This is a genomic window from bacterium (assembly GCA_020444065.1).
Lineage (GTDB): Bacteria > Sumerlaeota > Sumerlaeia > SLMS01 > JAHLLQ01 > JAHLLQ01.
This window is the reverse complement of record JAHLLQ010000002.1, coordinates 57,672-115,342: the sequence shown is the minus strand read 5'-3', so window position 1 is coordinate 115,342 and position 57,671 is coordinate 57,672. Positions and strand designations below refer to the sequence as shown.

Here is a 57,671-nt window from a genome sequence, read left to right as displayed (position 1 = left end):
GAGATCAGGAAGGGCTCGATGCCCATGTCTTCCAGTCGCGTGACAGCGCCGGAGGCATCGTTCGTGTGGAGCGTCGAGAACACGAGGTGGCCCGTGAGAGCCGTCTGGATCGTGATCTTGGCCGTCTCGGGGTCACGCGTCTCGCCAACCATGATGACGTCGGGGTCCTGGCGCAGCAGGGTGCGGAGAACACGTGCGAACGTCAGGCCGATCGAGGGGCTGACCTGCACCTGAGTCACGCCGGGGATGCGATACTCGATCGGATCTTCGACGGTGATGATCTTGCGCTCCGGGGTGTTGATTTCCGAAAGCGATGCATAGAGCGTCGTCGACTTGCCGGAACCGGTCGGGCCAGTGATCAGAACGATCCCGTGAGGCTTCTGGATCATCGCCCGCATGGTTTCGTTGTGATAGTCGGAGAAGCCGAGTCGCTCCAGCGTGCAGAGTTCGCTGTCGCGGGAGAGAATACGAATGGCCGCCGATTCGCCGTGGGGCGTCGGGACGGTCGACACACGAAGGTCGAACTCCTTGCCGTGCATTTTGATTTTGATCTTACCGTCCTGGGGCAGGCGCCGCTCGGCGATGTTCAGGTCCGACATGATCTTGATACGGCTGATGATCGCCTGCTGATAGCGCTTGATGGCCGGCGGGATAGGCGCCTCGTAAAGCATACCGTCGATGCGGTAGCGAATCCGCAGTTCCTTGTCCATCGGCTCGACGTGGATGTCCGTCGCGCGGTCGCGGAACGCCTCCTGCACAACCTGGTTCACGAAGCGAACGATCGAGGCGTCTTCGGCGGCGTTTTCATCGTCGATGTCGATGTTGCCATCCAGGATAACTTCGTCGTCCTTGCCAGAGGCCTGGCGCTCCTCCTCCAACCCCATCATGGTGGCGCCGCCGATTCCGTAGAACCGATTGCGTGCTTTGTCGATCTCCGCGTCGGTCGCGACGATCGGTTCGACCTCGAGGTTCAACATGCGCCGAAGTTCATCGAGCGTGTGAATATCGAGGGGATCGGAGAGGGCGACTTTCAGCGTGCCGTCCTCCATCGCGACAGGAACAAGGTTGTAGTGCTCAGCAAAGCGGGCGGGGACCAGTTCCAGTAACTGGCGATCGGGCTGGACGCCGGTCAGCTTCATGTACGGAACGCCCAACTGCTCGGCCAGGGCCTCGAGCACATGGTCCTGCTCGCAGAGGCCCATCTTGATCAGGATATTGCCGATTCGATCGCCGGTCTTGTGGGCTTCGCGGATGGCGGCGTCGAGGTTATCGGGGTCGATCAGGCCCTTCTCGACGAGGATCATTCCGAGCTCTTTGTTCGTTGCGCGAATCATGGTGTTTGCCGTCCTTCTCGCGTGCCCGCCCGGGCAGGCCCTCGGGGGATTTGACATTTCTTCAGTTCGCCGAAAGGGACCTGTGGATGACTGAGGAAGTTAGATTTCCCGTCGCACACAAACCCGATCGGCGCCGAACCGTGAAATCACGAAACGCCAATTGGAGATTCACGGCAAAACACCCGGAATCAGGGGCGTTTGACCTCTCCGACAGGCCAGAGGAGCAAGACGAGAGCCAGCCACGCGGCGAACAGCAAATGCGCGCGGCGGGCGATGGAATAGGCAAAGGACTCCAGCCCGGAGAAGGTCCGTGGCTGGGTGTAACGGCCGCCGAGCGGGTCGAGCACGCGGCCCTCGCCCGGCCAGGTCCAGTACATTCGGAACAGCAGAGGTTCTCCCGGCTGGGGACTGACCGCGACTCGCAACTCGCGAAGCCCGGACTCGTCGATTTCCACGGGAGCGACGCGCATGTGCTGCGGTCCGGGGGTAGTCTGCTGAAGAAGCGTCTCGTCATCGAGCTGCACGTCATACAAGCCGTTCGACTTGACAGCCAGCGTGTACTTTCCGTGGGGACGCAGGTTGACATAAGTGACAAACTCGCCGCCCTGTGCAGGCCCATCCAACCGCATGACGGGAAACCTCTCGGGCGCGTCCGGAGAATCCGCGGTCTGCCAACCGCGTGGGCCGGAGAGGGCGATCGCGCCGCCCAGCAACAGAACAACGCCGCCGGTCGCGAGTGCCCAGCGATTGGTCGCCGGGAAGCGGCGGCGCACCCAAAGCAGCGCGCAGATCGCCAGAAGGATCGTCGCGACAGAGATGAAGCGGAGGGGCAGGAAAGAGGGATAACCGTCCGGCAGGATGCCCATGAATGCGCGGAGCCAGACGGGCTGGAATTCGCCCGCCGCCGCCAGGGAAGTCCAATGATGCCAGAGACTAAGCTGAGGCTCAAAAAGCCAGCGGCTCTCGACCTGGTGAAAGCCCCACATCTCGTTCCAGACGTCGATCGCGCTGAACGCCGAGTAGAGGATCGCCGCCAGGAGTCCCCAACCGGCGACGAGCACCAGGAGCAAACGAAGGCGGGGGCGAAACTCGGCGATCCTGGAGAGCAGAATCGCGACCAGCGGCGTTCCAAGCGCGACGGATGGCAGCAGGAACCGCGGTCCGGAGGTCCAGCCACCGTGCCAAGTCCAAAAGCTTGCGTGAAACACGACGGCGAAGAGCAGGACAGCGATCGCCAGGCGTTCGAAGGCCCGAGTCGCTGAGTTTGAGCTGCGGAATGGGAAGAGGGCCCATAAGAGGACAGGATAGAAGAGCAAAAGGCCGCGTTCGGGTGATAGAATCAGACCGTGAATCCCTGTGAATAAAGGCGTTACAAACTCCTGGCCGCTGTAACCTTGGTCGAAAGGCGAACCGCGTAGGACAGCGTTTTGGGCCAGGCGCCCAGCGATGCCGATGGCGATTCCTGCACCGGCCAGAACGAGGCGCTTCTTGTCCGGGCAAGCGACCCAGCCCCATGCAAGAACCAGCAGGAGCGAGGGTAGCATGGCGACTCGGGCGAGCATTGCGACGGCGGGAAAGAAGACGGGAGCGATCCACTTGCGCCAGGGGCCTGAGTCGGCTGGCTGCAAGAGCGCCCACGCCATTCCAACCAGTCCGAAAGCGGAAGGAACTTCACTGTAGAATGTCTGTGATGCAGGCAGTAGAGGGCTGGCGATAAAGGAGATAGCAATGCAAGTCGACAAGCATTTCTGCTTGTCGGGATACAGCCGGCGAACGATCCCCGCGGCGAGTACTCCGGTCAGCGCAAACAGCACGACATTCGTCAGCGGAAGAAGGCTGACGTCAGTCGTGGAGAGGAGGCCGGCCTTCCGGATGAGGAACTCGAGCAGGAAAGCGGGAATTCCTGCCAACGGCATTCCGAGGCCGTATCCGGTGAATGTCTGGCCGTAGGTTTCGGGGAATCGGAGGCTTAAGTCGAAGACGATCGACCGCGTCGTCATTGCCATCAAGAGTTCGTCGCTTGAGCCAAGTTGGCCGGCAAAAACGAGCAGCCCTGCAACGAGCAGTAGGGCAAAAAGCCCCCAAGTTTGACGCGTTTCCGATGAGGTGTCTTTCAATCCAGGCATCCTTGCTGCAAGGAGGAGGAAATCCCCTCGACGGCGAGGGATTTGTGCATTCTAATAGCACGGAAGCATTCTCAGCAGCCCCCGCCGTCGGGCGCTACGGGAAAACTCCGCCTGATCGCCTGCAGGCAAAGAAGGTTGACGATATGGAAACGAACATCCGCCTGGTGTTGAAGAATCTCCAGCGCAATCTGGAGGGGATGAACGCGGACGTCAGTGAGCTCCAGCGTCTATCGCGCGATTGGCCGAATGGCAGCCAGGCGCGTGTGGCGATCGACGTGATGCAGAGGGAAGTGGCCTTCTTCCAGATGTACCTGGCGACACTGCGGCGCGAGGCGGGGGTGGACGACACAGCGAGCGACTCGAACTGGCAGGTTCGTCAAGGACCGGGAGGTCCTCGATTCGATCTAGGTGAGGAATACCGCCCGGGCGACAGCCAACGCATCGTGGATCCTGCCATGATGGAGACCCGCATCGATGCGCGTCCCGCGGCGGACGAGCGTCAGAGCAGCGTGGATTGGAAGATGTTCAATCGGGCCCTGGAGACTCCGGCCCGAGGCGAGGAACTCGTTGCTCCGGAAAGCAATCGAGTCATGCGCGATGACGATGACGTGGAGGGAATGTTCGCGGACATGCCGACCCGCCAGGAGACCTTCCCCGCGGACGCCGAAGACACGCGCTCGAAGTAAGCACACACGGATTTCTTGATCAAATCATGGATGAGAAGGGGCTGATTCTTCGGAGTCGGCCTGTGTCTCCGCGGAGTTCAGCGGATCGGGCTCCTCGATCACGGTGGCCTCCAGCCATTCGAGCTCAGATATCCACTCGCGCGCAGAGAGGGGACGTTCCTCGGGGCGCGGACTCAACGCCTGGTGAACCAGTTCGAGCAGCCGTGGGTGAAGACCGCGCCGGTATCCGCCGAGAGGATTCATGTGTCCCTGCCTGATTTGGCGCAGGGTCTCCGCCGCGTCGATTCCATCGTAAGGGAAATGCCCACCGGTCAGCAGGATGAACGTCGTGACCGCCAATCCCCAGAGGTCCGTTGCCGGTGCGATGGTGTTCTCGATCAGGACCTCCGGCGATGTGAACTTGTAGGTCATCACGCGCACCTGGGGCAAAGTCAGGCGGTCAGCCCCTTCCTCGATGGCAGCGATGCCGAAGTCGCAGAGGATTGCCGTGTTATCCTTTTTGCGAATGATCATGTTGCTGGGCTTCACATCGCGGTGAACGATCCCACGCATCTCGTGGGTATCCTCTGAAGATTTCCAGCGGACATTGTGCGCGGCGTCCAGACTGCGCGCCACCTGCAGCATGTAGCGGCAAACCAGCTTGGCCGGCAATGGGCCGTGCTTAGCGAGAATGCGATCGAGCGAACGGCCCTCGATGTATTCGAGAACCATATAGAGGAAGCCTTCCTCGGGTTCGCCGCCGACTTCGTAGACCTGCGCGATTCCAGGCGTCCCCATCTCTGCCAGGCGACGCGTCAGTTCGGCTTCACGGCGGAACCGCTGAACCAGGTTGTCGATTCGGATGGTAGAGTCGCTTCCCTCACTCAGCAGGAGTTCGGGACGGAGGAACTTCACGGCGACCCATTTACGATCCTGGCGGCTGAGCGCACGCCAGACCTGTCCGTATCCGCCTTCGCCGAGTTTCTGGAAAACACGATACTTATAGGGGAAATCCCCATATAGCGCAAGTGGGAATGGAAGCGGGGAGAGTCGACTTCCTGCCGGGCGGTGCAGCGTGGAACTGGTTTCGTCGCCCGTGCGCCAGGTCACCATCATCATCGGACCATCGAGCCCCAATTGAATGACGTCGCGCGGGAAGATCTCGGTCTCTTCCGTCACACGCTTGCCATTCAGATAAGTGCCACGGGTGCTTTCCAGGTCGACGACGAACCAACTGTTAGCGGCCTTTCGACGAAGGACCAGGTGGCGCCGTGAGACCGCGGCGTTCAGATAGGGATCGAGGACGATGTCGTTGCTGGAGGAGCGACCGACGCGAATCAGCGGGTCGTCGAGAACGAATGTCGTGGGCACGTAGCCTTTGCCCGTGATCGCGACGCAGATGTAGTTCTCTTTACTCAACTCAACACCAATCTTCCAGCTCCAGGCTGCCTCTGAGCATCTCAGAGTACCCAAAATGCCAGCAACGTCGTAAGCCAGTTTCAGACCCTGGACCGTTCCATCTGCTGTTCGTCTGTCGGTTGCAGTTCTACCGAAGCAGATAAACCTTCCAACTGTCAAGCCGGTCGATTGTTGACCCCCTATTCATCGCGCAAGCGCGGATTCAGGACCGGATACAGTGCATCCACCAGTAAGTTCATAAAGATCAAGAGTGCGCTGTAGAAAACGGTCAACCCCAATATCAGTGGCATATCACGATTGCTGACCGTCTTTACGAAGAAGTCGCCAAGCCCGGGAATCACGAAGATCTTCTCCACCACGAGGCTGCCGAGGAGTACGCCAGCGACGACGGGACCGATATAGGTCACGACGGAGCTGAGTGAATTTCTGAGCGCGTGACGCAGGACAACCTTCCACTCGGCGACGCCTTTCGCACGGGCCGTCCGGATGTAGTCTTCTCGAAGGGCCTCGAGCATCGAGGCGCGGGTCAGGCGCAGGACGGCCGCGAAGGGGAACGCTCCGAGGCAAGCCGCGGGAATCCACAGCGCCCATGGCCCGGTCCATTCGGAGGCCGGGAAGAGCTGCCACTTTCGCGCGAGGAAGTACACGCCGAGCGAGGCGAGGATGAAGCTGGGAACGGACACTCCAATCAGGGCCAGGACCGTTCCGCTCTGATCGATCCAGCGATTGTGGAAGAGCGCGCACAGGACGCCGATTGGAATTCCGAGGATAACCGCAAGCACGATCGAGCGTAGCCCGAGCGCCATAGAGTAGGGCAGGTGATCGGCCAGGATGTCGCGAAGCGTCTTGTTGCGCTGCATGCGCGAGGGCATGGTGTTAAACTGGGCCAACTGGCTCATGTGGATGACGTACTGCTTCCACAGCGGTTGGTCGAGTCCCCATTGCTCGATCATGGTCTGGCGAACGAGTGGATCGATGCGACCTTCGCCCCACATTTCCTCGCCGCCTGCCGCCTTGGTCAGAAGAAAAACCATGGTTGCGACAAACCAGAGCGTCGCCAGCGCCATAGGGAGCTTGCGGAGCAACATGGGGAAGAACGATTGGACGAAGAGCCAAGCCTGGCGCGGGAAGATCGCAATCCCGAGCACAGCCACTACCGCGATGGGCAGAAGCATGGAGAGCCACCAGGTCACGGAGCGGCATCCTCCAGCGGCGGGAATTCTTCGGAGGCGTCGCCGACGTAGAGGCGGCGGAGTTGGACCTGCTCGCGAACGGCATAGGGCGAGTAGGCCAGGCAGCGATAGCGATAGGCGCGGCGCGGCGGAATCAGCGCATGTGCCCAGGTCGAGGCATCGATCAGCGACCCATCCTGGCGGAACCAGAGCGTGCGCAATTCAAGGTGGAGGGGCTCGTCTTCGAGACGATTGAAGAGCTCAAGGCGCAGCTCTGGAAGCTCTTCATCGCGAGTGATCTCAACAGAGTAGTGGCGGATCTCGATGGTGTTCTTAAGAATATCGGGGACTCCGCCACCGGCAAGGCGGAGGAAGTCCTCCTCGGTCACAACCGGGCGGGCTGGGGTTTCCGGACCGGTCTTCGCGGCGGACTTCGTCGGGGTCGTCGAGCAGCCGACGAGCGCGACCGCCAAGGCGAATGTGGCCATGGAAATCCAGCGGCTGATCGTCACAATGAGATCCTTCCAGTGAGATGGGCCCGACTCCGAGCCGCAGGGATCATGCGGGGTGCGGCCGGTGGACGTCAACAGGCGCGGACGGGGTTACTTGAACTTCGTGAGGCGCTTCCAGAAGGGGGTCTGACTGCGAGGGCCGGGAAAAAGGCGTGTCTCGACGGAACTCCGGCGGACATCTTCGACCGTGATGAAGGCGGAAGGACAGTTCTGCTCGACGACGTCCAGGACGGACTGAGTGCGCTTTCGCGGGACGACCAGGAAGCAGAGTTCGCTGGGCCCGAGGCCGCCGGCGGCCTCCACCTTGGTGACCATGAAGCCCTTCTGGCGAAGGAGCTCCGACAGGTCGAACTCTGAGGTGCGATTGACGATTCGGATGACCTGCGTGCCGATCGCCAGTTTCTCCTCGATGACCATCCCGACCAACGTCCCGACCGAGAAGCCGGAGGCGTAGGCAAAGACCGTCCAGAGGCTCTCTCGGATGTTCACAATGACGGCGGAGACGGCGAAGATCCAGATGGTGACTTCGCAGAAACCGAGGACGGCCGACAGAGCCTTGTGGCCCTTCGTGACCGTGATAATGCGGACGGTTCCGATCGAAACGTCCATGATGCGTGCGATAAAGACGAGTACGGGGACAAACCAGGGCATGACACCTTTCCTTCCGCGAAGATTCAGCGGCGGAAAGATCGTACCGACATACCGGACAGAGGAGCAAGGAAGTTGGGAGGGACTAGAGGCCTTTCAGTCGTCTGTGGAGTCCGCTGGATTCGGAGATTTCGATCGGCGTGTCGTTGAAGTAGAATTCGTAGATCACGTCATCGGCGCTCTTGCGCTTTCCGCCCATGGATCGGCAGAGGCTCATGGCTGGGTAGTTATTCTCGTTGGTGACGACGAACATCTTCACGACGCCGCTGTCGTTTCCGATGCGAAGGAATTCGCCGAAGAGGTTACGAGCGATGCCGCGGCGACGATAGCCGGGCTTCACGGTGATTTCGTAAAGGAATAACATGCGGCCGGCGTGGTCGATGCGCGGAAGAACGAATCCCAGGGCGAAGCCGAGGACTTCGTTCCGTTGAATAGCAACGAGTAGGATCGTATCGTTCCGATCTAGGATTTCGGACGCACTCTCGGGATCGAGGCGAGTCTCCTTGAAGGCCTCGGCAATGGCCTGGACGCGCTCCTCATCGCCTTTTCGCAGCCGCTGGATTTGCATGATGTGTCCTTTCCTCAACGTTCTATCTGGCGCAGAGAGAGGCCTTTGGGACAAGGAAAAGCTGGGTGGTGAGCGGGTTTTTCCTGTCATGGGAGGGGCTTGAGCGCTTACCGTTGCGCCGGTCCGGGTCTTGCTCCCTTCTCCGACAAATCCACCGCACGAGAAAGCCACCATGTCGCTATTCAACAAGCTCAAGAAAGCCAGCACAGAGCCGGATCCGAATGCGGACCGCGTGCCGGCCGGGCAGCACCTGACCAAGGGGTTTCCGGTTCTGACCTACGGACCGACGCCCGAGATCGCCCAGCAGGAGTGGACCTGTCGCGTGTTCGGGCTGGTCAAAGAAGAAACGGTCGTGAGTTGGGATGAGTTGATGGCGATGCCCCAAACGACGCTGACGCGCGATATCCACTGCGTGACGACGTGGTCGAAGCTCGATACGACGTGGACAGGCGTGCGGGTGAAGGACTTCCTCGCGGCGATCGAGGAGCGGACGGGCGGGTTGGCTGAGGGCGCCGCCCACGTGATGCAGCACAGCTATGGCGGGTACACAACGAACGTCCCGCTGGCGGATTTCCTGGAGGACGAGGTGCTGCTGGCCCATACTTACGAGGGCCGACCCCTGGACCGCGAGCACGGCGGACCCGTGCGGCTGGTTCTGCCAAAGCTCTACTTCTGGAAGAGCGCGAAGTGGCTGAATGGCATCGAGTTTATGCGCGAGGATCAGCCGGGATTCTGGGAGCGACACGGCTATCACAACTACGGCGATCCGTGGAAGGAACAGCGCTTCTCCGAGTAGCAATTCTGTCATTCGATTCTTTTTGCTGGAGTTAGGCTGCGAGTATCTGGCGCAATGAGCGTTCCCCTGGGGATGGGGACTCAGACTCGATCGAGGAGCCAGTTGTGCCGGACAAACAGATACTCGCCATCGTTTCCGTCGTCGGCCAGGACCAGAAGGGCGTGGTGGCACGCGTGTCGACGTTCCTGGCCGAGCGCGACGTCAATATCGAGGACATCGAGCAGAAGGTTCTGCAGGGCATGTTCTTCATGAACATGCTGGTGGACTTGTCCGACCTGGAGTTGCCGCTGGACCAGTTGATCAACGGCCTGGGCGATCTGGGTCAGAAGATCAACATGGAGATCGAGGTCCGTCTGCTGGGGCGCCGGCGCGAACGGCGCATCGTGATTCTCTGCACAAAGGAACCGCATTGCCTAAAGACGTTGCTGGACGATGCGGAGTCGGGCGCGATCGAGGCGGAGATTTCTGCCGTCTGGTCCAATCGGCCAGACCTGGAGCCGATGGTCGAGAAGCGTGGCCTGCCGTTCCGGGTCTTCGATGAAAAGGACCGGGCCGCACGCGACAAGGAGATGCTGGCGGAGTTGCAGGCTCTGAAGCCCGACCTCATCGTTCTTGCGCGATACATGCAAATTCTGACACCGGAGTTTGTTCAGGCCTTCCCGAGCCGCATCATTAACATCCACCCCTCGCTCCTCCCCTACCATCCCGGAGCGAATGCGTACAAACAGGCCTTCGACACCGGACGCCGCGTGGCGGGTTGCACGGCGCACTTCGTGACGGAAGATTTGGATGAGGGGCCGATCATCCTCCAGGACGTTTTCCACATCGATTACGGCAACGACACGCTGGATGACGTGAAAGATCGCGGCCAGACGCTGGAGGCGAAAGTGCTCTCGAAAGCGGTGCAACTCTTCGTGAACGGCGAACTGATGGTGAAGGACAACAAGGTTGTCTTCAAACCAGGGTACGACTTCTTCAAGAAGTTCCACTCGTTCTGAGAGTCCCCCCTCCAACCGGTGTGGGGCGCATGTTACCAGGATGCCTTAACGGCACTTGTCTTGGGGCGCTCCGGCGTGTGTAGAATGTGGTTATGAGCGAGCGAGTCGACCTGCCAACGCTGCCGTACATGGAGCTGTCGCCGGATGTGGCGATGGCGCCGACGCTGCTGCATTCGCTCAGTGGTGCGAATGAGGCGCGGCGGGCGCTGTTCGCATTTCAGCCGCAGTGCGTGGCAATCGAGGTGCCGCGGGCTGTACGAGCGGCATTCCTCCAGGGCCTTGAGGAGTTGCCGCGGGTCGGGATGATTGCGTTCAAGGAGCCGAAGGGGCGCTCGCCTCTGGTGCTGGCCATGGATCCCTGCGATGCGCGGATCGAAGCGGCGCGGCTCGCGCTGGAAAACGGCATTCGCGTGGAACTGGTGGACACGCTGGATGCAGGTCGCGGCGAAACGTATCGCTCGCATCCGGATCCGCTGGCTCTGGAGCGCATCGGGGCGGCGGCGTTCGCCGAGCAATGGATGAAAGCGATGCCGGATGTTGCCGAAACAACCCGGCAGAAGATCATGGCAGGACGGATCGCTCGGCTGGCCGGTGAGACGCGCACGCTCGTGGTTGCGGATGTCCAGCACACGGCGGCGTTCAGGCGTTTGCTGGCCGATCGAAAGAAGGCAGCGAACCTGCCGGACATCGATGCGGAACGTGAATTGGTTCGTCTGCTGCCGATGGGCGAGCGCCTTTTGCCGCTGCTGCTGGGCGAGATGCCGTACCTGACGTACCTATACGAGAACTTCCGTCAACAGGCAAGCGGCGATGAGCAGTTTGAAGTCCTGCCGGCACTTTCTGAAATCCTGAACAAGGCCTCCGCGCAATATCGCGACGAGTTTGACGAAGAGGTGAACCTGACGGAGTGGCGGGCGCTCTACCAGTTCGGACGAAATCTGTCGCTGGTGCGAGGACGTCTCGTGCCGGGAATCTATGAACTGGTCATCGCGTCGAAGGGATGCGTGGACGATGACTTTGGCGCGATTGCGTTGGAGATTGCTGCGTCCTATCCGCCCAACCAGGAGGATCAGGAACGCGATCCCTCCGAAGACCCGAGTCGCCATCGCAGCCTGGATCTGTACGTCGATGTCGGCGAGGGACTCGATCGCGCGGAGCCGGCCTATCCGCGGCCCGAGTTGCACACGGTGGAGTTCAACTTTAAGCGACGCCGGCACTCGCAGAGAGATCGTCTGCAGTGGCAACAGGATTTCGCGTCGCAGTATTTCTTCGGCCTGGGGATTTGCTCGTGGCCACCGGAAGATGAGCGGATCGAGAACTTCTTCGACTTCCTGCGAAAGCGTGCTCTGCAGTCGATCTCGGAAGATCACACGACCGTCGAGGAGTTCACGTCGTCGATGTTGGACGGCCTGGACTTTCGCGAGACGATGCGCAACTGGCATCGCGGTCGGCTATACGTTCGACGCGAACGCGTTCCGCCGGGCAATGTCGGCCCGGTTGTTCTGGTCTGGAAAGATTGCCTGCTGACTGAACAGCTTTGGCGCACAACGCTCTATGCCGAAAATCAGAACGAATCGGACATCTCGGTCTATTGCGCGCCGTTGGGCAAAGAGATGGTTGGCCCCATGATCGCCCGCACGGAGTACCACGGAATCCTCTCGGTGTTCCCTGCGAGGGGAATCCCGGATGTTTGGACGGTGCAGGAGCTATATCAGTGGCGGACGAGCGCACGGCTGCTACTCGCTTCAGCAATTCTGCTGTGCGAGGAGAAGTACGTGGCATGGGTTGCACCAACGCCGCCGGATCGCGATCTTGTCGAATATGCCCGACAATACAATGTGGGCATAATCTATCTGCCGCTCGCGTCGTTCTCACGCAAGACGCTCAAGCGCCTGCGCCAGGTTCACATCCTGGGCAATCGTCAGGCGCGAACCTGGGCGGCGGATTACATCAGCGACTGACAGTCGAACTTAGTCGACAATCACATTCACGTGCCGGCCGGCACTGAAGCGGCCAGGACGGAAGATGACCATCTGCCAACGGCCGCGCTTCTCGAACGGCAGCGTGAACTGCATCGTGCCTTGCTGGCCGGGTTCAAGTTTGACCTTTGCGCGGCGTGTGCCCGCTGTCATGCCGATGGCTGTCGTTTGCATGTTGGGAGCTTCAAAGAGAGCGTCTTCGAAGTCGCTGGCATCGGCGAAAGCGTTGTGACCGGCGGCCATCTCCAGTGTTTCGTCCGATGTATTGAAAAGGGAAAGGGTGACCCGCTCACCTGCTGGAATTCGCAGTGTATCCGGGCCGTCTTCACTCAAGCTGAGGTTCAGGTTGAGCTTGGTGGACTCTTCCGAAACAGCAGGAAGGTCTTCGTACGATGTAGTCATTGTCTCCTCCCGAGGAGAGTGTTTCTCGCCTCAAAAACATTGATAACGTAGCACACCTCGGGGACCGCGAAAAGTGCTTTCATTGACTTGACGAGTTTCACACACGGTTTTTGGACCGTGGGAGTGAGAAACTTCCGCGAGTAAACCGATTAAGTGGAAGCGGCGAGTTTGAAGAGGGCAGCCGGGTCGAGACCAATGGGCGACGCCTCTTCATATCCAGCGACGAGCGCGGCGGCGTGCTCGACGGAAGCGTCGCGACGTTTGAGGGAAACAAGAAACTGCACGAGTGCCTGACGGCGCTGTTCTGTGCTCACCGGCTTGCCGATAAACGCGCCATCGAGATCGATGAATGCGAAGCGCTCGAAAAGGGGAGCATCTGCAGGCGCGTCGGTGCGGTAGATGTGGTCCGTGCGATAATCGGCGTGATAGGCAGGCCGATCGTGCAGCGCGCGCGCCAGTCGTCCAACGTCCTTTAGCATTTCGAGGTCGAGGCCGTTCGTTTTCAGCCATTCGTTGAGTGGGGTCCAGGACTCCGGCAGCCCGCGAGTTACCAAGTACGAGAGACGCTTTCCCTGCGATGCAACAAGGACGGGCTCCGGCACGCGAAGGCCCTGATCCAGCCACTCGTGCGCCGTACGCCACTCGCGAAAGGTCTTCGGGCCGAGAAGGAAAGCGGAAACAACACGGGGAAGTGTCCGGGCAAGGGCGCGCTTGACGTAAAGCGTCTCGCCCTCATGCTCGATGCGGATGACAAGTCGGGAGCGGGAACGTTTCGCGACACTGTGTTCGCCTTCCAGGGGCCGCTTTGCAGCAGCGTCTTCCCAAGGCAACCCGGCGGGGTCGAGATCCTCGTAGCCGGGCAAAACGAGACCGCGGAGGGCTTCGCGTTGCCAGGGCTTGGGGGACATCTTGGCGGTCATGATTCCGGCTCCACTGTGACGTAGAGGATTGTGGCCGGCGCGTCGAGACTCCACGGGGAGCCGTAGTCGCCAAACAGGTCGACGCGATCAAAGCATGTCTTCGCGATATCCATCAAGTCCGCGCGATGGAGTGGGAGAAGCCTGACTTCGTTTTGGTATTCCACACCGCCGGCATGCAAGGCAGTTGTGAAGAGAAGGTGCTCGCCCTGGGGCGTGTAGGCTCGTTGGAAGTCGATCGGGGTGCCGTCGGCAGCATTCCGTTTGAGAACGGGGAACTCCCAGGTCCTTCGAGCCAGCACTCGATCGAAGTTCACGACCTGCACGATGGCTGCGCCCCCCGAGGCTAGGAGGGATGCCGTATGGCTGAAGAAAGCCCGAACTTCATCCAGAGAATCCACATGGGCAAGTACATTGCCGAGACAAGTGATGGCGCCAAACTGCCCACTTCCGTAGAAGTTACCAAGGTCTTGTAAAGCTCCCCGCACGATGCGTTCTGGAGAGCCATTGAGGCGGCGCTGTGCCTCAGCGACGAAGTCGGGATCTGGTTCGAGCCCATGAGCCTCGACGTGATTCTCCTCCAACCAGACGATCAGGTTTCCCGTTCCAGCTCCCACGTCGAGCCACGCCTTGTTGGTGTCCTGACATTGCTCAACAAGGGGATTGAGAAAGTTACAGAGCTTTTCCGACAGGGGAAAGATGTCGGAGTAATAGCGGGCCAGATTCTCGTAGGCGCTCACTGCGTCCCTCTTTAAATCTGCGTTTCGAGAACATCCGGATTCAGGATCGTCTTTGGCCAGTCGCCGCGATCGATTGCGAGGATGTTCTCGGCACAAAGCTCCGCCATAACGTCGCGGGTCTGATGCGTGGCGCTGCCGAGATGCGGAAGCATCACGACATTCTTTAGTTCGAAGAGGCCGGAATGAATCTTCGGTTCCTGCTCGAACACATCAAGGCCGGCCGCGCCGATCTCTCCTGAGCGAAGTGCGTCGACCAGCGCGTTCTCGTCGATGACTGCGCCGCGCGCTGTATTCACGAGGACAGCGGTAGACTTCATCAGTTTGAATTGCTCCGCCCCAAGCAGGTGGCGTGTCTTCGGCGTCAACGGACAGTGCAGCGACACGAAGTCCGACTTGGCCAGGAGCTCTTCGAGCGAAACCATCTCGCCGCCGGTTTGACTTTCGAATTCGGGACGACGCGCGTTGCCAGCGTAGAGGACCTTCATACCAAAGCCCCCGGCGCGCTTGCCCATTGCGCCGCCGATGCGTCCGGGGCCGACAATGCCGAGCGTCTTGCCCGTGATATGAAATCCGCGCATCTGCAACGGCCCCCAACCGGTCCATTCGCCGGAACGAACGTAGGCGTCGCCTTCAACGACGCGCCGTGCGGCCGCGAGCATCAGAGCCCACGCGAGGTCAGCCGTCGCGTCGGTCAGCACATCCGGCGTGTTCGTAACGGCGACATTGTGCTTTGTTGCTGCTGGAACGTCGATGTTGTCAAATCCGACGGCGAAGTTCGCAACGACACGCAGTTGTTCGTGCTGCGCGAGGAGATCCTCGTCGATGCGTTCCGTCAACATTGTGACGGCCGCTTCGCAGCCATCGAGCAGGCGCAGTAGTTCCTCGCGCGGAATCGGCGAATCCTCTTCGCGCACAATGACTTCGTGGCCGGCATCGCGCAGCCGCGTGACGCCGATTTCCGGAATGGGGCGTGTGACAAGGACTTTCATGAAAGCTCCTGGGCGCCCACTTCTTCGCCGGCGGCGGGACGCGGCGCCTGGTCGAGGCCCTGGTTCGCCATCTCGAGCGCACTCAGCAGACCGCGGGCCTTGTTCAGCGTTTCCTCGTACTCCGTCGCGGGGACGCTGTCGGCCACAAGACCGGCACCGGCTTGGACGTAGACGGTCTGGCCTTTGATCACGGCCGTGCGGATCGTGATGCAGGAATCCATCGTGCCGTTGAAGCCGAAGTACACGACGGCGCCGGCATACGGACCGCGTCGGACGGGCTCGAGTTCATCGATGATTTCCATCGCACGTATCTTGGGCGCGCCGCTCACAGTGCCGGCCGGGAAACATGCTGCCAGCACATCGAACGCATCCTTGCCGTCCTGCAGTTCGCCTTCCACATTCGAGACGATGTGCATGACGTGGCTGTAGCGTTCGATGATCTTGAAGTCGGTAACATGGACGCTGCCGTACTTCGACACGCGACCGACATCGTTGCGGCCGAGATCCACGAGCATGACGTGCTCGGCCAGTTCTTTCTCGTCGGCAAGCAGATCCTTCTCGAGCGCCTTGTCTTCCTCGATCGTCGCGCCACGCTTGCGGGTACCCGCAATCGGCCGGACGTTGACGCGTTTTTCCCCGCAACGAACGAGAATCTCGGGGGAAGAACCGGCGAGCTTCAAGTCGCCGCAACTGAGATAGAACATGTAGGGCGATGGATTGACGGCTCGCAGTGCGCGGTAAACATCGAACGGCTCGCAATCGATCTCTGTCTGCAGACGCTGGCTGAGAACGACCTGGAAGATGTCGCCGGCCTTGATGTATTCCTTCGCGCTTTCGACCGCCTTCTCGAAGGCCTCCTTCGAGTATGTCGACTTCGTCACGAGTTCGCGCGGATCGTCGGACGCAGTCGGCGTCGGAGGAACGGACGGCGCGACAACGCGCTCGTGCAGTTTGTCCAACTTGTACACGGCGCGATCGTAGGAACGCTGAAGATCATCCTCAACGTGCGCATTCACGATCAGGATCATGCGACGCTTCACGTGATCGAATGCGACGAGCGAATCCGCCACCATGAACAGGCAGTCCGGCAGATTCAGGTCGTCCGGATTCTCGTCGGGGATTTCCTCGAAGTAGCGAACCACGTCATAGGACATGAAACCCACGGCGCCACCGGTGAAGGGGGGCAGGTCCGGGTCCGGAACGGGGACGTAATGATTCATCAGGTGCCGCAGCGTCTTGAGGGGCGAATCTTCTGTGCGGAAGTCGCGCTCTTCGTTCTGGAAGATGACTTCCTGCTCATGGCCGCGGGCTTTAAAAATCAGAAACGGATCGGCGCCAAGGAACGAGTAGCGTCCGAGTTGATCGCCGTTCTCGACGGACTCAAGCAGGAAGGCAAAATGGCTGCTGTTGAGCTTCCGGAAAACGGAGACGGGCGTTTCGAGATCGGCGAGAATCTCGCGCGAAATGGGGACCAGATTGCCGCGCTCTGCGCGCCGGCAAAACTCTTCGAAACTTGGGGTGATCATTGATCGGCTCCGACGTTCAATCGGGAGGGGGCCTCAGGAGCGCCCGTATTTGCGGTCCATTGCTTCCTGTGTCACGAGACGTTCGCCGTCGTCGCGCCACTCGCCGTCTTCGACATGGCGATAGAAGCAGGAGCGGAAACCAGTGTGACACGCGGGCCCTTCCTGTTCCACCCGAATCAACACACAGTCCGCGTCACAGTCGAGCCGCACGTCCTTGACTTTCTGGACGTGGCCGCTGGATTCGCCCTTCAACCAGAGCTTCTGGCGCGAGCGGGACCAATAGCAGGCCGTGCGCTTCTCGAGGGTGAGAGCAAGGCTCTCGCGATTCATCCAGGCCATCATAAGAACTTCGCCGGTCTCGGCGTCCTGGCAGATGGCGGGAACGAGTCCCCGGTCGTCGAATTTGACGAGATCGATCAGCTCTTCGGTGCTCACGCGCAATCCTTCCGACAAATGGGTTTCCCTGCGACAATGCAAGGCCGCAAGGGTCGGCCGCTGGGGATGCTCCGAGCAAGGAGAATGTGGAATTGGGGACAACGAACGCGTCGAGGAATCGGGCTTCAACTCCGCTTGCCTGAGACGATCGAGCGGGTATGCTTCTCGCGGCGTGGCAAGAGCGCGATTTTTCTGATGGGTAACAAGATGGCGATTCTGGAAATTCGGAAGTACGGCGATCCAGTCCTGCGGGAGACGGCGAAACCGATTGAGGAAGTGACCGATGAGTTGCGGCGACTGGCCGAGGACATGGGCGAAACGATGTACTCGGCGGCAGGGATTGGCCTCGCCGCGAATCAGGTCGGAGACCTGCGCCGGATTCTTGTGATTGACGTTCGGCAGTCCGACGATGCGGACACGCCGCGGGCCCGAAAGGCGAAACGCTCGGGCGATCGGCCGCGCCACCTGGAAGTCTACCTGAACCCCGAGATTCTTGAATCGAGCGAGTTGGACGGCCCCTACACGGAGGGCTGTCTGTCGATCCCGGAGGTAGAAGGGGAAGTCTATCGCCCGCTGTCGATCAAACTGCGCTGGATGGATCTGGACGGCGAAATCCACGAGGAAGAAGTGGATGAGATACGCGCGAGGGTGCTGCAGCACGAGATCGATCACCTGAACGGGGTGCTGTTTGTCGATCACCTCGGCACGGTGAAGCGCAAGCTGCTGGCTGGGAAGCTGAATCGCATCAAGAAGGCAACGATGGCGATGATGGAAGGTTAGCCGTCGCGCCACTTCGCCGCCGGAACCAGGTTCATGGACGGGGCGGCGTTCATTCCAAAATTCGCATCTTTCGACGTCTCCGCGGCCAGGTGATAGCCTAATCCGGCGATCATGGCGGCGTTGTCCGTGCAGTATTCCGGGTCGGGAATCGCGACCTGAATCTTCGCGAATCGCTTCGCGACGGCGGCTCGAAGGCCGCGATTGCAGGCAACACCGCCGGCGAGCGCCAGACGGCTCAGGCCAGTTTGCTTGAGCGCCCGGCCGGTCTTCTTCAGTAGGACATCGATGGCCGCAGCCTGGAACGATGCTGCCACATCCGCGACGAATTGCTCGTCGAGCGCGTTGTGCCCGCCGGCTTCGCGTTCTTCGACGAGGCGTGCCACGGCGGTCTTCAGTCCCGAGAACGAGAAGTTGAAATCCTTCGTGTGCATGACGGGCCGGGGCAGGTCGAAAGCCTTCGGATCGCCATTCGTGGCCGCCTGATCGATCAGCGGTCCGCCTGGATAGCCGAGTCCCAGGAGCTTTGCTACCTTGTCGTAGGCCTCCCCCACCGCATCATCGAGGGTCTCGCCGAGGATTTCGAATTCGGTCGGGCCTTGCACGTGAACCAGGCTGCTGTGGCCTCCGCTGATCACGAGTCCGAGGTACGGTTCGCTCGTCGAGGCGGGTCCATCAGTCGGCTCACCCCAGGCGTTCGTTTCGCGACCAATGAACGGTGAGTACAGGTGTCCAGCGATGTGGTGAACGGCGATCAGGGGCTTTCCGCGGCGCAGGGCAAGGCCCTTGGCGTACTCGACGCCGACAAGCAGGCACCCGGCGAGCCCGGGCCCCCGCGTCACCGCCAGCGCGTCCACGTCGTCCAGGCTGGCGCCGGCCTCTTCCAGGGATTGCCGCATCAGTGGTACGCAGCACTCCAGGTGGGCTCGGCTGGCGATTTCGGGCACGACGCCGCCGAATCTGCGGTGCAGGTCGATCTGCGAGGCGATGGCGTTGGAAAGCACGCGGGTGCCATTCTCCACAACGGAGAAAGCCGTCTCATCGCAGGAGCTTTCGATGCCCAAAACCAACATGGGCGGCATCGTGCCGAGGGGCCGGGCCGGGCGCAATGGGACAGATGGACGGGGCTGTCGGTTTTCGACTTCCGAGGCAGCATCCCTCCCGCCATCTCTGCTTCATTTCCAGCATTGGCCGCGTTATTGCGGGAAGCGAATGATGGGAAACGGGCTGGTTGTGGGAGGTTTCGGGCTGGCACAGGGCGTGCCTTGTTCGGAAGCAAGACACTGGAGGTCCACATGGCCACGTCAAAAATCCGCCTGCTCTTCATCGACGACGACAAGAATTTCCGCAAGGTCACGGCCTTCGCCCTGCGCGAGGCAGGCTATGAGGTGACCACGGCTGCCAACGGACAGGAGGGCCTGGAGGCTCTCGCCGCGAATCGCCCGGACGTGGTACTTTGCGATGTGAAAATGCCAGTCATGGACGGGATCGAGTTCCTGGCGGCCGTGAAGGAGCGCATCCAGGATCCACCGCCCGTGATCGTGGTGACGGCATTCGGGAGTATCGAGAACGCGGTGGATGCGATGACGGCCGGCGCGTCGGACTACGTGACCAAGCCGGTGAATCGCGATGCGTTGCGATTCGCGATCGAGCGCGTCACGGAGAGCAGCCGGCTGCGGCGCGAGAACAGGCTGCTGCGGGAGAAGGTCGGCGGTCGCCCGACGGCCGATCGAATGATCGGCACCTCGCCGGCGATCAAGAAGCTGCGCGAGACGCTTCAGCGCCTGGCGGAGTCGGAAGCCACGGTGCTGCTGCGTGGCGAGTCCGGCGTGGGCAAGGAATTGGCCGCGCGAGCGTTGCACTTCGATGGACCGCGGTCGGCCTCGGGGCAGTTCGTGGTTCTCAACTGCGCGGCGATTCCGGGCGAGTTGCTCGAGTCTGAGTTGTTCGGCCATCGAAAAGGCTCGTTCACGGGCGCCGTCGTGGATCACACGGGAAAGTTCGAGGCGGCCCACAACGGAACGCTGTTTCTGGATGAAATCGGCGACATGCCAATGGCGCTTCAGGCGAAGTTGCTCCGCGCGTTGCAGGAAGGCGAGGTGACGCCGATCGGCGAGAACAAGGCTCGCCGCGTGGATGTGCGTGTGGTGGCGGCGACGAATCAGCCGCTGGAAGCGCGCGTCGAGGAAGGCGCGTTCCGCCAGGACTTGTACTATCGCCTGGCCGTTGTGCCGGTGGAATTGCCGCCGTTGCGAGCGCGCCGGGACGATCTGCCGATGTTGGTGAAGCATTTTCTGGCGCGGTATGGAGCTCCTGGCGCGGGAATTTCCGACGACGCGATGGAAGAGATGAAGGCCCACAACTGGCCTGGGAATATTCGCGAGTTGGAGAACGTGATCGCGCGGGCGTGCGCTCTAAGGCCGGGGCTGGAAACGTTGGAGGCAAGCGATCTGGCGATCGGCCGTGGGCCCAAGGCGCCGGGACAATCGAATCTCCTGGCGGGCGGCGGGATCGAGATTCCCGACGAAGGCGTGGAGTTTGAAGAAATCGAGCGGCAACTCCTCGAAGCGGCTTGGGAGAAGAGTCAGCACAATCAGAAGAAGGGCGCGGAGTTGTTGAATCTCCCCCGCCAGGCATTCATTTACCGACTGCAGAAGTACGGGATTATTCCCCAATACGGCGACAAGACGAAAGCAGAAGCAAGATGACGAAGGGAGTTCGCATCGGGATTGTCGCTTTCTTCGCCATCGGCGTAACGGTGGCGCATTATGTGATTTCGCCGGATGCGAGTGGAACGCACGAACTTCTGCAGCGTGTGTACTACATTCCAATCGTTCTGGCGGGGCTTTGGTTCGGGTGCCGTTGGGGCCTGATCACGGCAGGGCTGATCAGCATCGCGTACTTCCCGCATGCACTGCACGGATGGCACATGCCACATACCACTCTGCCCTTTCGCATTCTCGAAATGGTGATGTTCCATGTGATCGGCGGCCTCACCGGCTTCTTGTCTGAACGAGAGGAGGCCGCACTGGATGCCGAGAAGGAAGCGCGTGCGCAGGAGCAGAGCGCGCGACTCGGTCGAGAGCAGGCCTACGAGCGATTGCGCGAGCGCACGGAAGAGCTCTTCACGCTGGAGGAACAGTTGCGGCGATCGGATCGCCTGGCGGCGCTGGGACGATTGAGCGCCGGTTTCGCCCACGAGATTCGCAATCCACTCGCGAGCATCAAGACCTCGGTGGAGATCCTGCGCGATCGCTGGCGCCACGAGTGCCAGGAAGCACCGGAAGGCGCGAGCGGCGAGGATGACGATCCGGATTTCTATGAAATCCTGATCGAGGAAACAGAGCGTCTGAACAAGACGGTCGAACGCTTTCTGGAGTTTGCGCGGCAGGAAAAGAACCAGTCTGAAGATGTGCGCGCGACGTGCCTCGTGGATGAGGCCATTCGCAAGACGCGCGATCTTCTGATCCACGAAGCTGAGAAGCGCGGGATCGAGATTCGATTGGAGTTCTCTGAAGAATCTGTCGAAGTGCCGTATGCGGAGCCTCATATTCGTCAGGTTTTCCTCAATCTCCTCCTGAACGCGATGGATGCAGTCGGAAAGAACGGGTGGATTCGCGTGGGACTAGCGCGAAAGGCAGAATTCGCAATGGTGTCCGTCGAGGACTCCGGCCCGGGAATTCGAGCGGATATGGCGTCGCGCATCTTCGAGCCGTTCTTCTCGACTCGAGACACGGGAACGGGTCTTGGCTTGTCGATCGTGGATCGGATTATCTCCTCAAAGGGCGGCCGGATTCGGCTCGATCAGACTTCACTTCCCTCGTCGCGGTTCTGTTTGGAATTCCCCTACAGAGCTGAGGAAGAGGACTCGTTTGCGCGCGAGGTTGGGGTGGGCTGAGATTTCTTGAACATGAAAGCGCCGGCGAAGAGGGCTGGCGCCTGCTGGGCTTGAGCAAGGATGCTCAAGTCACCTCAAGTTCGTTCGAGATGTTCGGTCAGGGGAGTTCTAGATCGCCGCTTTTTCCCCCGGTTTTCTTGCGCAGGCGAACTGCTTCGATTCGCATATCTTTCTGAAGCGCCTTCGCCATGTCGTACAGCGTCAGCAATGCGACTGAGGCCGCGGTGAGGGCTTCCATTTCGGCGCCGGTGCGCTCCGTCACACGAACGGTCGCTCTCACGATTGCGCAGTCGCGATCGGTGGCTCGCGTGATGTCGATCGATGCATAGCTCGTCGCGATGGGATGACAGAGGGGAATGAGATCCGGCGTCCGCTTCGATGCGAGAATGCCCGCCACTCGAGCGGCTGCGAGTGCATCGCCCTTTTTCAGTTCTCCCCCGAAGAGCGCGTCGAGGACATCGGGGCGGGCATGGAGTTCTCCCTCGGCGATGGCTTCGCGAGCGGTCCTGTCTTTCTCACCAACGTCAACCATATGAACGTCGCCCTTGGGGTCGAGGTGCGTGAGAGACTTCTTCGAGTCTGCCATGGGAAACTCCGTCAGAGTGTGTTGCGCTGCACGAGAGCAATGACTTCGCGCATCAGCGTCTGCCAACGATCATCGCCGGTGTAGACCGCGTTTGTCAGCAAGACAACCGACACGCCCGTTTCGCGATTCAACCAGATCGCCGTTCCAGTGTACCCTGTGTGGAAGAGGGCCGCATCGCCTTCGACTCGCGGATCGATAGCGAATCCGAGCGTCCGACGAACCTTCCCGGTGGAAAGCACAAGCGCGCCCTCGCCGTCCCAACTGCCAAGATCGACCGGATTGGAGATCAGTTGCTTGGAGAGGCAATCGAGGGATTCGACATGAAAGGTCCGTGGCTGCAGAAGAGCCTGGCAGTAGATCGTCAAGTCGCCGGCGGTTGAGAAGAGGCCACTGTGCCCGGGGCAGCGATTCTCGTAGACGGAGAGAATGTAGTCGGCGAGCGGATCGAAGGGGCGGCCGGGCTGCTGGTCGTCGCTGGTGCGCGCAAAGACGATCCTATTCTCTTTGGTGGGCGTGGGAGGATAGAAGGTGGTGTGCGTCATGCCGAGAGGATCCCAGAGCTCACGGCGCAGAAAAGACTCGAGGCTCTCGCCGGCGGCGTCCTCGTCGACGCTCGCCAGGATGACGTAACCGAGGTTGCTGTACGCGAAGTAGCCGCGCCCGTCGGGGATTTCGCGCGCATTCACAGACGCGGCCAGGATGCTCTCCGCCGGTGAACTGCCCTTACCAAGAGCCTGCAGGTCGCGCCAGTCGATGTAGGCGTTCAGCCCGGAGGTGTGGAGGAGCAGTTCGCGCGGCGTGAATGGCCCGGCGGGATCGGTGAGTGACAGATGCTGGTGGCAGTTGAGCAGCAGAGTCGCGGGGGCCGTGGCGACGGGCTTTGTCAGCGAGGCGACGTCGAACAACGTCGCGCGGGTCATTGGGAGAGGATGCTTGCCGGAAGGATCCCGATAGCCAACGGCGCGCTCATAGAGAATTCGCCCATCGCGCGCGACGGAGAGAACAGCACCGGGAACAGAGCCATCCCGAACCGCCTGGTTCAGCAGCACATCCAGCCCGACGTTGGTGTCGGGCACAAACCCCAGGGATGCCGGATTGGCGCGAAGCGGCTTATCTCGTGCGCATCCGGCTAGCGCGAGGGTTGCTAAGACAAGGAACAGGAAGGCTGTGTGGGGCGTGCGAAGCATGTGTATCCTTTCGCGGCCCATGGAACCGATCGGGCCGAACCGAGGCAAGGGCAGTGTGCAGGCGCCCGGCCCGCGCCAGAGCCCCAGTGGTTGACAGGGCTGGGGGGCGGCCTCAGACTTTCAGGCTAGTTTCGGGGGCGCGTTTGCGACACCGGGTGATATCAGGATCGGACAACTGGATGGCTGCTGTGATCAACAAACTGAAGGGGTTGGGCAAACGCTTGGCTGGACGCGAGGAACCGCTGCCGTTTCCGGAAACGCTGAGCATTGAGTCGTCGTACGCGTGCAATCTGAAGTGCGTGATGTGTCCGCGGCATTTCGACGAGTCGCTTCAGGGCATGTTCCAGTTGCAGATGTTCAAGGATCGCATCCTGCCGGTGCTTCCGCGGTTCAAGTATCTCCATCTGACCGGGTGGGGCGAACCGCTGATGAACAAGGACCTGGTGGAGATGCTGAGGCTGGCGAAGGAAGCCGGCGTCTGGTCCTGCTTTACGACGAACGGCTTGCTGCTGAAGGAGCCATTGTCGCGCCGTGTGCTGGAAACCGGCGTGGATACGATCAACATCTCGTGTGATGCGTCGGAGCCGGAGGTCTACGAGCAGGTTCGCGGCAAGGGCACGTTCAAGATTCTGATGGAACGCATGGCGCACATGGATGCGTTGCGCAAGGAAATGAACGCACCGACCCGACTGGAGTGGACGTTCGTCATGATGAAGACGAACCTGCATCAGTTGCCGGACGCGATTCGTTTGGCGGCAGAGAAGAATTTCGAGCGCTTCACCGCGAAGCACATGGAGACGGGAATCGATCGCTCCGATCTGGATCATGCGATGTGGGATACCGGCATCGCTGCTGATCTGACGCCGGAATGGAATGAGAAGTACGCGGCGACGGTCGCAGAAGCTCGCAAGGTCGCAGAAGAGGTCGGCATCGAACTGATTGTGCATCCACGCCGGTTTGAGGTGAATGGCGAGTGCCTGGTGCGGCCGACGAACATGATCTTCGTCGACTACAAGGGCAACGTATCGACGTGCTGCTATCTGAATAAGCTGGACGTGAAGCCCTACATCGCACCGGAAGATCGCCCGACGGAAGACGGCGTCATCGGAAATCTGAGCCTGACGAAGTTCGTCGAGCTTCTGGATTCAGACGAATACGACCGGTTCCGGCGCCAGTGGAAACGCGGCGAAGTGCCGAAGGCGTGCTACGGCTGCGTGAATCTGAATCGCATGCAGACGAAAGAGTAGCGCGCTACTTCTTACGCTTCCCCTTCTTCCTGCTCGGCTTCTTGGAGCCCCCCTCGAGTGCCAGGGGGAGCAATTCCTCGATTCGATCGACGAAGTGGAAGTCCACGGCTTTGCGTACCTGCTCGGGAACGTCTTCCAGGTCGTTCTTGTTCTTGCCCGGCAGGCAAACGTCCTTGATGCCGGCGCGATAGGCCGCAAGGCACTTTTCCTTCACACCACCGATGGGCAAGACGCTGCCGCGCAGGGTGATCTCGCCTGTCATGGCAAGATAATCATTCACGCGACGGCCCGTGACAAGTGACGCCAGCACGGACACCATGCCGACGCCGGCAGAGGGACCGTCCTTGGGCGTGGCACCGGCGGGCACGTGCAAGTGGAAGTCATATTCGGAGAACTCTTTATCTTCGACTCCGATCAGGTCAAGATTCGAGCGCAGGTAAGTCATCGCGGCGGTGGCGGACTCTTTCATCACGTCGCCGAGTTGCCCCGTCAGGCGCAGGTTGCCTTTTCCAGGGAAGCGCGTGCATTCGATGAAGAGAATCTCTCCACCAACCGGCGTCCATGCGAGCCCGACGGCAACGCCCGGACGTCCCATGCGTTCGGCGACTTCTTTGTAGCCCCGCGGCGGGCCGAGGAACTCTTCGACTTTGTCCGCATCCACGGGGATGCGCTTGTGCTTGCGAAGCTTCTTGCCGGCTGCTTCGTCGGCGCTGTCCTGCTCGGCGTTCAGGCGCGCAACCTTGCGACAGATCGAAGCGATTTGTTTCTGCAGCGAACGCACGCCTGCTTCGTTCGTGTAGTTGTCGACCATGTGCCGCAGTGCGGCCAGATGGAATGATATCTCCGACTTCTTCAGGCCGTTGTTCCCGATTTCGCGAGGCACGAGAAAGCGCTTCGCGATTTCGACTTTCTCTTCGAGCGTATAGCCGGCGAGACGGATGATCTCCATGCGATCGCGCAGCGGACCGGGGATTGTGTCGAGCGAGTTCGCTGTCGTAATAAACATGACCTTGCTGAGATCCACGGGCATATCCATATAGTGATCGGCAAAGGTGTCGTTCTGTTCGGGGTCGAGAACCTCGAGCAGGGCGGAGGCCGGATCTCCGCGGAAATCAGCGCCGAGTTTGTCAACTTCGTCGAGCATGATCAGGGGATTGATCGTTCCAGCTTCCTTGAGGGCCTTGATGATGCGGCCAGGCATTGCTCCGATGTAAGTCCGGCGATGACCACGGATTTCGGCCTCGTCCCGCATGCCGCCGAGCGAGAAGCGATTGAAATGCCGGCCGGTGGCGCGCGCGATGGAGCGCCCAAGGCTGGTCTTGCCAACTCCCGGAGGACCGACCAGGCACAGGATCGGGCCCTTAAGGTCGCCGCCCTTCAGACGAATCACGGCGAGGAATTCGAGGATACGCTCTTTGACTTTCTCAAGGCCGTAGTGGTCCTCGTCCAGGATCTTCGCGGCTTTCTGCAGATCGATGTGGTCGTCAGTCTTCTCTTCCCACGGCAGGTCAAGAATCCAATCGAGGTACGTGCGAATGACGCTGTACTCGGCTGCCTGCGGAGCCAACACGGCGAGGCGTCCGAGTTCCTTCTCGGCGGTCTCGCGTGCATGATCGGGCATCGCCTTCTGTTCGAGGCGAAGGCGCAGTTCATTCATTTCCTGCTGATGAGGATCCTGCTCGCCGAGTTCGGTCTGCAGCGCTTTGATCTGCTCACGCAGGAAGAATTCGCGCTGGTTCTTGTCGACGCTTTCGCGGACCTTCTCCGAGATGTTGGAGCCGATCTCCATCACCTGGACTTCGCGCGTCAGCATCTCGAAGACCTTGCGGAGACGACGCTTTGTGTTCATCTCGGCGAGAATCTCGCGCTGCTGTTCCTGGTTCAGATTCGTGTTTGTCGCAACGAGGTCGGCCAGCTTTCCGGCGTCCTCGACGTTCAGTGCGGCAACAAACAAATCCTCCGGCAGATTCGCCAGATCGACGGCGCGGCGCAATGTATCGAGAGTCTGCTTCTTGAGCGCCTCGACTTCCATGTCCTCGACTTCACGCTCGTCGAGTCGCTTGATGCGCGCGATCGGATAGGGCTCCTGCTGAACGATTTCTTCGATCTTGATGCGGGCCGCACCATGCACGAGCAAACGCATCGTTCCGTCGGGAATCTTCAGCATTCGCAGGACGGCGCAGAGCGTCCCGACACGAAAGAGCGTGGCTTCCTGCTCGTCTTCGTCTGTTTCACTCGGAAGCGTCGGAAACAGGCCAATCAGGCGATCGCCTTGCAGCACGTCGTCGATGGGACCCTTCATGGCTTCGTCTTCCAGGATCACGGGCGCGATCATATGCGGGAAGACGATCGGGTTGTTCGTCGGCAGAATGGGGACCTGCTCCGGGAAGGGGATGCCCTCCTGGTGCGTTTCCAACGGCTTGATCGGCAGAATGTCGTCGGACTTGCTCACGATTCCTCCTGAACCTTGATACGAAGAGAGATGGGTTTGCGCGGTGCCTTGGCAGTCTTTCGGATGCGGATATTCAAAAAGCCGGCATCGTACGTGGCGGTGATTTCCTCCAGTTCCAGGGACGCGGGGAACTCGAAGACGCGTTCGAAGGGGCCGTACTGAATCTCCATCAATTGGTAACTGCAGTGTTCCTCTCGGGGCGGTGGAGAGCGATAGCCCTGGACGACGATCGTCTGCTCCTCCTGAGTGACGGACAACTCGTCCATCGAGATGCCGGCGACCTCCATCCGGATGAGGATAAACTCCTCGGATTCAGCGACGTCGGTCTGGGGGACCCAGGGCTGGCCGGCTAGGGAGAACCATGGCCGAACAGGCGTCGCGAGGGGGTCGAACGGCCCGCCGGAGGGACGGGACGGGTGTCGGCGTTTCTTGCTTTCGCTCATGCCGGACTGCTCCTTCCAGGCTCGCGCCCGAGGGCATACTTGGGCGGGATGACACACTCTCGCACGCAATCGGCCCCGAAATGCCGGGGTTTGCGAGAGCCATTCCATCTCAACACGAAGTGAAGTCTAGCGATTGTGTGGACGCGGGGCAAGTCGGAGTAAAACCCTGGAATCGGGCTAGCATTAACCCCTTAGAGCTTATAGGCTTTCTTCCTGCTTTCATTCCGATTTGGGGATCGTTGTCCACATGCGAAACTCTGCCCTGCGCCGGATCGCGGCGCCGATACTATCATTTGCGCTTCTTTCGGGGGCCGCCACGCTGGTGGCCGCGCCCGGGGATCTGACCAGCACTGGCACGTTCAGCCAGTCGGAGATGTTCTTTCATTCGCTGGACGGGAGCGGGAATCTGCTGTTCAGCGCGGGGACTGACCCATCGACCGGCGGCAAGGGTGTGACAGCCGATGCCAACGGGACTGGGACGTTCTCAACGACGCTGGGAACCGCCGCATCGTCTCCGAATTCGACGCAGAGCGCGATTTCGCGAAACGGGATCCTGGGCGTGGCAACATCGCTGCCATCAGGGAATGTCGATTTCTTCGATATCATTCCAGGAACTGGAGCGATCAGCAATGCGGGGACGGTGACGGTTTCGACGCCCCCGGACTACTGGGAAGAAATGGAGGTGGATCCGCTCGGGCGATTCGTGATCCTTCGCGGCTATACGACCGGCAGCAAAACGTACGGATATGTCTTCGGGGTCTCGCCCGACGGCGAATTCGCCAACTTCCAGAATCGCAATGGGTTGATCTACGACATCGATATCTCGCTGGACGGGTCGAAGGTGGCGCTGTTTCAGCCGGGCCGAAGCAGCGAAGCCCAACTCTATCTCTACTCGGTCGATCCCACGACGTACGCACTGACCGAAGTGGCGACTTACACGCGATCGCTGTCGATTCTGACGGGGGGGGCGACGTGTTTCTCCGACGATTCGGCTTACCTTTATCTCGCGATCCCGAATGGCTCGCTGCTGATGGGATTCGATGCAAGCCAGACGGGGACGTTGACTTCGATTACCGGCGATATCACGACGGCGGGTACGATCCGGGATGGCGACTTCATGCTGGCACGGGGTAACACGCTGGCCTTCGTAGGCCAATCGCCTGCGGGTGGATTGCCCGTCGGCGTTAATTACCTGACGATCAATAGCAATGGGACTTTGACGTATCGGGGCAGCTTCATGCCCGAGTCGGCCGATCTGCACCTGGGCGAGGAGAACGTCGACCCGCTGGTTTTGACCGGCGACGGCAGCTACGGCGCGTTCATGATGAAGACTTCGGCAAGCAGCGCTACTGCGGAGAGCCGACTTTATTCCTTCGATACTTCTGTCACAGGGACAAATACGTCGTGGATCACGCGGAAGACCTACTTTCCGGGCGGGCAATTCACCAAAATGTCGATTCGTCAGTCAGCGGACGGCGGCCGGATCATTGCGTTTCCTTCCTATAGCGGGTTCGGATTTGCGAACATCCTGACGCTGGAGTTGCCCGGCGCCGCGACGCCGACGCCAACGCCGAGCCCGACTCCCACGGAAACTCCAACCGCGACGCCGAGCGATACGCCTTCGCCGACGCCAAGCGATACACCAAGTCCCACGCCGTCAGATACTCCGAGTCCAACACCGTCGGACACTCCCACACCCACGCCTTCAGACACTCCGACTGCGACTCCGAGCGACACTCCCAGCCCGACTCCGTCGGATACTCCAAGTCCAACACCATCGGATACCCCAACACCAACGCCATCGGACACATCGACTGCGACGCCAAGCGATACGCCGTCGCCAACTCCCAGCGACACTCCCAGCCCGACTCCGTCGGATACTCCAAGTCCAACACCCTCGGATACGCCAACACCAACGCCATCGGACACACCGACTGCGACGCCAAGCGATACGCCGTCTCCCACTCCGAGCGACACACCCAGCCCAACTCCTTCCGACACACCAAGTCCAACGCCGTCGGATACCCCAACACCAACGCCTTCAGACACGCCGACTGCGACGCCAAGCGATACGCCATCGCCGACTCCAAGTGATACGCCCAGCCCAACGCCATCGGATACGCCATCGCCGACACCGTCCGATACTCCCAGCCCAACGCCGTCGGTCACACCGTCTCCAACCCCCATCGATTACACGGATACGGATGGCGATGGGTTCACGGACCAGATTGAGGATCTGCTGGGATCGAATCCGCACAATCCGAATAAGAAACCGTCGTACGGCGACTACAATGGCGACGGGGTAACCAACATGACGGATGGGATTGAGATGGCCCGGGCAGTCCTGGCTGCGGGCGGACTGCTAACCTACACATTCGAATGGGACGTGAACTCGGATGGCGTTGTCGATCGGGTCGATGCGGAAGTTCTGCTGGGGTGGTCGATCGGGATGGTTGCCTACCCAACGCTGCCATCGCCGTGAGGTCTTTCAAGGCTTGAAGAGGCATCAGGGGGCGCTTTCGGTTGATCCGGGAGCGCCCCTTCCGCATCGTCTCAGGCTGCCGGATGCAGGCCGTCCCAAACCGCCCAGAGGCATTGGGGGTCTGTTTCGTACCGGCGTGAGGCCTGCAATCCCAATACTCAAAGAGCGAACAGAATGATCCGCAAACTGTCCACCCTTGCACTTCCTATTATACTGATTCTAGCGAGTTTATCTCCAGCGCAGGAGGCTTCCACGGAAAATGTAGAAGCGAATATCCTGGAAGCGGAGGCGCTGCGGGACTCCAGCACCCTGAGTTCACTGCTGGAATCGGAGAGCCCGGTGCAACGCGAACGTGTGCTGCTGGCCCTGGGGCGCATTGGCGATCCGAACGATGCGGAGGCGATTCTGCCTTACTTGCAGGATTCGTCGGCGGAGCTGCGGGGGGCTGCAGCGTTTTCACTCGGCCTGATGTTCGATCAGCGCAATGTGCAAACCTATGGCGGAGAAGCGAACGAGGCGGTCGTCGAGGCGCTGGAGAGAGCATTGGCGGATTCCGACGAGTCTGTCGCGGCGCTCGCAGCCGAGGCGCTCGGCAAGATTGGCGCCGACGGTGCAGGCAAGCTGATCGGACCGATGCTGGGCGCGCTCCCGAATGAAGAATCGCCCGAAGTGGATGCGCGGGCTCGCTTGCTGGCGACGGCACTGATGCGGCTCAAGGCTGCCGATCAGGTCGATGTGCTGATTGAAGCCGCAAATCACCCGTCGCCCGCGGTGCAGGCCGTCGCCGTGACCATGCTGGGCCGCATGGCGAAGAGCATGGACGAAGCGACGCGCAAGCGGGCTGCAGAAGCAGTTCGAGCAAAGCTGGGCGGCGCGCCCTGGGAGGCAATGCCGCAGGTGGACGACCAGATGCAGGCGGAAGCAGCCAAGGCATTGGGGCAGCTTGGATCCGCAGAGGATGTCGCTGGACTGGCGCAGTTGATCGATCGGCCGAATCAACACCTGGGAATCGAAGCGACACGGGCCGTGGCGGCACTGGGCGGAGCAAAGCAACTGCAGGATGCATTCGCGGTGCTGGCCGATGAGGCGTTGGCCGATGAAAAGTGGGTGGTGAAGCAGGGATCCGCCGCGAATCGGCTGATCGTTCTGCTGCAAGGATTGGCCGTTGATGATGAGGAACTGGCGAAGGCGCTCTCTGAGGAAACACTGGATCGCATGAATCGTCTGCGGGCGCTGCCGAACCAGGTGGGTTTCCAGGCCATGGAGAGCTACTCCCTGGTGATGAGAGCGCTCGAGACGCCGGAACGCGCGATGGAGTTTCCCGACGGCTATCGCCTCAATACGATCCCCGCTCTTCGGGCGCACGTGGCAGCTCTGGCCGAGGTGGGGTCGCAGCGAACCAATTTCGAGCTCTTCCGCCTGTACGATGCGAAGGATGCCCCGGCAGTGGTCAAGAAGCGGGTCGAGGCAATCAAGCCGCATCTGGTCGGTGCCATTTCCAAGTCGATGTACGGCTTCGGAAAGTACGACGAGCGCATGGATTTCCTGCTGGGCGTGCTGCAGGCGTCGAAGAATCCCCTGGTTCGTGCAGTGGCAGCGGCGGAATTGGCGCCGGATGAGGAAGAACTGGAGAACTATCCTGCGGGATTGGCAAAGAACCTGATCACGGCTTACCGAGCGGATACGTCGAAGGATCCGGAAGCGCGTCTAGCGCTCCTGGAGGCTCTGAGGGCCGGGCTGGGGCTGGAGGAAGTACACGAAGCGTTTGAGGATGCGTTGGGCGATCCGAGCCCGATCGTCCGTCGGTACGCGCTGAAGATTCTGGATCAGGGCACGCCGGAGAATTACGGCAAGTTCCTGCGGGGAACAGGGCCGGACCTGGCAGCCGAAGCGGCGCAGGAGCCCTGGAAGTTCTACGGCGACGCGGCAGAGTTGGAGAACACGCGCGTGGTGGCGGTGGTCGACATCCAGGATCGCGGACGGATTGTGCTGGAACTGCTTCCGAAGCAGGCGCCCCTGACAGTGAATAACTTCGTTCACCTTGCCAAGAAGGGAACTTACAACGGCATCCCGTTCCACCGTGTTGTCCCGGACTTCGTCGTTCAAGGTGGCGATCCGCACGGCGATGGTTGGGGCGGACCAGGCTACATGATTCCGTGCGAAATCAACTCAGATCGATTTGATCGCGGATCGGTTGGAATGGCGCACGCCGGCAAGGACACCGGCGGATCGCAGTTCTTCATCTGCCACTCGCCGCAGCCGCATCTGGACGGCGGGTACACGGTGTTTGGTCGAATGATCATGGATTCCGACGATATGCCCCAGGAAGCCCAAGGGGCAAAGATCGATCCGGACTTCCTCGATGAAATCGTGGCCGAAGATGTGATCGAAAAAGTGACGATCCTGGACCCCTGACGGTTAGGGGGCTTCGTAGCCGGCGGCGAGGATGATGTTCTGAGCCTCCGGGCCCAACAGCCAGTCGCGAAGTTCCTGTGCTTTTTCCGGATGCGTCGTGGCGGCGATCACGCCCAAGCCCTGCAGGATCGGGTCGTAGGTCTCCGGGTCGATCGGCGTGAATTCCTCGATCCGGTCCTTGACCAGGGAGAGGGGCAGAAACGCGACATCGACGTTGCCGGTTTCGAGGAACTGCAAAACCTGGCCGACGCTTTCTCCGTAAACAACCCGCGGTTCGACGTCCTCCCAGATGCCCATCTTGGTGAGCGCCTGCTTCGCTGCCGTGCCGTAGGGGGCGTGCTCCGGATTGGCGATCGCGATGCGATGGCCGGAGTGCGCCAGGCCAGCCGGCTTGTCGACCTCTGGGCCCCGAGTCTGGGCGAGAACCAGGATGCCCTTGGCGTAGGGCGCTACCGATTCCGGCAGAATAACCTGATCCGCAGCCAACTCTTCGACCCGGCGCATGTCGGCGCTGATGAGGAGATCGAAGGGGGCGCCTTCCTTTGCCTGGCGCTGCAAAACGCCCGAAGACCCCTGAGAAATCACGATTTGGACGTTGTTTTCGGGCTCGTACGCCCCGGCCAGCTTCTCCATGGTGGGCGCGAAGTTCGCCGCGGTGGCGACGGTGAGCTCGGTACGGGGAGGCTTGGGCTTGCCGCAAGAAATCGCGAGAGTGGCGACTGCGAGGCAAACGAAGGTCAGAAGTGGGATTCTACGTAGCGTCATCGGATCATTCCCCGGGTTGCATCCAGCAGAGCGTTATGTTTGAAATGACATAACGCCTGCCCGGCGAGGGCAATGGCTTTTCTCAGCCCGGCGGGCAAGGAAAGGGCCTTGCTAAGGAGGGGCGGCCCACCGAAGGTGTCGCCCCCTGGGTTGGGTGCAGAGTCGAGTAAGGAATTCAGGCACGGAATGAACACGCAGAAGCTGAGTCGGTTGTGGAACACGGCGCTGTCGCTGACGGACAAGTTGGCAGGTCGGGATCGTGTGTGGGCGAATCCGCTGCGGATTCACCTAGAGGTGAACGACTTCTGCAACTTGAAGTGCCCCCATTGTCCGCGCGAGAATCCGGATATTCCGATCAACACAGGGCATATCCCGATCGAGGCGATCCGAAATCTGGAACCGTGGTTCAAGCGGACAACCTACGTGGGCCTGGCCGGCAACGGCGAACCGTTCCTGCACCCGGACATCATTGAGATTCTGGAGATCATCACGCGGGCCGGCGCGACGCCATCGGTGATCAGCAACGCGACGCTGTGGAAGAAGCGTGGGATGATTGACAAGATTGCAGGGATGGGGCCAATGCTGATGAATGTCAGCATCGACGGAGGAACGCGCGAGACGTTCGAGAAGTGGCGCAAGCGGGCGAATTGGGACGAAGTGCGGGAGAATCTGCGCGAGTTACGCGCGGCGAAGGAGAAGGTCGGATCGCCCTTCCCCGTCGTCACCTTCATCACGTGCCTGATGAAGGACACGATCGGCGAGGTGGAGCAGATCGTGGACCTGGCCGCTGAAGCCGGCGCGGCCGTCGTGACCTTCCAGAACATGTACCCCTACAATAAGCTGATGGATGATGCGCGCGTGCGGGACCTGAAGGCCTGTCGCGAGGCAATCAGCAAGGCCCGGCGCCGTGCGGAACCCCACGGAATCCGGATCGACTGGTTCCCAATGGGCGAATCGATCGAGGATCGCGGCTCGGCCGGGGGCAGCTATGGGGCCCTGAGCGCCGAGACGTCGGACCTTGAGGAAGAGCCTGCCAAGCAGAACGGCGCGCGGCCGCATTATCACTGCGACAACATCTGGCACCAGATCCACGTGGATGTGCGCGGTCGGATCAAGTTCTGCTGCTTCTGGACGGAGGGCGAAATCGGCGATCTGACGAAGGATGACTTCGGAACGCTGTGGAATGGGCCGGAATGGCGGAAGCTGCGGGCCGATCTGCACAGTGGGATCAAGCCGAAGCCCTGTCAGGATTGCCACGTCCTCGAGATTCAGAACCGCCGAAGGATCTTGAAAGCAGGCCTGGGCGAGTTGAAAGACGTATGGCGCCAGTAGCTTAGCAGATGAAATTCTCCCCCTCAGATTCTTCCTAAGACCAAGTCTCTCAATTTCCCGGTTGGCACGTGGCCCCGCCATGCGCCAGTTAATCCGCCCCGCCGGCCCAGGGTGGTGCGGCGGCAATTTCCTGGAGAAGTACTCGAACCATGGCTGACAAGACGCAACGCTCGGACGTGACGCTGGATACAATCGTATCGCTGTGCAAACGGCGCGGCATCATTTACCCCGGCTCGGAAATTTACGGTGGGCTGCAGGGGACGTTCGACTACGGTCCGATCGGCGTGCAACTGAAGCGCAACGTCAAGGCGGCCTGGTGGCGCGCCATGGTTCAGGAGCGTTTCGACATTGAGGGGGTCGATGCGGCGATTCTGATGCACCCGCAGACTTGGCGGGCATCGGGGCACGTGGATGGATTCACGGATCCCCTGTGCGACACGATGGGGCCGTCCAAGAAGCGTTATCGCGCCGACCACATCGAGGAAACGGAAGCCACGCAGTACATTCTGGTCGATGTGTCCGGCGACGAGCCGGTAACGATCCCGAACGCGGAGATTTGGGCGGGGTCGAAGAAGCAGGCGAAGCAATTCTTCAAAGAGTGGTGGGAGAAGGCGCTGGATCTGGAAGACAAGCGCGTGAAGATTGAAGAAGTCGAGGGTTCGACGAAGGTCGGGAAGTTCAGCCCGGACGATGGCGGCCTGCTGACCGAGCCGCGTATGTTCAACCTGATGCTGTCGACGATCGTCGGTCCGGTCGAGGAAAGTGGTGCGCGCGTCTATCTGCGCCCCGAGACGGCGCAGGGCATTTTCGTGAACTTCGACAATGTCCGCACGACGGCGCGTCGCAAGGTACCGTTTGGAATCGCGCAGCAGGGCAAGTCATTCCGTAATGAGATCACGCCGCGTAACTTCATCTTCCGCACACGCGAGTTCGAGCAGATGGAAGTCGAGTTCTTCTGCAAGCCGGGTTCGGTTTGTAAGGAGGGCGAGCGCACCGACGCGGACTGGTACGACTACTGGCGCAACGAGCGCTTCAACTGGTACGTACGCTACGGCATCCGCGAGGAGAACCTTCGCCTGCGCGATCACGACAGCGACGAGCTGGCTCACTACGCACTGGCGTGCTGCGACGTCGAGTACCTGTTCCCGATTGGCTGGCAGGAACTGGAGGGCATCGCGAACCGCACGGACTTCGATCTGAAGCAGCACATGGAACACAGCGGCAAGGATCTGCGCTACTTCGATCCGGAACTGGAGCAGCACTACGTGCCGTACGTGATCGAGCCGAGCGCGGGCGCGGATCGTTCGACGCTGGCGTTCCTTGTAGATGCGTATCGCGAAGAGGAAGTGAAGGGCCGCAAGCGCGTGGTGCTTGCGCTTCACAATGACCTTGCGCCGATCAAGGCGGCCGTGTTGCCGCTGCTACAGAACCGGCCGGAACTGGTCGAGATGGCGCGCAAGCTGACGACGGATCTGAAGCGCCACATGGATGCGGCGTACGACGACACGGGCAGCATCGGGAAGCTGTATCGTCGCCAGGACGAGATCGGCACGCCGTTCTGTCTGACGGTCGATGTGGAATCGCTCGACGACCAGGCGGTCACGGTTCGCGATCGCGACACCATGGAGCAAGAGCGCATCGGGCTCGACAAGGTTGTGGGCTACATCCGCGAGAAGCTGGGACAGGAATAAGGGCTCTTCGCGAACAAGAAAGCAAAGCCGCCGCGTCCGATTGGGCGCGGCAGTTTCTCATTTGTGGGAGATCAGATCAGGGACTGAACCCAGGCGCCGAATTGCTCGCCGAAAAAGACGTATTCGCCGAAGACGATGGCGGCGCTGATCAGAATCCAGAAGGCTGACTTCAGAACAGCCGCCAGGTTGAACTCAGCCTCCCCTGTTCCAACGCTCCAAAACTCCCAAAGCTCGAATGAGCGATAGATGGCGCCCACTGTCCCCTCGGCGAACTCCGCCCAGTCCTTGAACATGATCCATCCCAGCAGACAGTAGATTGGGATATTGCAAACGATCAGTGCCACCCAAGTCATAAAGGCTCCTCCCTCGGGGGTCCACCTCCCCTACTGGATAGCGGCTGCGATATTCAATTGCTCAGTCTACCTGCAGGTCCTTGGGCCACAGATTATAGGGGCCAAAACGCTTGGAAATTCGGAGCTCTCCTCCGGCAGCGGTTCCGGTATCAGTTAGGAAGAATTTCCCATCTTCATTCCGCAGATAGCCCATGGCCACGAGTTTCTCATTCAGTTCTGCCGTCTTCAGTCCAAGAGATCTTGCGAGTTTTGAGGTCGTGAGCTTCTCGTAGGTTGTCTCGGATTCCCCATTTGCTTCTTGACCTTCGTCGGCATCTTCATCCTGAGATTCCTGCTGCTGGTCGTCTATCTTCTCCGCACTCATGCGAACCTGCTCGCTGATTCGGATCAATCTCTGTGCCTCTTCCAGTGTTTCGCGATAGAGTTCGGGCTCGGATTCGCGATTGAAGTAGATACCCATTTCGTTGTTGTTGATCTGGCTGAATTCGTAGAGATTCATGGAGGTAATGATCGCCGCTTGCTCGCTGAGATAGCACTTCGCATGCAGATTCTGACAGAAGCTCGTGCGTACGAACTCCAATGAACGCAGCCAGTTCATCTCATGGGGATTAAGTTCGCTCTTTCCATAGACAATCCTGACATCGATCTTCATCCGATCCTTATCTTCCAGAAGCTCTTTCATGCGCTCATTGAATTTCAGGAACGGGCTGATGATCACAAGCCGCTCGCGACTGGCTTTGATCAATTCCTCCAGGAAGTAGTTCGTTGCGCTTGTGTTCAGAAACTTGGCCATGCCTCATCTCCCCCAGCTTTGCGAGTTTATTTACACCCCACACATCCTTCAAAGAGCAGGCGGGACGCAAGACGGAACACAGTGACAATATTGTTATCAGGAAGCCAGCGCCTCAGAGGCTGGGGAGTATTCCGTCCGTCGGCCCATCCGATCTGATTCCGCCGCTCCCCGCCGAGAGTCTGGCGTTGCGGCGGGTGGCCGGGCTGGCGACGATGCCGGGAGATGAATACCGGGCGGAGAGACGCGATGCCCACGGTTTCGGTGATTCTGCCAGTTCACAATCGGGAGTCCCTGGTGGGGCGCGCGATCGCAAGCGTGCGCGCTCAGACGTTTGAGGATTGGGAACTGATTGTCGTGGATGACGCGTCGACGGACGCAACGGCGGAAGTCGTGGAGCGCGCGGCGTCGATCGATCCCCGGATTCAACTGCTGCGTCACGAGAAGAATCGGGGGGGGAACGCCGCGCGTAACACGGGGCTGCATGCGTCGCACGGGCCATGGATCGCCCTTCAGGATTCGGATGACGAATGGCTTCCTCGGAAGCTCGAGGCGCAGATGGCGTTGGTGCATGATGCTGAAGAACATGGCAAGGCAATGCCGGGAGTCGTGAGCTGCTGGTACTTCGAGCAAGACTCTTCGGGCCAGCAAAGGCGCGTTGAACCTCGAATCGACGGCGACGCTTATGTGCATCTATTGAGGCAGTTTTTTGGAACCTCGGCGACACTACTGATTCGACGTGCGGTCTTCGACCGCGTCGGGGAATTCAACGCAGACATGTTCTCCTGCCAGGAGTACGAATTCCTTCTGCGGGCGGCGGAGGAGTTTGAGTTTGCGATCGTGCCCGAGGAACTGGCGATCACGCATGCGCACTCCGGGCGACGGGCGGCGGGCAACCCGCAAGGTTATCGCATGTTGTGCGATCGATACGCAGAGGAAATTCGCGCCAATTGGGGACGTTCGACGGTCGCAGCGCGAAGAACGTTTGTCGGTACGTTGTATCGAAACGCTGGGCATCCGGCGGCCGCGGCGGGGCAATACGCAAAGGCGCTGGCGGAGTGGCCGTTGGCCGTGGGCGCATTAGTGCGGTTGGCGGCGCTTCCGTTATACATCCCGAAGGCCTGGAACCCGACGTATCGGATGGACGGAGGCGGCGGTGGCTGATCGCGTGCTGGCCCTGTATCCGTCGGCCTACCTGGAGTCGACGCCATGCGTCTGGAATCTGCTGGAGTGTCTGGCGGAGGACGGCGTGGGGGTGGAACTTCTGACGCTGGAGGCACCGGGCGAACCATCAGATCCTGCAGGCGTGACGGTCGAGCGCTTCTCAACGGACGGACGCCTGCTCGATTTTGTCAGGCAAGCGGACAAGCACCTTTCCGGTCGGGCCGCCGAGTTCGCGGGCGTCCTGGCGATCGATCGCGGCGGGCTGTTGGCGGCATCGGGATTGAAGCGCCGCGCGGGGATCGCCGGTCCGCGGGTTTATCTCTCGACGGAGATCTTCGTCCCGCCGGTCTTCACGGGATTGAAGAACAAGATCGCCAACAAGTTCGAGGCATTGCTGGCGCGGCGATCTGCGATGGTCATTTCCCCCTCGGCGGAACGCGCAGCGGAGCACTCGCGCCTCTTCGGCATCTCGGCAGAGAAGACGGCGGCCTTACCCAACTCTCCGCGAGGGGACGCGGACGGCGCTGCTCGCACGGGAGAGTTTGCCCAACGGCTGGCCATCAGCCCATCGGCGCCGATTATTCTGTATGCAGGGTCGCTGACACCGCCGAATCGTATTAAGGAGCTTCTGGCAGAAGCGGCGGACTACTGGCCTGCGGAATGGACGTTGGTGCTGAACAGCCGCGTGCCTCTGTCCCGCACCGAAGCGTTGGCCATGGATGAATGGAAGAAGCGCGCGAAGTGCCGAATCGTCGTCTTTGACAAGCCCACGGATGCTGATGAGTTGCACCGAATGTGTCGGGGCTCAAACGTGGGGATCGCGCTGTATCGCGAAGATGGCCTGACGTTCCAATCGGTCGGAACGGCATCGGGGAAAATCGCGCAGTACTTCAAGGCTGGTTTGCCGGTGGTCGCAACGCCGCTGGCGAGCTTGCAGGACCTGGTAGAGGGTTCCGGCGCGGGCGTCTGTGCGCGCGTGGAGAAGGGGGAGTTGCGGGAAGCGATTCAGCGAATCCTGGCCGATGAGTCGGCATATCGCATGGCGGCGGCAAAGTGCTTTGATGAGCGCTTTCATTTCGATCGCGCTTACCGGGCGCTTGCGCCGCGGCTTCATGCGAGTCTGGGATTGGCGCCGTCGTCTGGCGCCTCGTAGCGTCGCCGATATAAGAGCCTGAAGGAGGAGCTTTCTGTGGGAAAGCTGACGACATGGTTCGCGTTACTATTGGCAGTGATGCTGGCGCAGGTTGCGCCCGGCGCGTACGAACTGGGTGGCGCTGCGGATGAGGGCATGCGCTGGGTGACGTTCGAATTCACGCCCGAGTTGCCGGTGAATCGAGTCGTCGTCGCGGGTTCGTTCAATCAATGGAGCCAGATCGCTCATCCCATGACCGATCCGGATGGCGATGGGACGTATTCGACCCTCGTGGCGCTGCAGCCGGGCGAGTATGAGTACAAGTTCGTCCTGAACGGCGAGACGTGGATTCCCGATCCGGATAATCCGGAAGCGCAAGAACCGTTCGAGAACTCCATCCTGCTGGTTACTCCCGCCACGCCTGGGACGCAGAGGGGCGACGCTCCTTCCACGGAGCCCGTCCCGGTGCGGATCGAGTACCGTGCCCCGGGCGTCGATCGCATGACGATTATCTGGGGACTGAACGGATGGGTGGGTCCGTCTGATAAACTGATGCCGGAAGGCAGCAACCGGCTGGGAGAGAATGCGGCGGAGACGCCGCTGCGCCAGACGGCGCCGGGGCGGTTCGTCCTGGAACTGACGATCCCGCGCGGTTCGACGATGGACTATGTGTTCCATCTGCTGGAGCCCAACGAGCAGTGGGACAACAACGGCGGGGATGGGATCGATTATCACGAGCGAATCGATGAAGCGACGGTGCTACGTCACTCGGGATCGCCGGCACCGCAGGCCGAGGGGTTGATCGGGATCGCCCGGAATGAGTACGGGATGGACATCGACGGCCCGCCGCGATTGGGCGCGGGGATGTTGACAACAACGCTGTTCTGCGCGCTGACGGGATTATTGATCGGGATCGGCCTGCTGCTCAAAAGTAGGGACGGAGTTGCGCTTGTGGGGTGGCGTCGTCTTCTGATTGTTGGCTGGATCGGTCTCCTGGCGTTCTCGGTTCGTTACGATCACATGGTTTCAAATGAGTACGAAATCGATGAGTTTGCCTACGTGCCGATTGCAATGACGTTCGCTCACGCAATGGCAGCGGGCGACTACTCGGCGTGGGTCTATGAGCAGCGCACCACGGAGCATCCGCGGCTGGGTGTGGAACTGTACGCGATAGCTATTCGCGCGGGCAATGGACTGCAGGATTGGGACAAGGCCTTCTACGCATCGCGCCTTGTGGCGGTGATCCTGGCGATGTTCACGGCGATGGCGATCGCGTGGCGTTGGCCTCTGGGAGGAGTGCTCTGGGCCAGCTCCGGCCTCGGCGTGTTCTACACGAGCATTGCCTATCTGGACAGTCCGGCAGCCTTCTTTGCCGTCGTCTGCGTGTTGGGATTCGTTGCAGCACGCGAAGGTGTGGAGCGCAATACAGGCAAGCGTTGGGTACCATGGGTATGGTTGGGAATCTCTGCGCTGGGTGCAGGCATGGCTGTGTCCACGAAGTACCTCGCGGCGGTCGCTCCGATGGGTGTGGCCGTCGGGATGGTCGTTTGGCTGGTGCAGGATGCGAAGCGGCGGAAGTGGCTGGTTCCGATCTTCATCGGGTACGTTGTCGGGGCGCTCGTTGTGATGGTTGCGACGGACGCGCACTTGTGGACCTCGGATCTGGTCTCGCGAATCGCGGGACGATTCCAGTTCCATAACGAGTTCAGCCACAGCGAGTTGGTCGTGGATGCGGAGTATCAATGGTATCAGCCGATCGTCTGGATGTGGTATTTCATGGGGTACGAGGGCCGGCCATTCTGGATGCTGATCGACCAGTCGATTCTGGTTTTCGGGTTGGCAGGTTGTGTGTTGGCGATGCGACGCCTGCCGGTGATTGCCGTCACGGGATGGATCACGTTGATTTTCCTGTTTCTTTGGCCGACCAAGTGGCCGCAGTATGAAGTTGTGCTGCTGCCATGGCTGTGCATCGGGGCGGAGGAGACACTTCGCAGGGCTTGTGTATGGGTGCGAGAGCGCTCGGGCCCGCGGAACGCACCGGTGGAAACATGATCGCTGAGCTGTGCGCTCGAATTGCCCAAGGAATGCGTCAGCTACCCGGATTCTCGCATCTGGGCTGGCTGTGGGATGGCGTACGCGTGCCGTACCGCGGCGCGATTCAATTGCTGACGTTCGGGCGTGGATTGCGAGTGCGCGTCAACGAGATGGATCGCTTTCGATTGCTGGGCGTTTACAGCGCGCGCCTGACGTACGAGCACGATTTCTACAGGGCCGCGATGAAACGCGTTCGCCCCGGAATGACGATCATCGACGTTGGGGCATTCCGCGGCGTGTTTGCGTTGGGCTTTGCCAGGCGCGTCGGGAAAGAAGGCAGTGTGCTGGCGATCGAACCCAATCCAACGGATGCGGAGTTCCTGCAGAAGCACATCGAGTTGAATGAGATGGGCGATCGCATTTCCACGGATGGACGTTTGATGGCTTCTGTTCCAGGCCGGCGCGAGTTCGCGTGCGTCACCGAATCGGATTTCTTTCGCGGCGGACACAGTACGGCCGTTCCTGCGACGGAAGGCCTGGAAGGACGGAAAAGCGAGAAGCGCCGAATCGAGGCCACGACGATCGACCGGTTGGTGCATGAGAAGAAGTTGGCCCCGAACATGATCAAGATCGACGTCGAGGGCTACGAATTCGAGGTGCTGCGTGGCGCCGAGCAAACGATCGCGCGCTATCATCCGCTGTTCGCAATCGAGATTCACCCGGAGGCTCTAACGAAGGCCGGGCATTCGCCGGAGGAACTGATCTGGTGGCTGGAGGACCGTCGCTATGCCGGAATAACGGAAAAGGGAGAGCCTCTGCCCAAGGCGCTGCCGGGCAACGAAACGTGGCGGGCGATTTTCCATCATGAGTGAAACGCGCACGCTGTTGATCTGGCCAGAACCGATCGAAAACTTCACGCGTTCGGACGCATATCAGCAAGTGCCTCGCGCACTGTTAATGCGGTCGAAGACGACATTGTTGTCCGCCAGCAGCGGATCGCCACCGGACGATATGGTCGATGACTTCGAGCGTTGGATTGCCGTATCCTCAGGGCGGAAGGCGTTCGTACGAGACGCCGTTGCACAAGGCACCGAGGCCCACCGTCATACGCCATTTGATCGAATTGTTTCGGCATTCGACGTTCGGTCGTTGGTCACGGCCTCGCGATTGTCCAAACGATTGCGCGTTCCCTGGTTTGCTGTGTGTGAGGATTATCCGTTCGGCGAGCGCTATCGCGATGCCGATCGAAATCAACTGCTCCGGATCGCACGGTCATTTCACACGTTCATGACGAAGCGCTGGCTGGCGCGCGCCAAGCGCGTTGTCACGTTTATCAATCCGGGCGTGCTGGATTTCCTGCAATTGCCGGAGGGCAAGATCGCGGCGCTTTCAAATGCGGCCGATCTGGCGCGGCTGGAACGATTCCGCAAGCCGCTGCACGAGGCGAGTGCAAATCGCCTGGGGTATGTCGGGTACGTCTCGCTGGACAAGGGTGCGGAGGAGTTGGCCTATGCACTGGCAGCGGTGCGAGAGAAGTTGCCGGGCATGAAGATGACGCTGATCGGCGAGACAATCGGTGCTGCAGAAATGAAGATGCGGAATATTTGCGCGGACGGCCTGGAATTCCTTGGCGATCGCAACCAGGGGAACGCCATGAGGGAGTTGGCCCATTGCGCAGTCTTCCTTCATGCCTATCAGCCGCGCCCATGGCTGTATCACAACCAGGTCCTTAAGATTTGCGAATACATGGCATTGGGGCGGCCGGTTGTGTCGGTCGATACGCCGGGAGTGCGCGATCTGATGTCCGATGGCGTGGAGGGTTTTCTTGTCCCGCACGGTGCCACGCCGGAAGAGACCGGGAAGGCGATCGCGAAGAATATCGTCGCAATCATGCGCGACGCTCGCCTGCTGAAGAAGATGAGTTCCGCCGGCATCAAGCGCACGGAAGGCGAGTTGAACTGGCAGAAGATGGCGGAGCGATTCTGGAATGTTGTGAAGGGCTAATTAGCTCTCCGATGCCGTCCATTGCGCTGAGATCTCGTCCACCGTTCCCTCTTTTGTGATCCTTCCACTTTCCATCAAGACAGCCTTCTGAGCGACATGGCTGGCGAACGGCAGGTCGTGCGTCACGACGATGAAGGTCGTCTTGTCGCGTAAAGCGAGAATCATCTCACCCAAGGCGCGCGTTGTGTTGATGTCGAGCGCCGAAGTCGGTTCGTCGAGCAGTAGGTAGTCGGGCTCCAGCAGGAGCGCGCGTCCGATGGCGACGCGTTGCGCCTGGCCACCGCTGATCTGCCCGGGATAGCTGTCTGCAATCTCAGGGATGCTAAGCTGTTCCAGAACGCTCTTTGCACGTTGAATCACGTGGGATCGCTCTTCCTTGTACACCACGGTCGGCGCGAGGATCATGTTGTCGATGATCGTCATGTGCGGAAAGAGATTGAGGTGCTGGAAGACAATCCCGAGTCGTTTGCGAAACTCCTCGCGCGGCATCTGCCAGATGTCTTTCTCGTGCAGGAGGATCTGGCCGGATGTGGGCTCAAGGAAGCGACCGATGCATTGCAGCAGCGTCGTCTTGCCCGCGCCGCTGGTGCCGAGAATCGCAAAGATGTCGCCTTGCGGAATGGGCAGGGTCAGATCGTCCACACCGATCGTTCCGCCGCCGTAACGTTTCGTCAGGTTCTTGATCTCAAGCATTCTCGTATCCCTTCCGGCGAATTCGATCTTCCAGGCGTTGCGAGGCCTTCATGAGCGGCCAGGCAACGATGAAGAACAGCAGACCCACGAGGGCGTAGAAGAAGAGTGGCCTGTACGTGATGGAGATGAGTTTCTGCGCTTCTGTGATGACTTCCGGCACAGAAATGACCATCAGCAGTGCCGTATCTTTCAGGAGGGCGACGACGCTGTTCATCAGTGGCGGCACCATGATACGGAAGGCCTGGGGCCAAACGACGTGGATGAATGCCTGAAGTTTCGAAAGGCCAAGCGCAAGAGCGCCGGTCGTTTGTCCCTGTGGCACAGCCATCAGGCCGGAACGAACGACTTCCGCCATGTAGGCCATTGCGTTGATTGTCAGCGTCAGAATACCCGCCTCGATAGGCGAGAGTTTGATTCCTATGGCCGGCAGCCCGGCATAAACGAAGAAGAGCTGAACGAGGACCGGTGTGCCTCGAATGAAGTCGTTCACAATGATGAGAAGCGTGCGGAAGGGCGCCGGAGCGCCCTTGATTCCAACACCCATTGGAATGGCGAGCAGGAAGCCACAAACGATGGCAACGATTGCACACAAGAGAGTGATGCCAAAGCCCTTCAGCAGTTTCGATGCAATCAGACCCCACGAGAGATTTGCCGATTCGATTTCCTGCTGTTCCGAATCCGATTCGGAGTCCTCAATCGGCACGAAGGTTCGCGTCGTCCCGAACCACTTCTTGTGGAGGCCCTGCAGGAAGCCCTCGCTCTCCATCGCTCGAAGGGCAGCGCTGATCTTCGGTTCCAGATCCTTGTTCTCGAAGGTCACTGGGATACCGATTCGTTCTTCGTAGAGCAACGGACCGGCTGGAATATAATCCTCGCCGGCGAGTTTTGCGTTGTATTGTCCGACGAGGCGATCGGTCACGAAACCTTTCAGGCGACCGGATCGCATGTCCTGGAAGATATCCGGCTCGCCCGGATAGGAACGAACAGTGATGTCGGGGTAGTTCTCCTCGACGTAATGCTGGTAAGTCGAACCGAGTGTGGCTCCAACGGATTCGCCTTTCAGATCGTAGATGCTGTGGATTTTGTCGGCGTCATCGGACTTGATGAAGAGCTGCGCGCCCGAGATGTAATACGGGCGCGAGAAAAGGACGGCTTTCTGCCGGTCGGGCGTAATCGCCATCGAGCCGATGATTGCATCATAGCGTCCCGCCTGCAATCCCGCGAGAATGCCGGCCCACTCTGTGGTCACGATCTCGCATGGACGCCCAAGGCGACGAGCGATCTCTCGCGCGACATCGACATCGAAACCCTGCAGTTCGCCCTCGTCGTTGTAGAAGCTGAATGGTGGGTACTTGCCAGTCAGCGCGACCTGGAAGAGCTGCGCATCGCCTGGTACAGCCTCTTCCGCATCATCGAGCATCGGGACGAATGTCTTTGTAGTCCCGAACCATTTCTTGTGAAGCGATTGAAGGAACCCATCGCGCTCCATCGCATCGAGCGCATCGTTGATCTTCGGCTGCAGGTCAGAGTTGTCGAACGTGACCGGAATCCCGATGCGCTCCTGGTAGAGAAGATCGCCTACGGGGATGTAGTCTTCGCCTGCGAGCTTTGCGTTGTACTGCCCGACGAGGCGATCCGTCACGAAACCTTGAAGGCGGCCGGAGCGCATGTCCTGGAAAATGTCCGGTTCGCCGGGATAGGAGCGAACGGTGATGTCCGGGTAGTTATTCTCGACGTAGTGTTGATACGTTGATCCGAGTGTCGCGCCGACGGACTGCCCATCGAGATCGTCAATGCTGTGAATTTCGCCGGCGTCCTTTTCGTTGATAAACAACTGCGCCCCCGAGATGTAGTAGGGGCGCGAAAAGAGGACGGCCTTCTGTCGTTCGGGCGTGATCGCCATGGAGCCGATGATCGCGTCATAGCGCCCCGCCTGCAGTCCGGCGAGGATGCCGGCCCACTCCGTCGTGACGATTTCGCTGGGACGTCCGAGGCGGCGGGCAATCTCGCGCGCAACATCGACGTCGAAGCCCTGCAGGTCGCCTTGCTCGCTGTAGAAGCTGAAGGGTGGGTACTTTCCGGTCAGCGCAACGCGGAAGGGTTGATTCTCTGAAACACCCTCAGCCGATTGCTCATCCTGCGCGTGGAGGACACTTCCCAGTGTCAGAATCAGCAGGACAAGAAGCGCGAGATATCGTTTGGGATGCAAGATGGTCTCCTTTCAAACAGCTCACCCCTGTTGGAGGCGAACCATCTCCCAATGATCGCTGTCGCTGGACCTTATGGGCTGGGAATGGGCATGTTCAAGGATTCATTCCCGAGGCTCGGCGTGCGGGATGTTTCACCAATTTGTCCCATTGCGCCGCTGGTCGGACTGAGAACAGAGTGCCACGTGGTCTTGAAGGACTTCCAATTCGGGGCACTTCTGTGGGAGAAGTCGTACTGACAGTCGACGATCTGGCCGTGGCGATCGCGGGGACACGGTTGCTAGAGGGCATTTCGTTTTCCCTGCACGCAGGAGAGTGCGTGGCGTGCGTCGGACCGTCGGGATGCGGAAAGTCCACATTCCTACGTACGGTCTCCGGATTGATCGACGCAGATGACGGGAATGTTCACCTGAACGGCAAGCAGCCCTCGGATCATTGCTGGCCCGTATTCCGGCGGCAAGTCGTCTACGTGACTCAGCGACCGACGTTGCTGGATGAGTCGGTGCTGGGGAACTTGAAGCGTCCATTCGATTACGCGATTGCGAATTCGGGATTCCCGGAACACCGCGCGAAGGATTTGGTGGCCGAGCTGCGGCTCGAGAACGGGGTTATGGAGAAGAACGCGCGGGAATTGTCTGTTGGCCAACAACAACGCGTGTGCCTTGTGCGCAGTTTACTTGTGGAGCCAAAGGTGTTGCTGTTGGACGAACCGACAAGCGCCTTGGATGAAGAGGCCGTCGCAATTGTCGAAGAGTTGTTGGATGCGGAATCGAAGCGCACGGGATTGGCATTGCTTGTTGTGACGCACAATCGCGCGCAAGCGGATCGCTGGTCGGATCGGATCGTGAATTTGGGCGATCATGTCGTGCCCAGGGAGGGCGCCGATGAGTAGCGCGACCTTCGCAGCCGGAGCGATCGATCTGTCGGCCGTTGACCTGATGATCTCCGGCGGCCTGGTCCTGGTCGCTGGAATCGTCAGCATCGCAATGAAGTTAGACTTGGAGAAGCGCCTGGCAATCGCGGCGATTCGCACGGTCGTGCAGTTGTTGATGATCGGTTACATCCTGAAGTGGGTCTTCCAACTGGAAAATGCACCGGCTGTATTTGGAGTTGCGGGGATCATGATCGCGGCGGCAAGCCGCGCGGCGGTGCAACGTCCCAGCCGCACGTTCCGCGGCGCAGCGATCTATGCGTTTGCAACGCTCCTCCTTACGGGGTTGCTGACGATGTTCACAGTGACCGGCGCCATTGTGCGTGTGGAGCCCTGGTTTCGGCCCCAGTACACGATTCCGTTGCTGGGGATGATTCTCGGCAATGGGCTCACTGGGATTTCATTGAGTCTGGATTACTTGCTGGAGGCCTTAGCGGAACGACGCGAAGAGGTCGAGATGGAGTTGTCGTTGGGGGCGACGCGTTGGGAAGCGGTCCGCCGTCCGATGGCAGGAGCGGTTCGCCGCGGGATGATTCCAATCATCAACACGATGATGGTCGTCGGGATCGTATCGCTGCCTGGAATGATGACGGGACAGATCCTGGCCGGCGCGGATCCGCTGGAGGCGGTGAAGTATCAGATCGTGGTGATGTTCATGATCTCTGCGTCGACGTCTGGTTCCTGCATTCTGCTGGCGTGGCTGGTTTACCGGCACTTGTTCAACGAGCGCCATCAACTGCGGTCCGAACTGATTCAGAGGAAATCTGAAGGCGCTTAAGCCTCGGTAGGTAGATCTTCGACACCGGGACGCGGCGGGACGCCGTTTTCCTGGTCGAGCATCTCGCGCAGGCGGTCAACCTGGCGATCGGAGAGACGAAGGCGCTCGGCGCCGAAGTGATCGACCAGGAGAACCACGGCTGTCTTTCGAGAGACTTTCTTTGCGCGAGCCACGAGATCGATCAAGTCGCCGGGTTGGTGCGCGGGGCAGGGCTGGTGTTCGCAGTGGTGGGTGTTTCGGCGTGGGTTCACAACCAGCGTGCGGAAAATCCGCTCTCTGTGTACGGGACAAAATGCACGCCACAGCTTGCCAACGCGATTGGCACGCTCGGGATAGTAATCGACGAAGTCGATGACCTCCCGGGCATCGAGGGCGCCGTTGACTTGGGCGCACAGGATTCCAAATTCTCGTTCGCTGTGGATCATCTCTTCCCTAACCGATGAGCAGATGATGGTATGAAGACGTTCCTGGGGCCGGAACGCGAGAGGAATTTCGGCTACTGGTCTTCAACCGTTTCAAATCCAGGACGGGCGTTCAGCACCTGTTCGTAGATTTCCGGGTCGACTTCTTCGCGCGGGCGACCGGCAGCAATCCACTGATCGATGGCCACAAAGAGCTCATCCACCATCTCGCCTTCCGAACACTTCTTCAACACCTTGCCGAGGCGATAGATCACGCCCTGGCCTCGTCCACCGGCGATGCCGAAGTCGGCAATCTGTCCCTCGCCTGGGCCATTCACGACGCATCCCATCACGGAAACACTAATATTCTCGGTCGCGTAATTCCGCAGGCGCTCCTCGACCTCGTAGGCGGCTTTCTCGAGAGCGATCTCGACGCGCCCGCAGCTCGGACAGGAAATCAGATTCGGGCCGGCATCGCGGAGGCCGACGAACTGGAGCAGCTTCTGGCCAACGAAAATCTCCTCCTTCGAATCGCCGGTCAGCGATACGCGAATCGTGTCGCAAAGCCCCTCGTGCGCAAGCATACCGATGGCGATGCAACTCTTGATCGTACCGGTGCGGACGGTGCCCGCTTCGGTGAGTCCGACATGGAAGGGGTACTCGCATCGTGGCGCAAGAGCGCGATAGGCACGCACGGTGGTATCAACGTCGGATGCTTTGAGGGAAATCTTAATCTCGTTGTAGTCGAGGTCCTCGAGAAGACGAATGTGTTCGAGGGCGCTCTCCGCCATGGCCTCGTGGGTGGGGATCTCGCCGCTGAACACCATCTTCCGCAGTCGTCGGCTGAGCGAGCCGTTGTTGACGCCGATGCGAATCGGGATGGTGCGCTCGCGACACCGATCGACGATTTCCGGCAGCTTGTCTACGCGGGCCAGGTTGCCGGGGTTCAGGCGAATCCCGTCGACGCCCGCATCTAGCACGGCGTTTGCCAGCCGATAGTCGAAGTGAATGTCGGCGATGATGGGGACGGGGGCTTCCTTCATGATGGGGACGAACGCTTCGGCTGCCTTGGCATCGGGACACGCCAGACGAACGATGTCAGCGCCGGCCTCGGCAAGCTCGCGGAGCTGCGTGAGCGTGGCGTCGACTTTCCGCGTATCGGTCTTGGTCATGGTCTGGATGCTGACCGGGGCGCCGCCGCCGATCTGGACGTTGCCGACGCGCACCGGACGCGTCTTGCGACGGGTAATGCTCATGAAGGTGCTCCTGTGTCTGTCTTTGTCCCCTTCGGACGCGAGGTAGTCTTTCCCCCACAATCCCACGCCTGCAAGGCCGAAGCCAGCAGTGTGCCGCTCGATTTCCTTGCGCCCGCCGAGCGTCATTTACGATTGTTTTGCCACCATGAACTCCGAAACCCGCAAATCCTGGGGAGGCCTGTTGCTGCTGCTGGCAGTGGTAATGCCGGTCGATCTGTATCGGATATCGATCCAGCAAAGCTTCTGGATCGACGAAGTCTACTCGGTTCTGATGGCGAACTTGCCATTGCGGCAAATGATCGAGATGACAGCGGCCGATCGTCATCCGCCGGGTTTTTATCTGCTGCTCAAGGGGTGGCTAGCCCTGGGAGATACACTGGGATCGGAGCCGAGCGTGTTCTATGGCCGGCTTCTGAATTCTGTGTTGCTGGCGATATTCGGAGCGATCGTATGGTTCGGCGGGCGGCGCTTGCTCGGTCGTTCCGCGGGAACCGCGGCTGCCTGGTGCCTGGTGGGATCAGCCCAGGTCCTCCAGAGCGCCAAGGACATTCGAGGATACCTGATCGGCATCGTGATGGTGACGACGTGTTTCCTGCTCATGATGATCCTGGACAGCAGGGAGCCAGATGATCGACGTACCGAACGGCTTTGGGTTCTGTATGGATTAGCTGCGATTGCGGCGATGTGGACGCACTTCTTCCCATCGCTCGTGATTGGAATGCTCGGAATCCTTTGGTTGGTGAGAACGATCTCGAAGAAGCGTTGGAAGACGAGGTGGTTTCATTGGGGATTGGGAGTACAGGTCGTGGCTCTCCTGGTCTTTCTTCCGTGGCTAGTCGTCATTCGCCACCAGCTTCGGTCGCTGAGTCAGGGCACGGACTGGATGACGCCGGCGACGTGGGTGAATCTTTGGCATGTCTTCTCCTTCTGGTATCCGCTCGGGCGTCTGAATGCAGATGCGCCGTGGAGCAGCAACTGGCCCATGTTCATCGTAGGAATCCTGACCTTGGTTGTTCCATTGGCATTGGCGGCTATGGGCGTGATTTGCGGCCGGAGTCGCAACGGTACATCTCCCCTGCTGGCGACTGCTGTTGCGGGGATTCTGATGACCATCGTGAATGTGCTGATCCAGTGGGGAGTAGATTACCTGGAAATCGCGCCCATCTTTCATGGTCCGCGTTATCCCGTCTTCACAATCGGCCCTTGGATCATCGGGCTCGTCGCGCTAGGTGCCTGGGGAATTGCACGACTCGGCGGCCGGCAAGTCTGGGTATGGATCGTTGTGATTCCGTGGGTCGGGGCCGCCGTTCTGGGACAAACTCAGAAGACGCAAATCGAGTTGAAGGAGGGAGGTCTGTACACCTGGAGGCAGGAATCGGCATGGCTGTTTCCGCCCGCCGGGGAAGCGATCTACATGATGCCGGAGGAAATGATCCCCTACATGAAACCGGCGCTGAAGGACTTCGATGTCCACCCCATCGATGACCTTGCGGAGCTTCCCGATTCGGTCACCGATGTGACAATCGTACGAGCAAGCATCTGGATGGACATCGAACGGCTCAACGAGGGCCTGCTGCGCTCCTCCGCGGAGAGCGGGGATCTGGCGGAGAAGACGGACATGGGCGATTTCCCAAGGTTCGCCGAGGAATACTCCGTCTATCGACTTCGAGGAATCAAACACAGCCTCGCGCGATCCTTGGCCGAAGGAAATCCCCTGAGCCGTCAAGTCCCCGATGACGCAATAGCAGTCGCGACTCCAGAGGCTCAGTCGGCGTTCGATGGCTGGTCAGGGCTCGAGGGAAACTCGCAGGCTGTCTTTCGATGGGGCGTGGATGGTCCGGTCAGGATTCGGTTCGACAAGCCTGTGCCTGCGGGTCGCTACAAGTTGACCATCGCAATGTACCGACCGCCGTATCCTGAGGAGACTGTGACCTTCGGGATATCCGTTCCGAAGGAAAGTACGAAGTGGAAGCAGGAAATCGGAAGCGGAGCTTCGGACCGGACATTCGAGATTGAGTTCAAGAAGAGCCACGAGCAACTGATCCTGGAACTCGACCATCCGACGTGGGTGCCACGAGACTCGATGGAAGACTCCGATGACGAGCGAATGCTGACGTTCTTATTCTCGGGCGCTTGGCTGCAGCCGACGGATTAGCGCACCGGCAGGTTCCGAGCTCTGAGTGCTTCGCGGACTTCGCCGATAGGAATCTCACCGTAGTGAAAGATACTGGCGGCCAGGACAGCGTCAGCCTTGCCGATCTCTATCGCGTCGGCCAGATGATCGATGGTCCCCGCCCCACCGGATGCGATGACGGGGATGGTGACGGCTTCGCTGACGGCGCGAGTCAATGCCAGGTCGTAGCCGGCCTTTGTGCCGTCGGCGTCCATGGAAGTCAGCAGGATTTCACCGGCACCGAGTTCTTCGACTTCGCGCGCCCATTCAAGCACGTCGCGCCCGGTCGGCGTGCGGCCGCCATGGATGTAGACCTCCCATCCGGCCGGATCGGGCTGACGAAGATCGCGAAGTTGGCCTTCGGGAAGCGGCGTGCGACGGCGTGCGTCGATCGCGACAACGATGCACTGGCTGCCAAAGCGACTGGAGGCTTCGCGAACGAACTCCGGGTTCTGGACCGCCGGGGTATTGATCGAAACCTTGTCGGCGCCGGCGTTCAACATGGCGCGTATATCGTCGATGGTGCGAAGGCCGCCGCCAACGGTGAGTGGCATGAAGCAGTGGCTGGCCGTCTCGCGCACGACGTCGTGCATGATTCCCCGGCGCTCGTGGCTGGCCGTGATGTCGAGGAAGACGAGTTCATCCGCCCCCGCAACATCGTATGCGCGGGCACACTCAACGGGATCGCCGGCATCGCGGATCTCGACGAATTTGATGCCTTTGACAACACGACCGTCTTTGACGTCCAGGCAGGGAATGATGCGTTTGGCCAGCATGGGGAAGATCCTTTGGGGCTGGATGGGACCAGGACGACAAGCCCCGTCCGCCCTATTGGTCCCATGGAGCCCGCCGGCCGTCAATGGCTCGGAGAGTCGTAATTTCCCTTTCGCGGGAAACGGGCGTTCTTTAGCTTGAATGGCGAAACAACTGAGGAGTTTCCCAATGAAGACCACACCGGCCGCCCGGCAACCAATCTCCAAGGCTGCAAAGTCGATTTCCGACTGGATCATCGCCCGGCGGCGTTTCCTGCACGAGCACCCGGAACTGAGCTTCCAGGAGGAGAAGACGGCAGAGTATGTGGAGCGCGAGTTGAAGTGGCTCGGCTACACGACGATCCACACGAGGCTGAACGGCAACTACGGCATTTGCGCCGAGTTGCTCGGGCGGGACCTGGAACGTTGCATTGCGCTGCGGGCAGACATGGATGCCTTGCCGATCCAGGAGGAAACGGAGTGGGCACACAAGTCGAAGAAGGACGGTGTATCGCACATGTGCGGGCACGACTCGCACACGGCGATGCTGCTAGGGGCCGCTCGGCTTCTGAAGGAGCGCGAGGCGGAGCTTCCGTGCACGGTGCGGCTGTTCTTTCAGGGCGGCGAAGAGAAGTTCCCCGGTGGAGCGCGAGACTTCATCGCGTCGGGAATGCTGGAGGGCGTGGACTCGGTCTTCGGGCTGCACGTTCACCCATTGCAGGACACGGGGACAATGGCACTGCGGGATGGTCGTCTGATGGCCGGCGTCGATGAGTTCACGATTACCGTGCGTGGAAAGGGTGGCCACGCGGCGACTCCGCACGAGACGCGCGATCCGATCGTGGCGGCGTCCGCGATTGTCCTGGAACTGCAACACATTATCTCGCGGCGGACGGATCCTTTCGAGCCGGGGGTCGTAACCATCGGCCAGATTCATGGTGGGTCGGCGTTTAATGTAATCCCCGAAACCGTGACCTTGAACGGCACCGTGCGCAGTTTCCGGCCGGACATGCACGAGCACTACTCCGGATTGGTGGAGAAAATCGCGACGAGTGTTGCGCAGGCCCATGACTGTGAGGCGAAGGTCGATATGCCGGAGGGCTATCCCGTCCTGACAAACGATGTGGATGCGACGGAGAAAATGCGTGCCGCGGCAAAAGAGGTGCTTGGTGAGGGAGGAATCTCACTGGCCATGCCGATTATGGGAAGCGAGGACTTCGCGCTGTACACCCGCGAACGGCCGTCGTGCTTCGGGTTCCTGGGCGTCTCAGCCCCGGCCGACGAAGACCGCTATTTCCTGCACCATCCAAAGTTCCATATCGACGAAGATGCATTGTGGCGTGGCGCGGCGGTACTGGCCCAGGTTGCGATGAATGGATAGCAGAAGGCCTTCCTGAATACACAAGCCCGGGGAACATGCGCAAAGCAACATGCTTCCCCGGGCTTGCCTCAGGAACAGACTTGTCCGTTCAGAATTACATCTTCGGTGGGACTGACAGAATCCAGTTCATGCTGTCGTTGGCCAGGCCGGTGTCGACCTTGTTAGTGGAGAACTCCGGTGGCTCGACCCAGTATTCGCCGTCAATGACGAATTTGAACAGGTGCTCGCCAACTCCGCCAACTTCCTCGTAGGTCTTCGTCAGCGTGAAGATGCCCGATTCAGGATCTTTCGTCATCGCCCAATCATGACGATCCCAGCCGTTGAATTCACCTGCGATGTAGACGGAGCCGATGCTACCGTCCCAGTCCATCCGCTTGTCGGTGCCGTTTTCCGTCACGTTCTCGGCAAAGATGGGCTGGAAGTAAAACAGCACGGTGCTGTCCTCTTCATTGACGTGGTATCCGACCTTGTCGGGGCTGGGGAGCTTGGTAGGGTCGAATTCGCCTGCCGCACAGCCGGTCAACGCGGCCATCATGACCAGAAGACTCATCATTGTTACCGTTAACAGAAGCCTGCGCATAATCACTCACTCCTCGTGGAGATTTGAAACGTCCAGAAGGCTGGAGGCGATTATCCGCCTTTTGGATTGGGGCACAAGTGTAATAAGCAGGTCCAGGATCAGCCTGGAGGCCAGTCCATGCGACGGCCGCCAAGTAGGTGCAGGTGGATGTGGAAGACCTCCTGGCCACCGCTTTCCTTGCAGTTCCAGACGAGGCGGTATCCTTGCTTGTCGATTCCCAATTTCCGCGCGATTTGTACGGCGACCCAGGTGACGTGCCCGAGGAGCGCCGTATGCTCTTCGGAGGTATCGTCGAGCGTCGCGATGCCGGCCCGGGGAATGATCAGAACGTGCGTGGGAGCCTGAGGGCTGATGTCATTGATGGCGATGCACTGATCGTCTTCCCAGACTTTGTCCGCCTGGATTTCGCCAGTGAGGATCTTTCCGAAGACAGTCTCGGGCATACGGATTTTCCCCCGTTTGTTGGGATAGCTGGAGTTGGTGCATTCAATCGGTGAGCTTGAGGTGGTGGGGATTCGGGTGGCAAGAAGAGAGTGGGGCGTGTTGCCCAGCCGGGGCAAAAAGGCTCGGAAATACTGTTTGCCCATCCCGATTGATGCTGTATATCCATGAGCGGACGCACGGCGGGGCTCGATGGCGCGATATTGCCCCGAAAATCGAACATGAGAGAGTCTGAGTAGCCATGAGCGATGCAAGTTTGTTGATCGATGGACCAGGAATCTGGGCATACCACAAGCAGTTGGCGAAGGGAGCGCGAACCACGATTGGGCGCACGCCGAATAACGATGTGGTTCTGCCTGACACGCAGGTTTCGTCGACGCACGCGATTGTGTTCGACGTCGAGGGGCGCTGGGCCATCGAAGATCAGCGGAGCCGCAATGGCACGTTTGTGAACAACAAGCGTATCGGAAACGAAGAACTCCAGACCGGAGACCACATCCAGATCGGGCGGACCGAGATCGTCTTCCGATGCAAGGCCTTCGAGACGGCGCAGGCCGACATCTGGGGCCAGACCGTGATGCGCATCCATCGTCACGAGGAAGCCGTGCGCGGCGCCATCGCCCAGGCTGAAGAAGATGATGTGATCGTCATTCCCGAACTGTCTCTCTCCGATCGCGAAAGCATCGTCGAAGATGATGAGGATGAGAACGATTCGTTCATGCCATCGGACGAATTGCTCGGCGACACGAAGCAAGTTCGCAAGCCGCACGAACCGGTCGTCCCGCCTCCGCCGAAGGAATCCCACGAGGATTCGCTGTGGGTGGCGGAAAAAATGGCCTCGATTCTCGGCGAACTGGCGACCCAGCGCGGCAAGGGGCGCTCGGAGTTGTATCGTATGGTGATCAGCCGTCTGATGGAAGCCATCGATGCGGAGAACGGATTCCTGATGATCCCTGACAAGCGCGACCGCCGCTGGGTGATTCGCGCATGGATGGGGAACGAAGAAGAGTGGACGGTGTACGAGAAGAAGCACCCGGTTCCCTTGACCGTGGCGAACCAGGCTTTCAAAGAAGATCGCCTCGTCTCGAACGCCTATCGTTATGCGACGGACGAGGACAAGTCGAGCGAGAGCATGCACTTGCTGAAGGTACACTGCTACATCGCGATGCCGCTGCATCGAAAGGGCAAACGCGGCGGGCTTCTGTACTTCGATACGCGCAAGTCGCTGCGCGAGTTCCTGCCGATGCACGTGAAGTTGATTGAGAAGGTCGGTAACTACATTCTGGAGATCGAACGCTCTGTGGGTTGATCCGGCGGTGCCGATGATCCGAATTCTCGTCTGTCTGTTTGTGTTTTGCGTCGGACCCGTGGCTGCCACGAGTCCGACGCTTACGCTTGAGGCAGTCTTTGCGCGGTCGGAAGTCCCATGGACGCCGCCACAGCAGTGGCGCACGTCCGATCCCGACGGCCCTCCTTTCGAGGCGCCCGCCGCAGAGATGTTCCACGTCGAGCCTTCCCCCACGCCCTCCCCCACCGGAACGCCCGAACCCGTTTCTGAAGTCGATCAGATGATGGCGCAGATCGGACACGTGGCCTCTCGCATCGAAGGCGGTCGGCGCGTGACGCAGAAGGAATCGAAACCGCTGCTCGAAGAACAAGGTCGGATTCTCTCGACCGAACCGCGCGGCGCGATCGTGGAAGTCGTGAATGAGTTTCGCGAACTGTGTGTGCGGCTGACTTTCGAGCCCGAGAATGGGGACGAACCGTTCGTCCTGTTGCTCGGCCCGGAAACAAGCGATGAGTTCGATCTGCCGCCCGGGGAGTACAACGTGATTCGGGAATCGTGGACCGAAAATGGAGAGGGGCTGGTCCGGGAGGAGTTCCCAGTCCAGCCCCTGAAAGAAAGCTGGCGCTATCGGATCGAGCAGACGGCATCCGAGGAGCGTCGACTGATCCGACAGGGCGGTCGGAATTTCACCTGATCGTCAGGCTTCCCAGATGCGATCGAGGATCAATTCGAGCGGCTTTGTCGGCTCGTCCCCAATGACAATCGCTTCGTCGAGAAGTCGCTTGCACTCATTCAGGCCCTTCTCATCACGG

Annotated in this window: 52 protein-coding genes (2 of these 52 cut by a window edge); 23 read left to right on the top strand and 29 right to left on the bottom strand. The window is 60.1% G+C overall.

All coding sequences use genetic code 11. The features are described from left to right. Positions 1-1,334 carry the 5' portion of a Flp pilus assembly complex ATPase component TadA gene (gene tadA, locus KQI84_05065; GenBank protein MCB2154235.1) on the bottom strand. 460 nt of this gene lie to the left of the window's left edge, so 1,334 of the gene's 1,794 nt are visible here — the first part of the coding sequence; the start codon lies at positions 1,332-1,334; the stop codon falls past the left edge of the window. 188 nt (positions 1,335-1,522) lie between these two features. Next, the gene (locus KQI84_05060) at positions 1,523-3,451 is read right to left on the bottom strand and encodes a hypothetical protein (protein MCB2154234.1); all 1,929 of its coding nucleotides are present in this window, start codon (positions 3,449-3,451) and stop codon (positions 1,523-1,525) included. A 152-nt stretch (positions 3,452-3,603) separates the two neighbouring features. On the opposite strand from KQI84_05060, the gene KQI84_05055 reads away from it, so the two are divergent. After that, the gene (locus KQI84_05055) at positions 3,604-4,146 is read left to right on the top strand and encodes a hypothetical protein (protein ID MCB2154233.1); all 543 of its coding nucleotides are present in this window, start codon (positions 3,604-3,606) and stop codon (positions 4,144-4,146) included. Between the two features lie 24 nt (positions 4,147-4,170). Here KQI84_05055 and KQI84_05050 read toward each other — a convergent pair whose 3' ends face one another. From KQI84_05050 to KQI84_05030, 5 genes are all read right to left on the bottom strand, one after another. After that, on the bottom strand, positions 4,171-5,544 hold the full coding sequence (locus KQI84_05050; GenBank protein MCB2154232.1) for a protein kinase: 1,374 nt from the start codon (positions 5,542-5,544) through the stop codon (positions 4,171-4,173). Positions 5,545-5,723: 179 nt separating this feature from the next. Further along, a complete protein-coding gene (locus KQI84_05045; GenBank protein ID MCB2154231.1) occupies positions 5,724-6,737 on the bottom strand; it encodes an ABC transporter permease in 1,014 nt (337 codons plus the stop codon). Next, a complete protein-coding gene (locus tag KQI84_05040) occupies positions 6,734-7,228 on the bottom strand; it encodes a hypothetical protein (GenBank protein MCB2154230.1) in 495 nt (164 codons plus the stop codon). The genes KQI84_05045 and KQI84_05040 overlap by 4 nt, the downstream gene beginning before the upstream one ends. Before the next feature lie 90 nt (positions 7,229-7,318). Further along, on the bottom strand, positions 7,319-7,879 hold the full coding sequence (locus KQI84_05035; protein MCB2154229.1) for a DUF2179 domain-containing protein: 561 nt from the start codon (positions 7,877-7,879) through the stop codon (positions 7,319-7,321). An 82-nt stretch (positions 7,880-7,961) separates the two neighbouring features. Then, positions 7,962-8,444 (bottom strand): GNAT family N-acetyltransferase, encoded by a 483-nt coding sequence (locus tag KQI84_05030; GenBank protein MCB2154228.1) that lies wholly within the window; start codon positions 8,442-8,444, stop codon positions 7,962-7,964. Positions 8,445-8,616: 172 nt separating this feature from the next. On the opposite strand from KQI84_05030, the gene KQI84_05025 reads away from it, so the two are divergent. From KQI84_05025 to KQI84_05015, 3 genes are all read left to right on the top strand, one after another. Continuing rightward, positions 8,617-9,240, top strand: a complete 624-nt coding sequence (locus KQI84_05025; GenBank protein MCB2154227.1) for a sulfite oxidase-like oxidoreductase — start codon at positions 8,617-8,619, stop codon at positions 9,238-9,240. A 104-nt stretch (positions 9,241-9,344) separates the two neighbouring features. Then, complete coding sequence (gene purN / locus KQI84_05020; GenBank protein MCB2154226.1) at positions 9,345-10,238, top strand: phosphoribosylglycinamide formyltransferase; 894 nt, start codon at positions 9,345-9,347, stop codon at positions 10,236-10,238. Positions 10,239-10,330: 92 nt separating this feature from the next. Next, positions 10,331-12,199, top strand: coding sequence for a hypothetical protein (locus KQI84_05015; GenBank protein MCB2154225.1), 1,869 nt, complete (start codon positions 10,331-10,333; stop codon positions 12,197-12,199). Between the two features lie 9 nt (positions 12,200-12,208). Here the strand turns inward: KQI84_05015 and KQI84_05010 are convergent, their stop codons facing one another. From KQI84_05010 to hisI, 6 genes are all read right to left on the bottom strand, one after another. Continuing rightward, positions 12,209-12,619 (bottom strand): hypothetical protein, encoded by a 411-nt coding sequence (locus KQI84_05010; GenBank protein ID MCB2154224.1) that lies wholly within the window; start codon positions 12,617-12,619, stop codon positions 12,209-12,211. Between the two features lie 149 nt (positions 12,620-12,768). Then, positions 12,769-13,539: a lipopolysaccharide kinase InaA family protein gene (locus KQI84_05005; protein ID MCB2154223.1), complete on the bottom strand. Its 771-nt coding sequence runs from the start codon at positions 13,537-13,539 to the stop codon at positions 12,769-12,771. Next, complete coding sequence (locus tag KQI84_05000; GenBank protein MCB2154222.1) at positions 13,536-14,276, bottom strand: class I SAM-dependent methyltransferase; 741 nt, start codon at positions 14,274-14,276, stop codon at positions 13,536-13,538. The genes KQI84_05005 and KQI84_05000 overlap by 4 nt, the downstream gene beginning before the upstream one ends. An 11-nt stretch (positions 14,277-14,287) precedes the next feature. After that, the gene (locus KQI84_04995; protein ID MCB2154221.1) at positions 14,288-15,265 is read right to left on the bottom strand and encodes a D-glycerate dehydrogenase; all 978 of its coding nucleotides are present in this window, start codon (positions 15,263-15,265) and stop codon (positions 14,288-14,290) included. Then, a complete protein-coding gene (gene trpE / locus KQI84_04990; protein MCB2154220.1) occupies positions 15,262-16,791 on the bottom strand; it encodes an anthranilate synthase component I in 1,530 nt (509 codons plus the stop codon). Before trpE ends, KQI84_04995 begins: the two co-directional genes overlap by 4 nt. A gap of 33 nt (positions 16,792-16,824) precedes the next feature. Further along, complete coding sequence (gene hisI / locus KQI84_04985) at positions 16,825-17,232, bottom strand: phosphoribosyl-AMP cyclohydrolase (protein MCB2154219.1); 408 nt, start codon at positions 17,230-17,232, stop codon at positions 16,825-16,827. A 201-nt stretch (positions 17,233-17,433) separates the two neighbouring features. On the opposite strand from hisI, the gene def reads away from it, so the two are divergent. Continuing rightward, on the top strand, positions 17,434-18,006 hold the full coding sequence (gene def / locus KQI84_04980; GenBank protein ID MCB2154218.1) for a peptide deformylase: 573 nt from the start codon (positions 17,434-17,436) through the stop codon (positions 18,004-18,006). Here the strand turns inward: def and tsaD are convergent. Beyond that, positions 18,003-19,085: a tRNA (adenosine(37)-N6)-threonylcarbamoyltransferase complex transferase subunit TsaD gene (tsaD, locus tag KQI84_04975; protein ID MCB2154217.1), complete on the bottom strand. Its 1,083-nt coding sequence runs from the start codon at positions 19,083-19,085 to the stop codon at positions 18,003-18,005. The genes def and tsaD overlap by 4 nt on opposite strands. Before the next feature lie 213 nt (positions 19,086-19,298). Between tsaD and KQI84_04970 the strand changes: the two genes are divergently transcribed. Both KQI84_04970 and KQI84_04965 read left to right on the top strand, forming a co-directional pair. Beyond that, complete coding sequence (locus KQI84_04970; protein MCB2154216.1) at positions 19,299-20,711, top strand: sigma-54 dependent transcriptional regulator; 1,413 nt, start codon at positions 19,299-19,301, stop codon at positions 20,709-20,711. Beyond that, positions 20,708-21,901 carry a sensor histidine kinase gene (locus KQI84_04965; GenBank protein MCB2154215.1) on the top strand — a complete coding sequence of 398 codons (1,194 nt, stop codon included), beginning with the start codon at positions 20,708-20,710 and terminating at the stop codon, positions 21,899-21,901. The genes KQI84_04970 and KQI84_04965 overlap by 4 nt, the downstream gene beginning before the upstream one ends. 97 nt (positions 21,902-21,998) lie before the next feature. Here the strand turns inward: KQI84_04965 and moaC are convergent, their stop codons facing one another. After that, entirely contained in the window at positions 21,999-22,487 is a 489-nt protein-coding gene (gene moaC / locus KQI84_04960) for a cyclic pyranopterin monophosphate synthase MoaC (GenBank protein MCB2154214.1), read from the bottom strand. A gap of 11 nt (positions 22,488-22,498) precedes the next feature. After that, positions 22,499-23,674, bottom strand: a complete 1,176-nt coding sequence (locus KQI84_04955) for a beta-lactamase family protein (protein ID MCB2154213.1) — start codon at positions 23,672-23,674, stop codon at positions 22,499-22,501. Positions 23,675-23,853: 179 nt separating this feature from the next. Between KQI84_04955 and KQI84_04950 the strand changes: the two genes are divergently transcribed. Continuing rightward, positions 23,854-24,921: a radical SAM protein gene (locus KQI84_04950; protein MCB2154212.1), complete on the top strand. Its 1,068-nt coding sequence runs from the start codon at positions 23,854-23,856 to the stop codon at positions 24,919-24,921. A gap of 4 nt (positions 24,922-24,925) precedes the next feature. Here the strand turns inward: KQI84_04950 and lon are convergent, their stop codons facing one another. Next, the gene (lon, locus tag KQI84_04945; GenBank protein MCB2154211.1) at positions 24,926-27,376 is read right to left on the bottom strand and encodes an endopeptidase La; all 2,451 of its coding nucleotides are present in this window, start codon (positions 27,374-27,376) and stop codon (positions 24,926-24,928) included. Continuing rightward, positions 27,370-27,816 carry an Hsp20/alpha crystallin family protein gene (locus KQI84_04940; protein ID MCB2154210.1) on the bottom strand — a complete coding sequence of 149 codons (447 nt, stop codon included), beginning with the start codon at positions 27,814-27,816 and terminating at the stop codon, positions 27,370-27,372. Before KQI84_04940 ends, lon begins: the two co-directional genes overlap by 7 nt. Positions 27,817-28,063: 247 nt before the next feature. Here KQI84_04940 and KQI84_04935 point away from each other — a divergent pair, with 247 nt between their 5' ends. Further along, positions 28,064-30,298, top strand: coding sequence for a hypothetical protein (locus tag KQI84_04935; protein ID MCB2154209.1), 2,235 nt, complete (start codon positions 28,064-28,066; stop codon positions 30,296-30,298). A 174-nt stretch (positions 30,299-30,472) separates the two neighbouring features. Next, positions 30,473-32,713, top strand: a complete 2,241-nt coding sequence (locus KQI84_04930; protein MCB2154208.1) for a peptidylprolyl isomerase — start codon at positions 30,473-30,475, stop codon at positions 32,711-32,713. A 3-nt stretch (positions 32,714-32,716) separates the two neighbouring features. Here the strand turns inward: KQI84_04930 and modA are convergent, their stop codons facing one another. Next, complete coding sequence (modA, locus tag KQI84_04925; protein MCB2154207.1) at positions 32,717-33,478, bottom strand: molybdate ABC transporter substrate-binding protein; 762 nt, start codon at positions 33,476-33,478, stop codon at positions 32,717-32,719. Between the two features lie 186 nt (positions 33,479-33,664). On the opposite strand from modA, the gene KQI84_04920 reads away from it, so the two are divergent. Beyond that, on the top strand, positions 33,665-34,810 hold the full coding sequence (locus tag KQI84_04920; GenBank protein ID MCB2154206.1) for a radical SAM protein: 1,146 nt from the start codon (positions 33,665-33,667) through the stop codon (positions 34,808-34,810). A 149-nt stretch (positions 34,811-34,959) separates the two neighbouring features. Continuing rightward, positions 34,960-36,501, top strand: a complete 1,542-nt coding sequence (locus tag KQI84_04915) for a glycine--tRNA ligase (GenBank protein MCB2154205.1) — start codon at positions 34,960-34,962, stop codon at positions 36,499-36,501. 71 nt (positions 36,502-36,572) lie between these two features. Here KQI84_04915 and KQI84_04910 read toward each other — a convergent pair whose 3' ends face one another. Then, complete coding sequence (locus KQI84_04910; GenBank protein ID MCB2154204.1) at positions 36,573-36,854, bottom strand: hypothetical protein; 282 nt, start codon at positions 36,852-36,854, stop codon at positions 36,573-36,575. A gap of 61 nt (positions 36,855-36,915) precedes the next feature. Next, positions 36,916-37,647, bottom strand: coding sequence for a phospholipase D family protein (locus tag KQI84_04905; GenBank protein ID MCB2154203.1), 732 nt, complete (start codon positions 37,645-37,647; stop codon positions 36,916-36,918). 246 nt (positions 37,648-37,893) lie between these two features. Between KQI84_04905 and KQI84_04900 the strand changes: the two genes are divergently transcribed. From KQI84_04900 to KQI84_04880, 5 genes are read left to right on the top strand one after another with little or no spacing between them, the layout of a single operon-like run. Then, positions 37,894-38,808, top strand: a complete 915-nt coding sequence (locus tag KQI84_04900) for a glycosyltransferase family 2 protein (GenBank protein ID MCB2154202.1) — start codon at positions 37,894-37,896, stop codon at positions 38,806-38,808. Continuing rightward, positions 38,801-39,961 carry a glycosyltransferase family 4 protein gene (locus tag KQI84_04895; protein ID MCB2154201.1) on the top strand — a complete coding sequence of 387 codons (1,161 nt, stop codon included), beginning with the start codon at positions 38,801-38,803 and terminating at the stop codon, positions 39,959-39,961. The genes KQI84_04900 and KQI84_04895 overlap by 8 nt, the downstream gene beginning before the upstream one ends. A 36-nt stretch (positions 39,962-39,997) precedes the next feature. Beyond that, positions 39,998-41,992 (top strand): hypothetical protein, encoded by a 1,995-nt coding sequence (locus KQI84_04890; GenBank protein ID MCB2154200.1) that lies wholly within the window; start codon positions 39,998-40,000, stop codon positions 41,990-41,992. Positions 41,993-42,024: 32 nt separating this feature from the next. Beyond that, positions 42,025-42,846, top strand: a complete 822-nt coding sequence (locus KQI84_04885) for an FkbM family methyltransferase (GenBank protein MCB2154199.1) — start codon at positions 42,025-42,027, stop codon at positions 42,844-42,846. After that, the gene (locus KQI84_04880) at positions 42,839-43,978 is read left to right on the top strand and encodes a glycosyltransferase family 4 protein (protein MCB2154198.1); all 1,140 of its coding nucleotides are present in this window, start codon (positions 42,839-42,841) and stop codon (positions 43,976-43,978) included. The genes KQI84_04885 and KQI84_04880 overlap by 8 nt, the downstream gene beginning before the upstream one ends. Here KQI84_04880 and KQI84_04875 read toward each other — a convergent pair whose 3' ends face one another. Then, positions 43,979-44,671: an ATP-binding cassette domain-containing protein gene (locus KQI84_04875; GenBank protein ID MCB2154197.1), complete on the bottom strand. Its 693-nt coding sequence runs from the start codon at positions 44,669-44,671 to the stop codon at positions 43,979-43,981. After that, positions 44,664-46,880: an ABC transporter substrate-binding protein/permease gene (locus KQI84_04870; protein ID MCB2154196.1), complete on the bottom strand. Its 2,217-nt coding sequence runs from the start codon at positions 46,878-46,880 to the stop codon at positions 44,664-44,666. The genes KQI84_04875 and KQI84_04870 overlap by 8 nt, the downstream gene beginning before the upstream one ends. Before the next feature lie 218 nt (positions 46,881-47,098). On the opposite strand from KQI84_04870, the gene KQI84_04865 reads away from it, so the two are divergent. Beyond that, positions 47,099-47,770: an ATP-binding cassette domain-containing protein gene (locus KQI84_04865; GenBank protein ID MCB2154195.1), complete on the top strand. Its 672-nt coding sequence runs from the start codon at positions 47,099-47,101 to the stop codon at positions 47,768-47,770. Beyond that, a complete protein-coding gene (gene fetB / locus KQI84_04860; protein ID MCB2154194.1) occupies positions 47,763-48,587 on the top strand; it encodes an iron export ABC transporter permease subunit FetB in 825 nt (274 codons plus the stop codon). The genes KQI84_04865 and fetB overlap by 8 nt, the downstream gene beginning before the upstream one ends. Here the strand turns inward: fetB and KQI84_04855 are convergent. Then, positions 48,584-49,012 carry a hypothetical protein gene (locus tag KQI84_04855; protein MCB2154193.1) on the bottom strand — a complete coding sequence of 143 codons (429 nt, stop codon included), beginning with the start codon at positions 49,010-49,012 and terminating at the stop codon, positions 48,584-48,586. The genes fetB and KQI84_04855 overlap by 4 nt on opposite strands. A gap of 71 nt (positions 49,013-49,083) precedes the next feature. Then, positions 49,084-50,244: a flavodoxin-dependent (E)-4-hydroxy-3-methylbut-2-enyl-diphosphate synthase gene (ispG, locus tag KQI84_04850; GenBank protein ID MCB2154192.1), complete on the bottom strand. Its 1,161-nt coding sequence runs from the start codon at positions 50,242-50,244 to the stop codon at positions 49,084-49,086. 145 nt (positions 50,245-50,389) lie between these two features. Between ispG and KQI84_04845 the strand changes: the two genes are divergently transcribed. Continuing rightward, complete coding sequence (locus KQI84_04845; protein ID MCB2154191.1) at positions 50,390-52,399, top strand: hypothetical protein; 2,010 nt, start codon at positions 50,390-50,392, stop codon at positions 52,397-52,399. On the opposite strand, the gene hisF is transcribed toward KQI84_04845, so the two are convergent. After that, positions 52,396-53,193 (bottom strand): imidazole glycerol phosphate synthase subunit HisF, encoded by a 798-nt coding sequence (gene hisF / locus KQI84_04840; protein ID MCB2154190.1) that lies wholly within the window; start codon positions 53,191-53,193, stop codon positions 52,396-52,398. The genes KQI84_04845 and hisF overlap by 4 nt on opposite strands. 166 nt (positions 53,194-53,359) lie before the next feature. On the opposite strand from hisF, the gene KQI84_04835 reads away from it, so the two are divergent. Then, complete coding sequence (locus KQI84_04835) at positions 53,360-54,550, top strand: amidohydrolase (protein MCB2154189.1); 1,191 nt, start codon at positions 53,360-53,362, stop codon at positions 54,548-54,550. Positions 54,551-54,644: 94 nt separating this feature from the next. Here the strand turns inward: KQI84_04835 and KQI84_04830 are convergent, their stop codons facing one another. Further along, positions 54,645-55,130, bottom strand: coding sequence for a glycogen-binding domain-containing protein (locus KQI84_04830; protein ID MCB2154188.1), 486 nt, complete (start codon positions 55,128-55,130; stop codon positions 54,645-54,647). Between the two features lie 98 nt (positions 55,131-55,228). Then, positions 55,229-55,573, bottom strand: a complete 345-nt coding sequence (locus KQI84_04825) for a histidine triad nucleotide-binding protein (protein ID MCB2154187.1) — start codon at positions 55,571-55,573, stop codon at positions 55,229-55,231. A 239-nt stretch (positions 55,574-55,812) separates the two neighbouring features. Between KQI84_04825 and KQI84_04820 the strand changes: the two genes are divergently transcribed. Further along, complete coding sequence (locus tag KQI84_04820; GenBank protein MCB2154186.1) at positions 55,813-56,880, top strand: FHA domain-containing protein; 1,068 nt, start codon at positions 55,813-55,815, stop codon at positions 56,878-56,880. A 13-nt stretch (positions 56,881-56,893) separates the two neighbouring features. Then, positions 56,894-57,553 carry a hypothetical protein gene (locus KQI84_04815; protein ID MCB2154185.1) on the top strand — a complete coding sequence of 220 codons (660 nt, stop codon included), beginning with the start codon at positions 56,894-56,896 and terminating at the stop codon, positions 57,551-57,553. Positions 57,554-57,556: 3 nt separating this feature from the next. On the opposite strand, the gene KQI84_04810 is transcribed toward KQI84_04815, so the two are convergent. Continuing rightward, positions 57,557-57,671: the 3' end of a thymidine phosphorylase gene (locus KQI84_04810; protein ID MCB2154184.1), read on the bottom strand. 1,196 nt of this gene lie beyond the right edge of the window; 115 of the gene's 1,311 nt are visible here — the last part of the coding sequence; its start codon lies beyond the right edge, outside the window; it ends in the stop codon at positions 57,557-57,559.

What these genes read in the sequence shown, in the direction of transcription:
- KQI84_05055 (MCB2154233.1), top strand. Translation starts at nt 3,604, where the DNA reads ATGGAAACGAACATCCGCCTGGTGTTGAAGAATCTCCAGCGCAATCTG.
- KQI84_05035 (MCB2154229.1), bottom strand. Translation starts at nt 7,879, where the DNA reads ATGCCCTGGTTTGTCCCCGTACTCGTCTTTATCGCACGCATCATGGAC.
- KQI84_05030 (MCB2154228.1), bottom strand. Translation starts at nt 8,444, where the DNA reads ATGCAAATCCAGCGGCTGCGAAAAGGCGATGAGGAGCGCGTCCAGGCC.
- KQI84_05025 (MCB2154227.1), top strand. Translation starts at nt 8,617, where the DNA reads ATGTCGCTATTCAACAAGCTCAAGAAAGCCAGCACAGAGCCGGATCCG.
- KQI84_05015 (MCB2154225.1), top strand. Translation starts at nt 10,331, where the DNA reads ATGAGCGAGCGAGTCGACCTGCCAACGCTGCCGTACATGGAGCTGTCG.
- KQI84_05010 (MCB2154224.1), bottom strand. Translation starts at nt 12,619, where the DNA reads ATGACTACATCGTACGAAGACCTTCCTGCTGTTTCGGAAGAGTCCACC.
- KQI84_05005 (MCB2154223.1), bottom strand. Translation starts at nt 13,539, where the DNA reads ATGACCGCCAAGATGTCCCCCAAGCCCTGGCAACGCGAAGCCCTCCGC.
- KQI84_04995 (MCB2154221.1), bottom strand. Translation starts at nt 15,265, where the DNA reads ATGAAAGTCCTTGTCACACGCCCCATTCCGGAAATCGGCGTCACGCGG.
- trpE (MCB2154220.1), bottom strand. Translation starts at nt 16,791, where the DNA reads ATGATCACCCCAAGTTTCGAAGAGTTTTGCCGGCGCGCAGAGCGCGGC.
- def (MCB2154218.1), top strand. Translation starts at nt 17,434, where the DNA reads ATGGCGATTCTGGAAATTCGGAAGTACGGCGATCCAGTCCTGCGGGAG.
- tsaD (MCB2154217.1), bottom strand. Translation starts at nt 19,085, where the DNA reads ATGCCGCCCATGTTGGTTTTGGGCATCGAAAGCTCCTGCGATGAGACG.
- KQI84_04970 (MCB2154216.1), top strand. Translation starts at nt 19,299, where the DNA reads ATGGCCACGTCAAAAATCCGCCTGCTCTTCATCGACGACGACAAGAAT.
- KQI84_04965 (MCB2154215.1), top strand. Translation starts at nt 20,708, where the DNA reads ATGACGAAGGGAGTTCGCATCGGGATTGTCGCTTTCTTCGCCATCGGC.
- moaC (MCB2154214.1), bottom strand. Translation starts at nt 22,487, where the DNA reads ATGGCAGACTCGAAGAAGTCTCTCACGCACCTCGACCCCAAGGGCGAC.
- KQI84_04955 (MCB2154213.1), bottom strand. Translation starts at nt 23,674, where the DNA reads ATGCTTCGCACGCCCCACACAGCCTTCCTGTTCCTTGTCTTAGCAACC.
- KQI84_04950 (MCB2154212.1), top strand. Translation starts at nt 23,854, where the DNA reads ATGGCTGCTGTGATCAACAAACTGAAGGGGTTGGGCAAACGCTTGGCT.
- KQI84_04940 (MCB2154210.1), bottom strand. Translation starts at nt 27,816, where the DNA reads ATGAGCGAAAGCAAGAAACGCCGACACCCGTCCCGTCCCTCCGGCGGG.
- KQI84_04935 (MCB2154209.1), top strand. Translation starts at nt 28,064, where the DNA reads ATGCGAAACTCTGCCCTGCGCCGGATCGCGGCGCCGATACTATCATTT.
- KQI84_04930 (MCB2154208.1), top strand. Translation starts at nt 30,473, where the DNA reads ATGATCCGCAAACTGTCCACCCTTGCACTTCCTATTATACTGATTCTA.
- modA (MCB2154207.1), bottom strand. Translation starts at nt 33,478, where the DNA reads ATGACGCTACGTAGAATCCCACTTCTGACCTTCGTTTGCCTCGCAGTC.
- KQI84_04920 (MCB2154206.1), top strand. Translation starts at nt 33,665, where the DNA reads ATGAACACGCAGAAGCTGAGTCGGTTGTGGAACACGGCGCTGTCGCTG.
- KQI84_04915 (MCB2154205.1), top strand. Translation starts at nt 34,960, where the DNA reads ATGGCTGACAAGACGCAACGCTCGGACGTGACGCTGGATACAATCGTA.
- KQI84_04910 (MCB2154204.1), bottom strand. Translation starts at nt 36,854, where the DNA reads ATGACTTGGGTGGCACTGATCGTTTGCAATATCCCAATCTACTGTCTG.
- KQI84_04905 (MCB2154203.1), bottom strand. Translation starts at nt 37,647, where the DNA reads ATGGCCAAGTTTCTGAACACAAGCGCAACGAACTACTTCCTGGAGGAA.
- KQI84_04900 (MCB2154202.1), top strand. Translation starts at nt 37,894, where the DNA reads ATGCCCACGGTTTCGGTGATTCTGCCAGTTCACAATCGGGAGTCCCTG.
- KQI84_04885 (MCB2154199.1), top strand. Translation starts at nt 42,025, where the DNA reads ATGCGTCAGCTACCCGGATTCTCGCATCTGGGCTGGCTGTGGGATGGC.
- KQI84_04880 (MCB2154198.1), top strand. Translation starts at nt 42,839, where the DNA reads ATGAGTGAAACGCGCACGCTGTTGATCTGGCCAGAACCGATCGAAAAC.
- KQI84_04875 (MCB2154197.1), bottom strand. Translation starts at nt 44,671, where the DNA reads ATGCTTGAGATCAAGAACCTGACGAAACGTTACGGCGGCGGAACGATC.
- fetB (MCB2154194.1), top strand. Translation starts at nt 47,763, where the DNA reads ATGAGTAGCGCGACCTTCGCAGCCGGAGCGATCGATCTGTCGGCCGTT.
- KQI84_04855 (MCB2154193.1), bottom strand. Translation starts at nt 49,012, where the DNA reads ATGATCCACAGCGAACGAGAATTTGGAATCCTGTGCGCCCAAGTCAAC.
- ispG (MCB2154192.1), bottom strand. Translation starts at nt 50,244, where the DNA reads ATGAGCATTACCCGTCGCAAGACGCGTCCGGTGCGCGTCGGCAACGTC.
- KQI84_04845 (MCB2154191.1), top strand. Translation starts at nt 50,390, where the DNA reads ATGAACTCCGAAACCCGCAAATCCTGGGGAGGCCTGTTGCTGCTGCTG.
- hisF (MCB2154190.1), bottom strand. Translation starts at nt 53,193, where the DNA reads ATGCTGGCCAAACGCATCATTCCCTGCCTGGACGTCAAAGACGGTCGT.
- KQI84_04835 (MCB2154189.1), top strand. Translation starts at nt 53,360, where the DNA reads ATGAAGACCACACCGGCCGCCCGGCAACCAATCTCCAAGGCTGCAAAG.
- KQI84_04830 (MCB2154188.1), bottom strand. Translation starts at nt 55,130, where the DNA reads ATGCGCAGGCTTCTGTTAACGGTAACAATGATGAGTCTTCTGGTCATG.
- KQI84_04825 (MCB2154187.1), bottom strand. Translation starts at nt 55,573, where the DNA reads ATGCCCGAGACTGTCTTCGGAAAGATCCTCACTGGCGAAATCCAGGCG.
- KQI84_04820 (MCB2154186.1), top strand. Translation starts at nt 55,813, where the DNA reads ATGAGCGATGCAAGTTTGTTGATCGATGGACCAGGAATCTGGGCATAC.
- KQI84_04815 (MCB2154185.1), top strand. Translation starts at nt 56,894, where the DNA reads ATGATCCGAATTCTCGTCTGTCTGTTTGTGTTTTGCGTCGGACCCGTG.